Genomic DNA, 56,647 nt, shown 5'->3' with positions numbered 1-56,647 from the left:
GCTTCCCCGTCAGCTTCTCGACCAGCATGGCGGCGACGACGTAGTTGGTGTTCGAGTAGTGCCATCCGCCACCCGGCTCGAAGTAGGGCCGCTTCGACAGGCCGACGGCCAGCAACTCCTGCGGCGTCTGGTCGTAGAGCGTCTCCTTGGGGCGGTAGTCCCTGGCCGACCAGCCGGGGATGCCCGCGCCCGCGTAGTCGAACAGGCCGCTGGTGTGGTTGAGGAGCTGGCGCACGGTGATCGGGCTGCCCTCGGGGAGCGCGCCGGGCAGGTGCTTGTCCACCCGGTCGTCGAGGCCGAGTGCGCCCTCGTCCGAGAGTTGCAGCAGGACGGTGGCGACGAACGACTTGGTCACGCTGCCCACCCGGAAGTAGCCGCGCGCGTCGGCGGGCGCGTGCGTCCGCGCGTCGCGGTAGCCCACCGCGGTGGACCAGTCCTCGCCGCCGTCGCGGACGAGGACCAGCGCCGCCGACAGAGCCCGCGCCTGCACGAGGGCGTCGAGTTGCTGCCGCAGGGAGTCGTGCGGACCGGTGAGCGCGGTGCTCAGGGCGAGGGCGAGGGTCATGGACTTCGTCAGGATCATGGCGAACACGCTAGGAATCGGGGTACCGTCCGGGCCATGAGGCGGGCCGCACGGCTTGCTGAGGAAAACCGCAGGTGGCCGGGCGTGTGCGCTGGTCGACAAAGCCTGATTAATCGCTGCATGCTGGGAAATATCCGCAGCATGTGTGACATCTCCATGGAACGTGCCCGAAACCTTTGCGCGGCACTGTGAGAGCCTCTGGAAAGGAGGCGGCAATGCTGCTGCGACTGAGGGTGTCGCTGCCGGACCGGCCGGGCTCGCTGGGCCAGGTCGCGAGGGTGCTCGGTGCCCTGGGGGCCGACATCCTGCAGGTCACCGTCCTCGAACGCGAGGGCGGCAGGGCCGTTGACGACTTCACCGTGTCCTGGCCGGGCTCAGTGGGTGCGGACGAGGTCCGCGACCGGATGTCGGCGGTGCCGGGAGTCCGCGTCGAGGGTGTCTGGCCGACCAGGGAGGTGCCGGGCTCGGCGCCCGACTACGACCTGCTCATGCACGTCGCCGCGGAACCGTCACGCGGGATCGCGACGCTGGTTGACGCGCTGCCCGGGCTGTGCGGCGCCGAGTGGTCGCTGGCGCTGGCCGGTGACGCGATCCTGCACGCGAGCCTGGCCGCGCCGGCCGCCTTCGCGCTGCCCGAGGCGCCGCCGCGGGCGGCCACGATCGCGTCCGACAAGCTCTGGCTGATGCTGCTGCCGGTGGCGGCGCACGGGCTGCACGTGGTGGTGGCGCGCGCCGACGGGCCCGGGTTCCACCGCGCCGAGCTGGAACGCGCCGCCCGCATCGTGGCCGTGGTCGCCACGCTCGCCGCCCGCGCCTGACCACCGCGACGGCGCGGTCACTCCTCGCGTGATCATCCGGTCGCCGACGGCACTGTAATAATGTTCTGTACGAGTGCCTGCGAGGAGCCGCCCGTGACCGTCCACGAAGCCAGCATCGGCCGCTACTACGAGGACTTCGTGGTCGGCGACGTCTACCAGCACCCGCTCGGCCGCACGATCAGCGAGGCCGACAACACCTGGTTCACGTTGCTGACGATGAACACGAACCAGAACCACTTCAACGCCCACTTCGCGGCCAAGGCCCCTGTCGGGAAGATCATCGTGAACTCGGGGCTGACGGTCGCGATCGTCCTCGGGCTGTCGGTGATGGACGTGAGCCAGACCGCCATCATGAACCTCGGCTGGGACGACATCAGGCTCACCCACCCCGTCTTCGTCGGTGACACCCTCTACGCCGAGTCCAAGGTGACCGGCAAGCGGGAGTCGAGGTCGCGGCCGTACGCCGGGATCGTCACCTGCCGCACCAGGGGCCTCAACCAGGACGGCGACGAGCTGATGTCGTGGCAGCGGACGGTCATGGTCTACAAACGCGACGCGCCGCACGACAAGGGCTACTTCCCCCAGGCCAAGACCGGCCCGCTGTGAGACCCCCAGGAGGCAGGGATGGACTTCGAGCTGAACGACGAACAGCGGGCCTTCCGCGAGACGCTGCGCGCCTTCGTCGACAAGGAGATCGTGCCCGTCGCCACCGAATGGGAGCACTCGGGCAGGTACCCCACCGAGATCATCGAGCTGATGAAGCAGATGGGCCTGTTCGGCCTGACCGTGCCCGAGGAGTACGGCGGCCTCGGAGCCGACATGGTCTCCTACGCGCTGGTCTTCGAGGAGATCGCCCGCGGCTGGATGGGCGTGGCGGGCACGATCGGCTCCCACTCGCTCGCCTGCCTGATGATCGCTCGGCACGGCACCGAGGAGCAGCGCCGCCTCCACCTCCCCGACCTGGCCGGCGGCGCCCGCCGCACCGGCATCGCGCTCACCGAGCCGGGCGCGGGCACCGACCTCCAGGGCATCCAGACGCGGGCCGTCCGCGACGGCGACCACTACGTCGTGACCGGCACCAAGACGTGGATCACCAACGCCCGGCACGCCGACCCGCTGCCCGTGCTGGTCAAGACGTCCGTCACCGAACCCGCGCACAAGGGCATGTCGGTGCTGCTCGTCGACCCGTCGGCCGACGGGTTCAGCGTCAGCCGCGACCTGCCCAAACTCGGCTACAAGGGCACCGAGACGTGTGAGGTCGCGCTCGACGGCGTCCGCGTGCCCGTCGGCGCGCTGCTCGGCGGCGTCGAAGGACGCGGCATGCAGCAGGTGCTCGGCGGGCTGGAGATCGGCCGCATCAACATCGCCGCCCGCGCCGTCGGCGTCGCCCAGGCCGCCTACGACGCCGCGCTGAACTACGCCCGCGAGCGCACCGCGTTCGGGCAGCCCATCGCCGAGTTCCAGGCCATCCAGCTCAAACTGGCCGACCTCGCCACCGAGATCCAGGCCGCCAGGCTGCTCACCTACTGGGCCGCCTCCCGAGCCGACGGCGGCAACCGGGTGGACATGGAGGCGGGCATGGCCAAGTACTTCGCCTCCGAGGTGGCGCTGAAGGCGTCGCTGGAGTCGATGCGGATCCACGGCGGGTACGGGTACTCGCAGGAGTACGTGGTCGAGCGGCTCTACCGTGACGCGCCGCTGATGGCGATCGGCGAGGGCACCAACGACGTCCAGCGGATGGTCATCGCCCGCGCGCTCGTCTCCGGCAAGGGCAGCGTCGGCTGGTGACGTCCTTCTCATCCATGACGTGCCCCGGTTGCGGGGCGGCGACCGTCCACACCGACCCGCTCGGCCCTGCGGGCGCCGACCACCACGCCGCCCTGTCAACCCACCGGCACCCTCACCACCCGTAGACACCCTCACCACCTGTAGACACCCTCACCACCTGTAGAACACACCCGAGCCATCGGACCCTCGCCATGACCTTTCGGCCGCCCCGCCCGCCCAGCTACGTCGCGTGGGCATCGGACCCTCGCCACGAAGCGCGTCCGGGCACGCGGACACAGCGTTCTACCAGGGAAGACAGGTAATTTGAGTCAGGTGCCGATCGCACCTGTCCCGACCGAGCGCCCGCATGACCTCACCCCCACCAGGCTCGCCTGGCTCGACGCGCTGCGCGGCATCGGCGCGACGGCCGTGGTCGCGGAGCACCTGCTGCCGTGGTTCCTGCCCTCGCTGCGGCCGTACTGGTTCAACCTGGGCGTCTACGGCATCCTGGTGTTCTTCCTGGTCAGCGGCTACATCATCCCGGCGTCGCTGGAGCGGCACGGCGACCTGCGGGCGTTCTGGATCAGCCGGGCCTTCCGCCTCTACCCGCTCTACCTGGCCGTCATCGGGCTGGTGCTGGCAATGGCGTGGTGGGTGCCGGTGCGCGAGGCCGTCCCGCGCGACGGGTCGGCGGTGGCCGCGCACGCGACGATGCTGCTCGACGTGGTCAACGTCGGCGGCGTCACCGACACCATGTGGACCCTCTCCTACGAGATGGTCTTCTACCTGCTGGTCGCCGCGCTGTTCACGGTGCGGCTGCACGAACGCAGCGGCCTGCTCGCCATGCTGTTCGGCGCGGGCGCCGTCTCGGCCGGGCTGGTGCTGCCGGGGGCGGTGGTGTCGGGCGGCTGGCCGGCGTACACGTCCGCGGGGGCGCTGGTCGCCGGGCTGGTGTGCGTGGTGACGGGCAGGCTGCGCACGGCGGCGGCGTGCGCGCTCGGGCTGATGGCGCTGGCGCTGCTGGTGCTGAGCAGCCGGGTGCCGTGGCTGGGCGTCGCCGTGGTGGCGGTCATGTTCGCGGGCACCGCCGTCCACCGCTGGGAGCGGGGCACGGGCGGCCTGTGGCCGGTGGCGGTCACGACGGCGTTCGTGGCGCTCGCCCCGATCCGGGCGGTCGAGGCGGGCTGGTGGTGGGTCGAGCCGGGCGTGTGGATCACCACGATCGCGCTGGCGGCGGCCACGTTCGCGGGCGGCATGGCACTGCGCGGGCGGCGGGTGCCCCGCTGGCTCAGCCGGCTCGGGTTGATCAGCTACTCGCTCTACCTGGTGCACCACCCGCTGCTCAAGTTCTTCGTCGAGCTCACCGGCGACCTGCGCGGGGAGCCCCTGCCGGTGCAGGTCGCCCTGGCGGTCACGGCTCTCACCGTCATCCTGGCGGTCAGCGCCCTCGCCTTCCGCTACGTGGAGAAGCCCATGCGGTCGCTGGGCCGCCGCCTGGCCCGCGCCGGGACCCCCGCGCCCGCGAATCCACCCTCGTCGCCCTTATCGCCGCTGCTGCCCGCGGCCCGGACGCCCCGCGTCAGCAGGCGGCGGCCGAGGACACCCTGGCGGCCAGGTGTTCTGTCGCGGTCGGGTACGCGGGCGGCGGTCAGGCCGGGCTGCCGATCGGTTCCAGGGCCGGGACGATCTCGGCGTGCCGTTCCAGGGCCTGGCGGACGACCAGGTCCTCCGACATCAGGAACGCCAGGTGCCGGATCGCGTGCGCGGCCACGTTCGCCACCCCGACCCGCTCGGGGGTGGGAGCCGCAGGAGCCGCGCCCTGGGCGATCTCCAGTACGGGCAGATCAACGGCGGGCAGCCACGGCTCGGGGTCGGGACACACCGCATAGGTCAGGATGATCTCGCCGTCGTGATGGCGCCAGCTGGTGGAGTGGACGACGACCGACGGCTCGTCCGCGGCGACCCCGCTCGCCCGGCGCGCGGCCTCGTCGGGGCTCTCACCCGGACCGGGACGCACCGCCGCCCGCCGATACGCCCATCGACTGTCGGCCCCCACCCGTAGCATGAGCGTCTCGACAGAGGCCATGTGTCTTCCCGTCACCGGCCCCAACTTACTGCACATCATGTGCAAGAACGTGCCCTTCGCAGAGGTGTCCCGTGGGAGTGGTGGCAGGGCGAGAGAGAGGGTGACGGCCATGCCCGGGTTGCTGGTGCTGATGGGGTCGGGCGAGACGAGCCCGACCATGGTGGAGATCCACCGTTCCGTGGCGCGCGGGCTCCGCGCCGGAGCGCGGGCCGTCCTGCTCGACACCCCGTACGCGTTCCAGGAGAACGCGGCCGACATCTCCGCCAGAGCCCGCCAGTACTTCGCCCGCAGCGTCGGCCTGGACGTCACGGTGGCCTCCGACGTCACCGGAGCCGACTGGGTGTTCTCCGGCCCCGGCAGCCCCACCTACGCCCTCGACCGCTGGACGCGGAGCCCGCTCGCGGGCGACCTCAGGGCCCGCGTCCGCGCCCGCCAGGGGGTGACCGTGCTGGCCTCGGCCGCGGCCTGCACGGCGGGCCTGGCGACGGTACCGGTGTACGAGATCTACAAGGTGGGGGCGGAGCCGTACTGGCGGGAGGGGCTCGACCTGCTGGAGGCGCTGGGCCTGCGGGCGGTGCTGATCCCGCACTTCGACAACGCCGAGGGCGGCACCCACGACACCCGCTTCTGCTATCTGGGCGAGCGCCGTCTGTCCCGGATGGAGCGCGAGCTGCCGCCCGGCACCGCCGTGCTCGGCCTCGACGAGCACACCGCGGTCGTCATCGACCTCGAGACCGAGGCGCTGGAGGTGGCCGGGCGCGGCGGCCTGACGGTCCGGCGGCCCGGCTCGCTCGCCGTCCTCCCGGCGGGCACCCGCTCCGGGCTCGCGGAGCTGCGCCGCCTGGCCGAAGGGGGTGGCGGAGCCCCCGTCCCGCAGCCGGTCGCCGTCCGCGCGCCCGCGCAGGTCACGCTGGAGGAGACGGCCGGCGCGTGCGAGGAGCGGTTCGCCGCCGCGGCGGCCGGGGCCGACCTGGTGGCGGCGGCGCGGGCGGTGCTCGACTTAGAGGCCGAGATCGTCAAGTGGGCCGCCGACACCGAGGAGGACTCCGGCGGCGTCGACCAGGCCAGAGAGCTGATGCGCCTGCTGATCGGCAGGCTCGGCGAGGCCGCGGCGACGGCCGGTCTCCGCGCGCTCGTCGAGCCGCTGCTCGCGCTCCGCGGCGAGCTGCGCGAACAGGGCCGATACGAGGTCGCCGACGCGCTGCGGGCGGCGATGCACGAGGGCGGCGTCGTGGTCGAGGACGCACCGGACGGCCCCCGCTGGACCTGGACGGCGACCCGCTAGGCCCGCCGACCAGCCCGCCGCCAAGCCCGCCCGCCAGCTCGCCGACCAGCCCCGCCCGGCCGCCCGGCCCTGCCCCGGCCACCAGCCCCGCCCCCTGGGCCGCCCACGCGGGCGCCCGTCGGCGCGACCTGCGCCTTCCTCGGCGAACGGGCCTAGGCTGGAGGAAGAAGGGACACATCATGGCCACCAGCATCGTCCTCGTCGTTCTGGCCGTCCTCGCCTTGTGGGTCGTGCTCAGCGGGGTCAGGATCGTCAACCAGGTGGAACGAGGCATAGTCTTCCGCTTCGGCCAAGCCCAGAAGCAGGTGCGACAGCCGGGGCTCAACGTCATCATCCCGTTCGTGGACCGGATGAAGAAGATGAACGTCCAGATCGTCACCATGCCCGTCCCCACGCAGGAGGGCATCACGCGCGACAACGTGTCCGTCCGGGTAGACGCCGTCGTCTACTTCCGCGTGCAGGACCCGCTGCGGGCCGCCATCGAGGTGCAGAACTACCTGTTCGCGGTCGAGCAGGTGGCGCAGACCTCACTCCGCTCGATCATCGGCAAGAGCGAGATGGACGACCTCCTGTCCAACCGGGAGGAACTGAACAAAGGGCTCGCCCTCGTCATCGACAGCCCGGCGCTCGGCTGGGGCATCCACATCGACCGCGTCGAGATCAAGGACGTGCAGCTGCCCGAGACGATGAAGCGCTCGATGTCGCGCCAGGCCGAGGCCGAGCGCGAGCGGCGGGCGCGCGTCATCACCGCCGACGGCGAGTTGCAGGCCGCCCAGAAGCTCGCGGACGCGTCCACCATCATGTCCGGCCAGCCTGCCGCGCTGCAGTTGCGGCTGCTGCAGACCGTGGTGGAGGTCGCCGCCGAGAAGACCAGCACCCTGGTCATGCCGGTGCCCGTGGAGCTGCTGCGCTTCTTCGACCGTGTCGCCCCGGACAAGGAGGCGGTGCGCGAGGCGTCCGCGCGGGCGCGGGTGCCGGAGCAGGCGTCGGTCACCCGGGAAGAGCCCGCCACGCCGTCGCTGCCGCCGCTGGACGACCTGCGCGGCGTCCTCCCGCCCCAGACCGCCCCTGGAGCGGCGACGTCAGCCACACCACCCAGCGACGCGGGCCGCACTCCCCAGTGAGGCCGCTCCACCCCCGGTGTGAGGCTCAGGACTGAGCGGCGGCGACCGAGGTCGGTGGCTGGGCGACGGTCAGGTTCAGCAGCGGCGTCAGCGAAGGCGCCGTCCGGAGCTCGCCGGCTTCGGCGATCAGGGCCGTCACCTGCTCGTCCGGGAGGGCACGCGTCGCGTTGGCGCGGAACTTCACCGCCAGTTCCTCCCGCGTGAGCGGGTGTTCGGGGCCGCCGCGCGAGGAGTCGACGCGGTGCTCCCTGGTGGACCCGTCACGCAGCCGTACCCGCAGGACGGCGGCGAACGCGCGGGGGAAGATCTCCGACGCGCGCTCGTCTGCCACGCAGCGCACCCGCTGCGCCAGCGCCAGCCGGTCGGGGTCCAGGGCGGCGAAGTCGTCCAGCGAGAGCCCGAGCCCGCCGCCGCCGTGCAGGGCGGCCGCGACCGTGTACGGGCCGGAGAACTTCGCGTGGTACGGCGAACGCGGGCGGACCTTGTCCTCGCGGGGCTCGGCGAGCGTCCTCAGCACGGGGGCCGCGACGCCCAGCTCGGCGTCCTCGACGTCCTCGGGGGAGACGCCGGACGCGCGCAGGGCCAGCGCGCAGTCGATGCCCGGGTGGGTGAAGTGGTTCGTCGGGTACGGCTTGTAGACCGTGCGCAGCAGCTCCCACCGCTCGCCCAGTCCCGACAGCAGCGCGGAGTCGTCGTAGCGGCCGTCCAGCCACGCCTGGAAGAAGCCGAACCGTCCTTCCAGCACGGTCGGCGGCCCCGTCAGCCCCTCCAGGGCGAGAACGGCGGCCGACACGCCCGCGTGCGCCGCCCAGCCGCAGTGCGCCCGCTTGATCGTCCCACCGGTGCGGTTCGCCTCGATCAGGCCCGATCCCATGCTGGCCGCCACTCCGGCGGCGTGCGCGACCCCTTCGGCCGTCAAGCCGAACAGCAGCCCGGCCGCGACCGCCGCGCCGAGCGTGCCGCAGATCGACGTCGCGTGCTGGCCCTTCTCGAAGAACAGCGAGTTGCGCGCCTCCGGCAGGTAGGACGCCATGCCGAGCCGGTTGCACACCTCGACGCCGGCCGCGACCGCCTGGATCAGCTCCGCGCCCGTCGCGCCGGCGGCCTCGGCGGCGGCCAGCGCGGCGGGCACCACGGGCGCGCTCGGATGCAGCACGGACGGCAGGTGCGTGTCGTCGTAGTCGAGCGCGTGCGCCAGAGTCCCGTTGACCAGCGCCGCCGACGGCGCGGGCAGCCGGTCCCCGCTGCCGGTGGCGGTGGCCTCGGGGGTCCCGCCCCACCTGCGCGCCGCCCGCAGGACCGCGGGACCGGCGTCGCCGCCGGGCTCCGCGCACGCGGCCAGGCAGTTGCCGAGCACGTCGAGCACCCGCCCGGCGACGTCGTCGCGCACCTCGGCGGGAATGCCCTGGTCGCGGCAGGTCACGGCGAACTCGGCCAGCCGCTGCACGTATGTCATCGAGCTCCAAGCTACGGTTCGGACCGCCCGCTGGCGCGGGGCCTCGGTCCGGTGGTTCAGGGTGCTGTCCGGTGAGGGCGCGGGGTTTCGGGTGATGGGCCGGCGTCAGGTCACGATGGCCAGGGGCCGGACGGGGGCGCCGGTCGCGCCGACGATCGGCAGCGGGTTCAGCACGAGCAGGAACTCCCGCACCCCCGCGTCGAGCAGCTCGTCCAGGCGCATGGTCTCGACGATGTTGATGCCGGACTCCACCAGCATGATGCGGTGCACGGGCAAGGTGGCGTGCCCCCGCCCGGGGGCGATGTGCTCGAACGCGATCGTCTCGCCGCCCACCACCCGCGGCCGCCGCTCCGCCAGCCACCGGCCGGCCTCCGCCCCGGGCCCGGGGACGCCGTCGCGCTGCCCGACGAACTCCTCTCCGGACGCCCACAGCCGCGACCACCCGGTTCCCACCAGCACCGCGTCACCCGGGCGGATCTCCACCTCGCCGGCGGCCCTGGACAGGTCGTCGGCGGTGATCTCGTACCCGGCGGGCAGTGTCTTCACCCCGTGCGCGGCGGCGACGTCCAGCAGCACGCACCGGCCCACGAACGGCTCGAACGTGTCGATGCCGAGGCTGCTGAACCCCTCGTGCGACATGACCGGCCCGGTGGGCTGCCCGCCGTGCAGGAGGCCGTCGTGTGACACGTGCGCGAGGGCGTCGACGTGCGTGCCCACGTGCCCGCCGGTGACGATGACCTCGTTCGCGGCCGATCCGCCGTCGGCTCTGACGAGGTCGCCGTGCCTGCGCTCCAGCACCATCCGGAACGGCGGATGGTTGGGGGACTGCGGCATGCCCTTGCGCATCGGCTGTGCCAGGTCGAACACGCGAGCTCCGTCAAGGGCCTGCCACAAGGTCATCTCAGGAGCTCCTAGATCACGACTGCTGGCCCCACAGTACACACGGCTCGCCTGCCACGCCGGGGCAGCCCGGGGCTAGAACGTCCGGGCGATCTGGCGGGCCCGCTCGTCGGCCTGCTTGCGCTCGTGGTCGTAGTCGCCGGTCAGCGTGGGGTGGTGCCGGACGTCCTGGATGTCGGTGATGCCGGCCCAGCGCAGCCAGTCGTCGAAGAACGTGGAGTGGAAGTCGGTGCCGAACTCGGGCCCGAGACCGGGGCCCCAGACGGCGCTGGTGTACACGACGGCCGCCCGCTTGCCGGTCAGCAGGTGGCCGTAACCGGTCTCCGGGTGGACGTCGAAGACCATCGCGGGCTGGCTGACCACGTCGATGAACTGCTTGAGCTTGTACGGGACGCCCGCGTTCCACATGGGGACGCTGAACAGGTAACGGTCGTAGGAGTCGAACCGCTCGAACGTCCGCACGGCCGCGGCCCAGGCGTCGGCCTGCTCGCCCTCGGGGGTCCCGCCGCCGAACACCGTCATCTTCGCCCCTGCGGCGGCGGGGCCGAACTCCGGCAGCGACCCGTCCCACAGGTCGAAGTGGTCGACCTCGTCGCCCGGGTGCGTCCGGCGGTACTCCTCGACGAAGGTGCCGGCGATGGCCAGCGAGATCGACGCCTCGCCGCGCGGCGAGGCGGAAATGTGCAGCAACCGACTCATGACGCATTCCTCTCTTTCGGACTATGGTCCGCTTATGCGTGAGACGATATGGACTGCGGTCCGGTTAGTCAAGAGAGGGGACGGCCGTGGGTGCGGAAGCCCTCGGCGACGGCCGAGAACGCGTCGTAACGGCGCGGCGGCGTCACACCTGCCGGCCGTCCCCCTGGAAAGACCTCGGCCCCGGTCGGCGGTTGGGCCCTCCCGTGCCTGCCGTCACAGAGAACAGCCGCCGGAACGGCGGCATCACGACGCGCCCGCCGCCTTGGCGCGACAAGAGGCCAGCAGGGAAGCCAACAAAGAAGCCCAGCAAGAAGCCCGGAGAAAGCCCTACGAGAGCCTGGAGAGAGTCCTGCGAGACGGTGAGACGGCGAGACGGCGTCAGCGGCGGGGTGGGTCGATGCGGGCGCCGTCCGGGGTGAAGATCATCAAGCGCCCCATGTCGACGCCCACCTTGGCCGCGTCGTTGGCGCGCCACGCCGGCCGGTTGCCGAGGCGGACGATCAGGTCCGAGCGGCGGTGGAAGCCGCCGCCCACGTTCTGTCCCACCTGCTCCTGGTCCTGGGGCTCCTCGGGGCTGGAGAACAGCCGCCGCACCATCTTCTTCAGCCCGCCGGAACCGTTCGCGTGGCCGTTGGTGCGGGCGCGCGGGTCCGGCGGTTCGGGTACGGGGACGGGCGGCATCCCGCACTCGATGTAGGCGAGCCACTCGTGCCCGTGGTACTCCAGCGTCCGCACCCGCCCGTAGAACGACGGCCCGTCGTAGGACTCCGGCACGGGCGCCAGCCCGTCGGGTCGCAGGCCCACCAGCACCTGCCCGCCGGTGTGCTGCGAGATCGCGTACGCCCGCGGATCACTCCACGGCAGCGTCAGCCGGTGCGGCCCGAAGTCGAGCATGACGAACTGGTTCTGCGGGGTCCGCACGGTGGCGGCGAGCAGGTTGAGCTGCTGGGAGTTGAGGAACGCCGCCACGAACGCGGTCGCCGGGTCGTTGTAGATCTGGCCCGGGGTGCCGACGTCCTGCAGCACGCCGCGGTTGAGGATGACGATCCTGTCGGCCAGCGTGAGGGCTTCGACCTGGTCGTGCGTCACGTAGATGGTGGTCACCCCGAGCGATCTGACGAGCGCGGAGATCTCCATGCGCAGCTCGGTGCGCATGCCCGCGTCCAGGTTCGACAGCGGCTCGTCCATCAGGAACAGCTTGGGCTGGCGGACGATCGCGCGGCCCATCGCGACGCGCTGGCGCTGGCCGCCGGAGAGCGTGCCGGGGCGGCGGTCGAGGGTCTCGTCGATGTGCAGGGCCTTGGATAACTCGGTGACGCGCTCGCGGACCTTCGCGGGGTCCGACTTGGCGATCTCCAGGGGGAAGGCGATGTTGCCGCGCACGGTCCGGTGCGGGTAGAGGGCGCCGTTCTGGAAGACCATGGCCACGTCGCGGTCGCGGGGTGGCAGGTGGTTGGCGAGCTGGCCGTCGAGCCAGAGGTCCCCTTCGGTGATCTCCTCCAGGCCGGCGATCATGCGCAGGAGGGTCGACTTGCCGCAGCCCGACGGCCCGAGGAGGACGAGGAACTCACCGTTCTCCACCTTCAGGGTCATCCGGTCGACCGCCAGGTAGCCGCCCGGATACACCTTGGTCACTTTGTCGAGAACGACGGAGCTCATGGGCCCACACCTTGCACGCGTGTCACCTGTGACGGGGCTGATTGAAGAGGTAGTACATCGCGCCTTAACGCCACATGTCCACCCTTGTCATAAAGAAATCGATACAGCGGTATTTCGGTCGAGGATTTCGGTCGTCCCCCTCATGGAACCTCGGGAAACATCCCGCCTGGAAGGACTTGCGTAAAGTTGCGGCAAGGGCTTTCATGGTCGGGACGTTCCGGGGGTGAAACGATGACCATGTGGTGGCACGAAGCCGCACTCCGCCTGCCGCGCGTGCCCGGCGGTCTCCCCGCACGGTCGCACGCCCCCGATATGCCCGATTCCGCACCGTGGCGGAAAGTAAAGTGTCTGCCATGAACGGTCACGCATGAGCGGGCACGCGCGACTCGCCGACATCGCCGCCCAGGCAGGGGTGAGCGAGGCCACCGTCAGCCGGGTGCTCAACGGCAAGCCGGGCGTCTCGTCCGCCACCCGCCAGGCCGTCATGACCGCGCTCGACCTCATGGGATACGAGCGCCCGCCCCGGCTGCGCCAGCGCAGCAACGGGCTGGTCGGCCTGGTCACCCCCGAGCTCGACAACCCCATCTTCCCGGCGTTCGCGCAGGCCATCGAGAAGGCGCTCACCCAGCACGGCTACACGCCGGTGCTCTGCACCCAGCTTCCCGGCGGCGCCCCCGAGGACGAGTTCACCGAGCTGCTGGTCGACAGGGGGGTGAGCGGCATCGTGTTCGTGTCGGGGCTGCACGCCGACACCACCGCCCGGATGGACCGTTACACCAGGCTCACCGACCGCGGCCTGCCGATCGTGCTCGTCGACGGCTACAACGAGCACATCGACGCCCCGTTCATCTCGCCCGACGACCGGCTCGCCGCGCGGCTGGCCGTGCAGCACCTCGTCGACCTCGGCCACGAGCGGATCGGGCTGGCGCTGGGGCCGCGCAGGTTCGTCCCGGTGATCAGGAAGATCGACGGCTACCGGCAGGCCATGGCGCAGCTGCTCGGCGCGTCCGAGGTCGACGACCTGATCGCGCACTCGCTGTTCTCCGTCGAGGGCGGCCAGGCGGCGGCGGCGCAGCTGCTGTCGCGGGGCTGCACCGCAATCGTGTGCGCGAGCGACCTGATGGCGCTCGGCGCGATCCGCGCCTGCCGGGAGAAGGGCCTGTCCGTGCCGGGGGAGGTGTCGGTGGTCGGGTTCGACGACTCGCCGCTGATCGCGTTCACCGACCCGCCGCTGACGACCGTGCGCAAGCCGATCGGCGCGATGGCCTCGGCGGCCGTCCAGACCCTGCTGGAAGAGGTCAACGGGGCCCCGGCCAAGCACGTCGAGCTGGTCTTCCAGCCGGAGTTGGTCGTGCGCGGCTCCACCGGCTCGGGGCCGCTGGTGAACCGGTGACGCACGACATCCTCGTCATCGGCGGCGCGGGGGTCGACACCACGGTCTACGTCCCGGGGCTGCCGCTGCCGGATGCCGACACCTACGCGGTGCCGCCGGTGATCGACAGGATCGGCAACACCGGCGCCGGGGTGGCGCTCGGAGCTCTACACAGGCGTGCGCGCCCGGCACGCGCACCTGTCGATCACCGACTTCTCCCGCCACGTCTACCCCGACCTCGCCGGCACGCCCGTCTCCACCGACCTGCACGACTGGAACGGCACCGACGACTACCAGAAGGACTTCGCCTACCAGTCGGACCTGGTCTTCCTGTCAGCCACCGCGCTCCCCGACCCGGCCGCCACCATGCGCCACATCATCCGCCACGGCCGCGCGCACACGGTCGTGTGCACGCGCGGCGCCGACGGCTGCCTGGTGCTCACCCGCGACGGCGACGTCCGCGCCTTCCCGGCCGCGCCGCTGCCCGGCCCGGTCGCCGACAGCAACGGCGCGGGCGACGCGTTCGTCTCCGGCTTCCTGTTCGGACGGCTACGCGGCCTGTCCCTGGACGAGTGCGTCCGGCTCGGCGCGATCGCCGGGGCGCACGCCTGCACCGTCCCCGGCACCCACGAGTCGCCCATCACCGAGGCGGCCCTGCTCGCCCGGTGACCAGGTCAGACCAGCCCGCACCGGCGGCACCTGCCACGCCTGCGCAGGTAGTAGCCGAACGTGGCCACACCGAGCGCGGCGGCCCAGATCGGCCAGTACGCCATCGGGTTGACCAGCCACTCGGACGGGTTCGACCAGTGCATGATGCGCAGCGCCTCCGTCCCGGCCGAGGCGAGCACCACTGTGGCCAGCGCCGCGGACGTGATCGGGACGGCGGGCGGCACCCGCTTGCCCGCCAGCCCGAGCACCCACCGCGGCCAGCGCTCGCCCCACCGCTGCGTCAGGCCCAGCGTGAGGACGCCGCCGAGCGCCCCGAACGTCGCCAGGCCCGCGCCCGCCCACGCCAGGCCCGTCTCGTGCAGCCACCTGATGCCCCCCTCGGAGAAGAACAGCGGGATCTTCAACGCCCACGCCCACCGCACGACGGAGTAGAAGAACGGCACGACGAACGCCGTGTAGGCGGCCCGGCGGCCCCAGCGGGCGGCCGACGCGGGGGAGGTCCAGGTGGCGGGTCTGTCCGCCGAGCGTCCGCAGCTCTCGCACGCCCCGGCGGTGCGCCGCTGGAACGCCAGCGCGGCGGCGGCCCACAGCAGCCCGCCGAGGACGCAGATCAGCAGGTTCCGCACCGGCCACGGGAAGCCGAGCGCGAAGTAGTCGGCGTCCGGCCAGCCGAACGGCAGCCCCACCAGGAAGATCGGGGCGTAGCCGACCGCCGTCATGATCCGGGCGTCGGGGACGAGCGCGACCAGCGTGAAGGCGGCGCCCCAGGCCGCCGCCAGCGCCGCCGTCCGCACCCAGGGGCGCGGGCGCGTCCTGGCCAGCACGAGCGAGAGCAGCGCGCCGGCGAGGCCGAGCGCGGCGATGACGGGGGCGGTGCCCGCCGCCGTCGCGTCGCCGAGCAGCGATTCGGCGCGGGCGTCGGGAACGTCGCCCGCACCGAAGGGGAAGCCCGGCCCGCCGAGCGCCCAGAAGAGCCCGAGCCCGCCGTACAGGAGAGACCACGCGCCCGCCGCGTAGGCGGCCAGGCGGGGCCAGCGGGCGGCCGTCCGGTCCAGTGTCGTGTCCATGGCGTCCAGCCTTCCGGCGGGCCGGCCGCCCGGCCCATCCGCCGTTCGGCGGATCCGCGGCCCGGGGAGGCGGCCGAATCCCCCGAACGGCGGAGGTGATGACACGTCCCGGGGTTCGATGCTTGGCCCATGACCTCGACCCGCCCCGAGTCGCGCCACGAGCCGCCCGCTCCGTACGGTTGGTCCGTACCGAGCGGGCGCACGCGTCCCGAGGAAGCGCGCACGTGATCGAGAGGAGGACGGGGCGGCGCGCCCCACACCGCACATGGACCTGATCGGGCCACTGGTCGCGCTGGCGGCGATGGTCGCGGCGTTCGTGCCGCGCGTCCCCGTCGCCTGGGCGGCGTCCGCGGCCGGGGCCGCGTCGATCGCCATCACCGCCGCCTACCCGCTGACCGGCAGGCAGGCCGACACCATGCCGTGGCTGCTGGCCGAGCTGCCGCCGCTGCTCGTGCTCGTGCTGCGGGCGGCCCGCCGCGCCCCCGGACGCCAGGTCCTGTCGGCCGCGCTGCCGGCCGTCGCGGTCGCGGCCCTGCTGGTGCGGGGGGTGTGGCGCGACCCGTCCGTGCTGGCGGGAGGGAGCGCGGGCTGGGCGCTGCTGGCGATCGCGGTCGCCGGGGTGGGCCTCTACCTGCGCTCCCTCGACCACGCCCGCGGCCGCGCGGTGGCCGAGGCGAGGCGGGCGCAGCGGCTCGCGTTCGCCCGCGACCTGCACGACTACGTGGCCCACGACGTCAGCGGCATGCTGGTGCAGGCGCAGGCCGCCCAGCTCGTGCCGGGGCCGCTGCCCGCCCCGGTGGCCGACGCGCTGCGGCGCATCGAGGAGGCCGGGCAGCGGGCGCTGGCGTCCATGGACAGGACGGTGGAGATGCTCAACGGCGAGCCGGGCGCGGCGGCGGGCAGGCACGTGCCGGGCATCGAGGCGCTGCCGCAGCTCGCCGACGGGTTCTCGCCGTCGGCCCGGGTGTCCCTCACCGTCGAACCGGGCCTGGACCTGCCGCGCGAGACGTCCGCCACCGCCTACCGGGTGGTGACGGAGGCGCTGACCAACGTCCGCAGGCACGCGACGCGGGCGACCCGCGTCGACATCACGGTGACCCGCGAGGACGCGACGGTGCTCGTACGCGTCACCGACGACGGCGGCGGCCACTCCGAGGCGCCCGACAGAGGCGGATTCGGCCTGGTCGGCCTGGCCGAGCAGGTCGAGGTGCTGGGCGGCACGCTGTCGGCGGGCCCCACGCCGGGCGGCTGGAGCGTCAGGGCGGCGATCCCGGCATGACGACGCGCATCCTCATCGCCGACGACCAGGACGACGTCCGGATCGGGTTCAGGCTCATCCTCGACTCCCAGCCCGACATGACGGTCGTCGGCGAGGCCGCCGACGGGCAGGCGGCCGTGGACCTGGCCCGCCACCTCAGGCCCGACGTGGTGCTCGCCGACATCCGGATGCCCAGGCTCGACGGGCTGGAGGTCACCAGGCGGCTCGCGTCCGAGACCAGGGTGATCGTGGTGACCACGTTCGACCAGGACGACTACGTCCACACCGCGCTGCGCGACGGCGCCTGCGGCTTCCTGCTCAAACGGTCGGGCCCGGTCCTGCTCGTCGAGGCCGTCAGGGCCGCGATGGCCGGTGACACGCTGATCAGCCCGCAGGTCACCGTCAGGCTGCTGCGTCACCTCCGCACCCCGAAGGCGGAGCCGCCGGGGGAGCCGCTCACCGGGCGCGAGCTGGAGATCGCCCGGCTCGTCGCCCACGGACGCACCAACGCCGAGATCGCCGCCGAGCTGTTCATCAGCCCCGGCACGGTCAAGACGCACGTGGCCAACGTCCAGCGCAAGGTGCACGCCGCCAACCGGGTCGGCATCGCCGCCTGGGCCTGGAGCTCCGGGACGGTCTAACCGGTAATGGATGCCCCCAAAGGGGTAAACCACCGGGAAACCCGGGAGGCCCCCATGACGGCGAGCAACGGGTTGCCGGCGGCGGAACGGCGATCCCAGATCAGGAAGGCGGCAACGGCCAGCGTTGTCGGAACCGCCATCGAATGGTACGACTTCTTCCTCTACGGCACGGCCGCGGCGACCGTCTTCGCCGACGTCTTCTTCCCCAAGTCCACCCCCTACGCGGGCACCCTGTCGGCGTTCGCCACCTACGCGGTCGGCTTCGCCGCCCGGCCGCTGGGCGCGGCGATCTTCGGGCACTGGGGCGACCGCATCGGCCGCAAGGCCACACTGATCATCACGCTGGTCATGATGGGCGTCTCCAGCGCGCTGATCGGCCTGCTCCCCAGTACCGACAGCATCGGCGTGCTCGCCCCCGTCCTGCTCGTCGTGCTGCGCGTCCTGCAGGGCATCGCGGTCGGCGGCGAGTGGAGCGGCTCCGTGCTGCTCTCCATGGAATGGGGCGACCAGCGCAGGCGCGGCCTGATGGCGAGCTGGCCGCAGGTCGGCGTGCCCATCGGGCTCATCCTCGGCACCGGCGCCATGTCGCTGGTGGCGATCGCGGCGGGCGACGCGTTCAAGGAGTGGGGCTGGCGCATCCCGTTCCTGCTCAGCCTGGTGCTGGTCGCCGTGGGGCTGTGGGTGCGCCTGCGGGTGATGGAGACGCCACTGTTCGCCCAGCTCCTGGAGACCAGGCAGGTGGCGAAGCTGCCGGTGGTCGAGGTGGTCAAGCGGCACCCCAAGGAGGTCGTGCTCAGCGCGCTGCTGCGGGTCTCCGAGCAGCTGCCGTTCTACCTCTACACCACCTTCGTCATCACCTACATCACCGCCCCGAGCATCGGGATGTCCAGGACGTTCGCCTTCGCCGCCGTCACCGCCGCGGCCTTCGTCGAGCTGTTCGCGATCCCGTACTTCGGCCATCTCAGCGACCGCGTCGGCCGCCGGCGGCTGTACGCGATCGGGGCGGCGCTGCTGGCGGTGGTCGCCTTCCCGTACTACGCGCTGCTCAACACGGGCGTCGCCGTGGTGATCCTGCTGACGATGATGGTCACGCAGATCCAGCACTCCATGGAGTACGGGCCGCAGGCGTCGCTCATCGCCGAGAGCTTCCCGACCGGGCTCAGGTACGGCGGAGCCGGGCTGGGCTACCAGCTCTCCTCGGTCATCGCGGGCGGCCCCGCGCCACTCATCGCGACCTGGCTGCTGCACGACTACGGCTGGCAGGCGATCTCCATCTTCATGATCATCGGCGCGGTGATCGGCTTCGCCGCGACCATGGCGCTGCCCGACCGGTCCAAGATCGACATCTCCGACGGCGCCGCGTACGGCCGCAGCCCGGCCTAGCCCAGGGCGACCCGTGCGCCCGAGCTCGCGCCGGACTCATGCAGTTCCAGCTCGGCGGGCTGGGCGTCCTTCGGCAGCTCGAACAGCAGCTTGCCGGTGAAGGAGCCGCCCGGCCCGATCTGGACGGGCGCGAGCTCGGCGCCGTCCTTGCCGAGCAGCTTGGTGCCGGGGTGCGGCGCGTCGTCCTCGTCGACCAGCTGCTGCTGGGCGGGGGACAGGACGCGCGCCTCGTCGCCGACGTTGGTCACCTTCACCGCCACCTGGCACGTCCGCGCGGGGGCGGCTCTCGCAGGTTTGGGGCAGCTGCTGCTGGTGACCGCGAACCTCAGCCGCCCGTCCTGGACGGGGCTGCCCGCGTCGGCCATGCTGGACGACCTGATCAGCCAGACGATGACGGCGATCAACAGCAGGAACAGCAGGACGACCGCCGCCAGCGCGGCCATGCAGCCGGTGAACACGCCTCGCTTCCGCTTGGCGGGCGGGAAGGGCGCGGCGCCGCGCGGCGGCAGCGGCCCCTGGCCCGTCTGATGAGGCGGCAACCCCTGCGACGGCCCCCGCCCTGTCTGGTTGGGCAGCGGCACCGGACCTGTCTGATGGGGCAGCAGGACCTGACCTGTCTGATGGGGCGGTGGGGCCTGTCCCGTCTGGTGGGGGAGCGGGCCGCGCGCGGAGCCGCCCTGCGGCGGCTGCGCGGGCCCCTGACGGGCGGGCTGGGCGCGTCCGGACTGGCTGGGCCCCGGCGGCACGGGCGGGACCTGGACGGGCGGCGGGGACGGCGCACGGCGGGGCGGCGGAGAGCCGGCGGGCGCCGGCCGTCCCGGCGCGTTGCGCGGGAACTCGGCGAGCGGCGGGAACTCCGACGCGTTCCACGCGCTGGTGAGGTGGCGGCTCGCCGCGAGCTGCGCGGCGGGCTCGTCGGCCGCGCCCACCAGTTCGAGCAGCAACTGCTTGGCGGCGGGACGGCGGGCGGGATCGGGATGGATGGCCGCGGCCACCAGCCGGTCGAGCGGCGCGGGAAGCCCGCGCAGGTCGGGCGGGGCGGTGCGGGCGCGAGCCGCCATCACGTAGGCGTCGCCCTCGCCGAACGGGTGCCCGCCCAGACCGGCGTACGCGATCAGCGAACCCCACGCGAACACGTCCCCTGCCGGGCTGGTGCGCCCCTCGAAGACCTGCTCGGGAGCGATCCAGCCGGGAGTCCCCATCACCATGCCCGTGTTGGTGTGCCGCGAGTCGACGTGCGTCGAGCGCGCCAGCCCGAAGTCGATCACCCGCGGCCCGGCCAGCGTCAGCATCACGTTGGCGGGCTTCAGGTCGCGGTGCACCAGCCCCACCGCGTGGATCGCGGTCAGCGCCGCGGCCACTCCCACCGCCGCCGAATGCAGCACCGACGGCGACAGCGCGCCGTGCTCGATCAGGTGGTCTTCCAGCGAGATGCCGTCGATGTACTCGGTGACCAGGTACAGGACGCCGTCGTGCTCGCCGTGGTCGAGGACGCGGGCCGTGCAGAACGAGGCCACCTTGCGGGCGTTGGACACCTCCTCGTGGAAGCGCGCCCGGTAGACCTGGTCGGCGGCGTAGTCGCGGCGGATCGCCTTGAGCGCCACCACCGGCTCGTCGGCCTTCCTGGCCAGGTACACGGTGCCCATGCCGCCGGATCCGAGGCGGCTGACCAGCTCGTACGGGCCGATCGCCGGCGGGTCCTCTGGCGTCAGCGGAGTGCCTGCGGAGCGCCCCTGCTGCCCCAACGTCGCTGTCCTCTCGCCGTCGTCATCCCGTCGACTCAAACCGACCGATCCTCCGCCCGGCATGCCCGTTTCCCCCAAGACTCTAACGGAGGAAGAACCCACCCGGTGGCCGCGCGCGTGGCGTGAGACCGCTGACGTCGGCGCTACGAAGATCCCCGGCGGCGTCGGGCACTCAGTGGGGCGGTCGTACCGACAGGGTGTGCCGGAAATGGTTTCGTGGATCCCACTGCCGCTTCACCCGCTGGAGCCGTGGATAGTTCGCCCCGTAATAGAGCGCGTGCCAGGGCACCGACGAGGTGTTCTGCGCCGGGTCGGCCAGATCGGGGTCTGGATAGTTGATGAAGCAGCCGCCGTTGCGCGCGTCGTGGGACGGCACGCCGCCGGTCGCGGCGTACACCTTCCGGTAGAGGTCGCGCACCCACCGCTGATGCGCGGCGTCGTCCCTGGCGGACGAACCGGACGCGGTGTAGATGGCCTTGAGCATGGAGTCGCGCTCTACGACGGCGGTGTCACCGGGACGGACGGCGTTGACCTTGCCACCGGTGGCGACCAGCCACACGGCGCCCTGCGGACCGGCCTCGGGTTTGGCGGACAGAGCCTGCCACAGCACCTCGATCTGCGCGTCGGTGAACCGGTCGCGCAGGTACCCGGTCTTGACGATGAAGCGGGAGCCGAGGATCTCCTCGCTGTCGCCGGCCGACACCTGGTGCTCAAGCCAGGGCCGGTACGCCTTCTCGAGCTGACGCGGCGCGGTGGTGCCTGCGGTGACGGCGGCGACGTAGCTCGCCAGGATGCGCTCGGCGTCCGGGCCGACCACCTGACCACTCAGAATGACCGCGCCGAGCTTGGTCCCGAACAGCAGCAACGCGCTGTGCAGCGCGGTGCCGGGTGAACCCGGCGCGCTGTTCTCGGCGTGCCATCGGCCGTGCTGGCGCACCAGCCGGGTGAACGACTCGTGGTCGAGCGAGTCCCACCCCCACAGCACTTTGAAGTCCAGCACCCGCGCGGGCGGCCGCGGCAGCAGGTGCCGCGGATCGTCGCCGGTCGCGCCGGGGGTACGCAGCCAGTACCGGGTCACCACCCCGAAATTGCCGCCACCACCGCCGGCGTGCGCCCACCACAGGTCGCGGTTCGGATCGTCCGGTTCGCGGGTGGCCACGGTGACCCGGACCGAGCCGGCGTCGTCGACGGTCACGACCTCGACGGCGTACAGGTGGTCGACGCCCAGCCCGTGCAGCCGTGACATCGCGCCGTGCCCACCGCCCATGATGTGGCCGCCGGCCCCGACCTCCGGGCAGCTGCCGAGCGGGACGGTCACCCCCCACCCGAGAAACAGCCGCCGGTACAGCTCCCCGAGCTGGACGCCGGGCTCGACCGCGAACGCCCGGCGGGTGGCGTCGTACCAGATGCCGGTCATCCCGGCCAAGTCGATGATGACCTCAGTGGCCGGGTTGTCGACGAAATCGGCGAAACAGTGCCCGCCGCTGCGTACCGCGACGCGTTTTCCGGCCTTCACCGCTTCGGCGACCGCGGCGACGACCTGATCGGTGGACGAGGCCAGATGGACGTACTCCGGCGTACTCCGGAACCGTTGGTTGGCGCCCCTGGCGACCAGGTCCGGATATCGGGTGTCGCGGGGGCCGACCTTGGCCGCCGGCATCGGCGGGGGCCAGCCGGTAGGCGTGGCCGCGGCCGCCGGCTGAGGCCGGCCGGCCAAGCCGCCGATGCCAGTGGTGGCCAGGCCGCCCATCATGCCGGCCAGTACGGCGCGACGATCCGGGGTACTCACGAAACTTCCTCCTCGAACAGTGGATTCACGTAGCCGGCCGGCGCGGTGCGGACCGCCCGCCGGCCGTGGTCGGTTCTGGTCGCCATCGGGTTGACGATGAGTACGAACGCGACCCGTTCAGCTCTCCAGGAGCAGGCTGGCTACCGCGTTGAGGGCCACGGCGATGCCGAGGCCGCCCACGGTCCAGCCAAGGACTCGGGCGAGGTTCCTGGTCAGCCAGTCGTTGGTCCGTTGCAGCAGCGGCTCCACCGCCCGGTGGGCGGTCAGGCGGGCGACGGCCAGCACGAGGGCGGGAAGCGTCATCACCAGGCAGTATCCGGCGAGCGCGGCCCCGGTGAGCTGCCAGCCCAGGTCGGCGTTGGCGATCACGCCCACGGCCGCCAGGTAGGGCAGCATCGTGGCCACCTCCAGCAACGCCGCCAGCAGCGCCAGGCTCATCAGGCTCCGGGCGCTGCCGCCGCCCGACATCGCCCTCGCCCGCCACCGCTGGACCTTGCCCGGGCTGCCCTCCTGCCGCCGGGCCCTGGCCTCCAGCCAGTAGCTCAACGCGATGATCGCGACGCCGAGGGCAAGCTGCCCCGCCTTCAGGGCCGGCGGCGGGATGGTCGCGACGGCAGCGCGCACTACGGTCAGTACGGCATCGGCTCCCAGCGTGAGCAGCACGCCCACGCAGAAGTAGAACACGGCCACCGTCGCCAGGTAGGCGACGATGCGGCCAAGGCGCAGCCGTCCAGGGGTCAGCAGCAGCCAGATGGGGATCAGCAGGGTGCCGAAGCTGGTGCTGTCGATCAGGCTGAGCCCGGCCAGCGCCAGCGCGAGTGCAGGAGTCACGCGCCCGTCCCCTGGCCGAACAGTCGTTCCAGGTAGCCGGCGAGGGCCGCACGCATGCTTTCGGCGTCGTAGCCGGGGCCGGTCGTGGCGTGGTGCAGGCACAGGCCGTCCACGAACGCCACGAGCGCCGCGGCCTCCGCCTCCGGGGCGAGGGCGGCGGCCAGCTCGCCCGAGCGCTGGGCGGCCGCCAGGGCGTCGGTGACGCCGTCGAGCAGGTCGGAGGTGGCGGCCTGGTGGATGGCGGCCATCTTCGGATTGGTGAGCGACGCCTGGAGGAAGTTCAGCCAGACCCTGAGCTCCGATTCCCGCTCCCGGTCCAACGGGAGGAACGTCTCCATCAGCCGCATCACGACGTCACGCACGGGGACGGTGATCGGCACCTGCCCTACGCGCTCGGCGGCACGCTGGTAGACGTGCTCGATGCCGAAGATGAGCAACTCGTCCTTGGAGCGGAAGTACCGCTGCACCAGGCCCACCGACACCTGGGCCGCCGCCGCGACGTCGGCCAACGTGGTACTGCCGAGCCCGCGCTCGGACAGCGTGCTCATCAGCGCTTCAGCGATCTGCAGGCGCCGCGTGTCCGGATCTGCATGCCTTGTCATGAAAAAATAATACCAACATATTTTTTCACCGACGACGAGATCGCCGAGCAGCCCGGCAGCGTTCAGCTCCGAACTCAAGGAGATCGACTTCACCACCGTCGACCTGGCCGCCTGAGCTCGCCGGCCGGTGTCCTACTCCGGGTGCTCCCAGGTCTCCCGCTGGTCCGGGTCGAGGTCGATGGGGGGCATCTCCGCCAGGTAGAGGTGCGCCATCCCCACCAGTTCGTCCGCGGTGACGTCCGGCAGGGCGTCGAAGTCCGCGTGGGACATGTCGAGGGTGAAGCTTCCTCCCGAGCCGTCGTCCAGGACGGCGGTGACCAGGCACCGGTACACCCCCGGCCCCTCCGTGCCGAAGACCACCGCGAACAGGGACCGGACCCGGTCCCCGTGGGCGGCCAGCCAGCCCGGCCGCCCGACGGCGGACCGGCCCTGCTCGCGGGCGTTCCGCGCGAGTCGTTCGTAGTCGGCCAGGGACGGCTTCTTGATGTCACCCCGGCCGCCAGGCGAGTAGAGGTCCAGGCTCGGCCACTTCCGGCCGCCGAAGATGCGCATCAGCGCCTCCTGAAGTTGTTGACGAACACCGGGGTGTCCAGGGTGATCTCCGACTCGGGGTCCTCCGCCCGGCGGATGAGCGCGAGCCGCCGGTGGTTGCCCTGCAGGATCGTGCCCGGATACCTCGGGTGCACCGCCATGTACTGGCCGTCGCGCGGCCGGAAGACCGACTGCAGCAGTTCGGCGTCCGCGCGCCTGGACGCGCCCGCCGCCCTGCCCGCGTACTGCGGGTTGCCCGCCTTCAGGTCCAGCAGGTCGCGGACCGTGGCGTTGGCCGCCGGGGCCGTTCCGCTGAGGTTGCGGTTCAGCGTGCGGTTGTCGTGTTTGGCCAGTTGCAGGGCGACGGCCCAGCGCGGCCCCTTCTGCCGCCAGTGACCGAACTTGAGTGCCAGATCTTTGAAGAACACCGGGCAGGGTGCGAGGCCGAGCGGGTCGGCCCAGGTCAGCGGGTTGGCGACGTAGGCGTACGGGTCGAGTTGAGGGGCCAGGCCGAGGTGATCCGGGCTCTGGTAGCGGGCCGTGGCGGGGTCGTAGTAGCGCCGGTTGTTGTAGTGGAGGCCGGTCTCCGCGTCGAAGTACTGGCCGGGGAACCTGAGCGGGCAGTCCACCCCCTCGCGGGCCTGCGGGACGCCACCTCCCCACAGCGTGGGCACGTGCCGCCAGACCGGCTCGCCGGCGTCGTCCACCAGTTCGGCCGGGGAGCCGGCGAGGTCGGTGACGACGCCGTAGAACCGCCGCCCGGACCCGTCACGCTCGGTCTGGGCGAGCGGCCGGACGCCATCGGGCTCGTAGTCCCAGGTGATCGTGCGTGCGGCGGCACCCGGCACGGCCACCGTGGCCTGCTCGGCGAGCGTGGCGTCGTCCCAGGTGTAGTCGGTCTGTTCGACGACGGTGCGGCCGCCGGGCGCCAGCCGTTGCTTGGCGACGCGGCGTCCCAGCGCGTCGTACCGGTAGCGCCAGCGCCGCCCGCCGGGGGTCGTGACGCCGACGAGCCGGTCGTCGGCGTCCCAGTCGTAGCGCCAGTGCGGGGAGCCGTCCGTGTGCCGCCGCAGGACGACCCGGCCCTGGCCGTCGTACTCGTAGCGGACCTGCCCCGCCGAGCGGAGCCGCGCGCCCGCGTACTCGTGCGCGCCCGGAGTGTCGCCGCCGGGCCGGTCGATGTGGACGAGGCCACCGGCGGCGTCGTAGGCGTAGCGTTCGTGCCGCCCCGCCGCCTGGACGCCGGTCACCCGCCCGACGGCGTCCAGTTCGAAGTGCCTGGCGCCGATCGTGCGGTCCTCGGTGCCGACGAGGTTCCCGTCCGGCTGGTAGGAGTAGGTGCGCTGCTGGAGGATGCCGGTGCCCCGCAGGGTCTGGCGGACGAGCCGGTCACCGGGCTCCCAGTCCTGGACGAGCGTCGCGCCGGGACCGATCCGGCGGCTGGTCTCCCGCCCGGAGGCGTCGTACGCGAAGCTCAGGGTCCGGCCCGCCGTGTGCAGAGCGACGTGCCGGCTCGCGGCGTCGTACTCCCAGGCCGCCTCCGCGCCGGACGGCGTGCGGCGCAGCACGCGGCGGCCCGCCGCGTCGTAGGCCGACTCGATCCGGCGGCCGTTGCACACCTCGGCCACCACCCGGCCGAGCGCGTCATGCTCGAACCTGACCTCGGCGTCGGCGTTCACCGCGCTGACCAGCCGGCCCGTGACGCTGTAGCCGAAGGTCGCGACCTCGTCGCCGGAGCGCTGCTCGACCACGTGGCCCAGCGGGTCGCGGGTGTAGCGGACGGTCTGGCCCGCGCCGTTGACACGCTCGGCCAGCAGGCCCGCGTCGTCGTAGGCGTAACCGAGCACCCGGCCGTTGTAGTCGGTCTCCTGCACCAGGTTGCCGGCCGGGTCGTAGACGTAGCGCCACACCAGCCCGCGCGGGTCGGTGACGGCCGTGAGCCGCAGCTCGGTGTCGTAGCCGAACGTCACGCGGGCGCCGTCCTGCTCGATCCGGGCGGTGGGCACGTCGAAGGGCCCGTACTCGGTACGGCTGACGCGGCCCGCGGCGTCCACGTGCGTGACGAGGTTGCCCTCGCCGTCGTAGGACCAGCGTTCTGTCTCTCCGCCGGGCAGGGTCACGGAGGTGAGGCGGCCCTCGGTCGTCCAGGTGAGATGGGTGACGCCGCCGAGCGGGTCGAGCGCCTCGGTCACCCGGCCGAGCGGGTCGCGGGCGCAGCGGCTCGTCCCGCCGAGCGGGTCGGTGACGCTGATCGGCAGGCCCGCGTCGTCGTTCACGACGCGGGTCACCGCCCCCAGCGGATCGGTGACCGCCGACAGCCCGCCCCGCTCGTCGTACGCGTACCGGGATGTCGCGCCGGCCGGGTCCGTCAGCGTCACGAGGTTGCCGCGCGGGTCGTACTCCTGCCGCCACACCGTGCCGTCGGCGTCGGTGACCTCCACAGGGAGGCCGAGATCGTTGTAGCGGGCGGTGATCCGCCGCCCGTCGGGGCGGACGACCGCGGTGAGGTTCCCCGCCCCGTCGTAGGAGCACCTGGTGGTACGGCCCAGCGGATCGGTTCTGGACAGCAACCGGTCCCGTTCGTCCCACTCCGACCGGGTGGTGTGTCCCAGCGGGCCGGTCTCGGCGACCACCTGTCCTGAGTCGTTGAGGTGGTAGTTCGTCCGGTTCCCGAGCGAGTCGGTCATGACCGTGACGAGGTCCCCGTAGGCCAGCGTGACGTCGAGGAAGCCGCCGTCTCCGTGCCCGCGGACGCCACGTCCCCGCTCGTCGTAGACGTATCGGTACCAGTGCCCGTTGCGGTCGGTCCAGCCGGTCAGCCGTCCCTCGGGATCGTAGTCGAAACGCAGCGGGTGGCCGGTGGAGTCGTACACCTCGGCCAGGTGGCCCGCGTCGTCGTAGGCGTACCGGACGAGGTCCAGATCCTGGCCGCCGGACACCAGCCGCAGGGCCGTCACCCGGGCGGCGTCGTCGGTGTGCACGGCGATCCGGTAACCGCCGGAGTGCCGGATGCCGGTGAGCCGCCCGCCGGGGTCGTAGTCGAAGTCGATCCGGTTGCCGTTGCGGTCACCGGCGGCCATGATCCTGCCGTCGTCCGGGGCGAACCACAGCGTCTGTCCCGCCTGCGGGTCCGTGACCGTGTAGCCGCCCTCCGCGTCCGCCGCCAGCGGCCAGCACGGCCCGGCTTCGGGCAGCACCGGGGTCTCGCGCACCGGCGGGTACGCGAGCACCATGCCGTCCGCCGCGGCGAAGTACACACCGTTGTCGCCGAACTCCAGCCGCTGGTCCAGCGTTGACGCCCACGACACCCCGAACGACCGCCCGGCCCGGTACGACGACACGTGCGTGCGTTCCAGCTCCAGCGGCAGCACGCCGGGCAGTTCCACGTCGACCTGCTGGAGCACCACCTCTCCGCTGGCCACGTCGATCGGGTCCTTTGTCCGGACCCGCGCGGCATAGCTCCGCGACCGCTGCCAGGCGCCGACCCCGGCATCCAGTGACCGCCTCAGACCGACGCCCGCGCCACGAGCCGCGCCGAGGACCGCCTGGGCGCCCCGGGTCCTGAACAACGCCCCGGCCGCCCGGAACAAGCCCTGCTGTGCCAGGCCGAGACCGACTTTGGAACCCCCCATCCCGCCCGTCTTTCCGTGGTTCAGCGGCGCACGGCGTCCGCCGCGGCGTAGGTCGTCAGGTCGAGACAGCGCCGCCCCGCCTGCCGCACCACGGGGAGCAGCGCGCCACCGGCTCCGCCCGAGGAGGCGAGGGCGGCCGCGGTGACGCCGTACTGGTACAGCGTGAGGGCCTTGTGCGCCAGCACGATCGCCGCGCAGACCTGGAGGCCGAGGCCGACGACCCGGGTGCCGGTGGTGGCGAGTTCGAGGTTCTCGCTCGCGCCCCGCGGCTGGCCGAAGTGCTCGGCGAAGGCCGTGAAGTCGTCTCCCTTGCTGGTGGCGACGATGGCCTGCGCGAACCCCTTCCCGTCGGCCAGCGGCTCGCGCATCAGGTCGGCGTACCGGCCGGGGACCTTGCCCATGGCCGCGACCAGGTCCTCGTCGCCGTCGGGGAAGATCGACCCCAGGAAGGCGGCCACGACGGAGAGTTGTCCGTCAGGAGGTTGGAGGCCCATGCCATCCGGTCCTTTCCAGGGGGTCGTGGATCGGCGCCATCGAGGCGTCCTCCGCCGACCGGTGAACGACGGCTGTCTTGTGCAGGGTCTCGGGGTAGGCGGCGTAATCTCCCAGGTTGTCCTGCTGGCACTGTGTGTACGCCTCGTGCACGGCGCCGAAGCACGTGTCGATCGCCTGGCCGACCTCGTTGTTGACGCCCCAGGGACGGCCGAAGGAGGCCATCTCCGCCAGGTACGCCCGCACGGTCGCCCGGGTGCGGGCGTGCGCGTCGCCGAGCCCGTCGGCGTACCGTGCCAGCAGCGCATGATCGACTTCGAGTTCGGCAGCCATGTCGTACGTCCTGTCTCAGTCCCCGGTTGAGTCCAGGGGCCCGATACTATCCATGAGATCACTCAGCGCCTGCCCGTAGGCCCGCATCTCCGCGACGCCCGACTCCCGCAGATCCGCGATCCGGGCGGCGATCTGCTCGGGATCGGCTCCCGCGGCCTGCTGGCACTCCCGGGTGCGGGCCGCCAGGTCGTCCAGTGCCAGGTTCACGGCGGTCATGAGGCCATCGCCGAGCTCCGCCGCGTTCCGCATCGCCCGGGGCCGGATGGTCACCGAGTCCAGCCGCGGCGCCGGCCGGCAGACCACCCGGACGAGCCCTCCGGCGGCCACGCCCTCGCCGGAGACTTCGGCGGCGTCGCCGGCCGCCTGGCCGATGGCCTCCAGCACCCCGGCGAGCCGGTCGAAGGCGGGCCCGAGATCCAGCCGTGGAACAACGAGGGAAACCTCCGCCTCCTGACGTAGCCGCCAGGCGCTCTCCTGGATCGCGGCCGTGATGTCCTCCGCCCGCGCCGCGACGTCGTCGCGAATCTCCCGGAACTGCCCGGCCAGCGCCAGGGGGTCGATGACCGGCGGTTGCCCGGACTGCTCGGTGTGCTCGTCGTCCAGGGCGGCGTTCACGGCCTCCAGCGCGTGCCCGGCCAGTTCCTCCGGCGTCAGGGCCAGCGCTCGCGGATCCACCCGGCAGGACGCCACCCGGCCGCCGGAGACCACCACCCGCACGCGGCCGTCAGCCGCTTCGCCGACGTGCACCATCGCGACCTGCCCGGATGTGTTGATCACGCACGACGGGTACTGTACAGGACGCGTCACGGCCACCAGGAGAACGCCTCCTGGAGCGCCCCGCGGCCACACCGCACCCCGACGATGGCCGTGTCCTCCGGGCATCCGGACCATGACAACCGATCACGTAGAGCCGCACGCTCCACGGGACGCCGGCTCGGAGGGCTGGGTGTGTTGTGCTGGTTGTGCCATGGCGCGACCCACACCATTCGATCACCACTCCATGGGACGTCGGCGCGGGGCCTCCGCGTGGGCCTGGACGCGTCTGGCAGCGTCCGCCAGGTGGGCGGAGGCCAGCGTGCAGCGCATGATCTGGCCGTTCAGCACGGCCTCGAACCAGGGGGGCGCCGCTCCGTCCGCGCGCAGCCTGACGGCGAGATCGCGCAGGCGGCGGGCGAGCTCCGCCAGCTCGGCGGAGTCCCTGCGCAGCGTGTCGGCGGGATCGTCCACGGCCTCCTCCTTACCGGATCGTGATCGCGGCGACGGCGGCGAAGAGACTCACCGCGGCGCGCGCCGCCGCCTGCCTGAGCGGCTGCTCGACCGGCCCCGCGGACGTGCCGGCGCGGCCCGTCGCGACGCTCGGGAACCGGGAGCCGGCGGGCGGCCGGAGACGGTTCCCGAGCTGGTACGCCTGCGAGCGCGTCACCGGCCCACGGTAGGCCGCCAGCCGCCGCTCCAGCAGGAGACGGGTGACCGGCAGGTCGTCGCGGAGGCCGGCCAGGTAGGCGGAGACGTGGTGGCAGCCGGGGAAGGTGTGGGCGGGGTCGGTGTAGCCGACGGTGTACCAGCCGGGGGGCGGGCCGAGGCGGGCCCCGGCCGCCAGGACGTCCAGCGCGGGGACCAGGTCGTGCCGGTTGCTGACGGACGCGACCCAGGTGCGCGGGTCGGCGCAGGGCGTGCCGCCGACGGGCGCACCGACGCACACCACGTGCGTCACCCGGTACCGGGAGCAGAACTCCGCGTCCCGCGCGAGGCCGAGCACGGCGGCTCCGCCCTCGCCGTGGCCGATGAGCGCGATCAGGGCCCCGTCCGGCACCCCGAAGTCGGCGACAGCCTCGGCCAGTCCCTGCGCGTACGCGGCCGCAGACGGTCTCGCGCTGCCGTGCCTGTGCGCCGCCGCGGACAGCCTCGCGTTGCCGTGCCCGTGCGCCGCCGCGGGCGGGCTCGCGCTGTCGGGTGCCGCCCCGCCCAGGTCCTCCGGCGAACCGGGCAGCCCCACGCTCCCGTGCGCCGCACCACCCGGGCGGTCCCGGGTGTCGGTGGCCTGGAGGACGTATCCGACGGTGCCGCCCGCCCGGACCTCCTGGAGCAGGACGCGGCCGTCGTCGCCGAGGCGCTCGATGTTGCCCAGGTAGTCCAGCAGGCCGCCCTCGCCGCTCGCCGCCGCGAACGGCACGCGTTCGGCCGCGACCCCGCCGCCGTCCCGTCCGGTGACCGTCCTGACGAGCGCGCCCCGCGGCGGCCCGGCGAGGGACGGACGGCGGGACCCGCCGCCGGAGCGGCCGGGTGGGTGGCCGGTGAGCAGCGCCCGCGTCGCCGCGACCTCCCTGGCGACCATCGCGACCGACGGCGGCATCGCGCCGCCTCCGCAGGGGAACGGGAAGCCGGATGACTCCGGGTCCCTGCCGGTGGCGACGGCGTCGAGGAGGGCGTCGGCGCCGGCCAGCTCGGGGTGGATCAGAGTGAGGGCCGAGACGCGCAACCGCAGCGAGGTGACGGCCACGCGGCCGGCCAGGCTCGCACGTCCGGCCGGTGGCCGCAGCCACGAGATCACCCCGCCCAGCAGAGAACCCCAGCCACCCCGACCACCCAGCAACTCGCCCGGGACGGAGGTTCGGTCGTTCGGCTTGGAGTCTCGGAGGGGGGAGAGCACGGGGCTCAGGGCGTGGCCGAGGCCGTGGGGGTGGGGCAGGGCGTGCAGGAGGGCGCGGTGGGCGCGCCAGGCCGTGCGGGGCGAGCGCGGCGCCGAGGTGGTGAGGTCCGGGCCGAGCAGGATCGCGGTGGCGCGGTCGCCGATCGCCGCTATCCGCTCCGCGGTCTCGGCGAGCTCCGCCGCCGCCTCCCGCAGCGCACGCTCGGCCTTCCCATACGGTCCCGGCGTGCTGATCGTGACGTCGCGTGGGGTCTTCTCGTGCGGTCCTGGTGCGGTGGTCGTGACGTCGTGTGGGGTCTTGTCGTGTGGTCCCGGCGTGGGGATCGTGATGCCGCGTGCGGTCATGCGGGGTCCTTTCTGGGGGTTCTGGGCAGCATCACGACCCGCAGGCGGAGCGGGTTGAGCGTGGAGGGCAGCGGACGGGACGGCGACAACTCCCTCCCGACCGCCTCAGGACGGGCGAGCGCGAGCATCCCGTCCAGGAAGGCCGTGCCCACCAGCAGGGCCAGCTTCATCCCCTTGCACCGCTCGCCGAACGGCGTGGCCCACAGCTCGTCGGAGGCCGTCCCGTCCAGCCACATCTCGGGGACGAACGGCAGGTCGTCGCCGTGCTGGTCCAGCCCGATCGGGACGAGCACCGTGGTGCCCGCCGGCACGGCGGTGCCGTACCAGTCGGTGACGCGGGTGGTCACCCACGACAGCGCGGGCGCCGGAGGCCACAGCCGCAGCCCCTCCTGCAGGCAGGCCCGCAGGTAGTCGGGGTCGGTCTCGGCGGTGTGCCGCTGCGCGGGATGGGTGGCGAGCAGCGCCAGCGTCTGCAGCAGCCCGGACGCCGTCACGCTGAACCCCATCAGCCAGAACGCCGCCTGCCTGAGCCTGTTCAGTTCGGGTCCGAGGGGCGCGGAGGCGATCAGCCCGGCCAGGCTGCCGGGTTCGGCGCGGCGCAGGTGGTCGAGGAGCCTGGCGTCGTACCTGCCCGAGAGGATCTCGTGGCGGCGGCGTGCCCCGCGGCTGAACCCGACCCTGCCGGCCTCCCGTCGCAGCTCGGCGAGCAGCGCGCTCAACTCCTCGTCGCCTGCCGCGCCGGCGCCGTAGACGCAGCGCCGGGCGACGCGCTGCCAGGCGGCGTTCAGCCGGTCGAAGCCGACCACGCCGCCGGCCAGCGACGCCGCCTCCTCCCGCGCGACGGCGGTGAACGTGTCGTGCAGGCGATGCACGCCGGAGCCCGAGTCGAGCGCGGAGGACACGTAGACGTCTTCGGGGTCGGACATGACGCGCCGCACGTCCCGCCTCGACAGGACGAGCAGCGTCGGCCCGGACGGCCCGCGCACCAGGACGGGACGTCCGCCGTACTTGCGCTCCAGCCCGGCCAGCAGGGCGCGGGCGCGGCGCGGCACGGCGAGCCTGGCCGTCAGGTCGTGGGCGCGACGGGAGGAGACGACGGTGCCGCGCAGCACTCCGATCAGGAAAAGCGTGACGGCGAGCCGCAGGTTCTCCAGCGCGGTCGCCCTGGGCAGCCCGCCGGGCACCTACCGCCTCCTCGACCCGGACGGCCCGCCCGCGCCCGGGGGCGGCGGGTCGGTGGGGTTCGCCGGTCCGCTGGAGGGTAGACGCGCGTCCGGGTTCGCCGGTCCGCCGGAGGGTAGGCGCGCGTCCGGGTTCGCCGGTCCGGTGGATCGCGCGCCTACCCCTCGGCACCGGCTGCCCCTGGGGGTGGCCGGCCGGCGCCCGCGGTTCCGGGGCCATCCGGGCTCTCGCCCGGCGGACCGCGGGCGCCTCCTCAGTGGCCGGAGCATCGGGGGCACGCGCTCGCCGAGGGGCACCGCCGCGGCGGGCGGCCAGGAAGCGGCCGGGGCGTCCCGGCGCGTTCGCCCGGGTGGCCGCGGTGCCGCCGGTCGAGGGCGCCGGTCCGGGCTGGTGTTGTGGTCATGCCCACGATGGGAGCCCCTGAGGCCGGGGCCGGGGAATCGGCGTTTCGCCGAGTGGAACGCTTTCGGTCAACCGATGGCGGGCGTTCCGGTCATCGGAACGTCTCGTCCCCCCGGCAGAGGGACGCCGAGATGGCCTGGGCCGCGCCGCGCACCGAGATGCCGAGCCGCGCCAACGGCACCACGGACGCCGGGCCCGCCACCCCCACCGCCATGCAGATCCGGCCGCCGGGCCCGAAGACGGGCGCCGCCACGCAGGACACGCCCTCGGTGTACTCCTCCTGCGCGTACGCCACGCCGTACCTGCGGACCTGGGCCAGTTCGCGGTCCAGCGCCGCCAGGCTGGTGATCGTGCGGCGGGTCATCCGCTCGGGCGCGCCCTGCTCCACCAGCGACCGCCGCAGCGACGGGTCGTAGGCGAGCAGCGCCTTGCCCGTCGCCGTGCAGTGCAGCGGCGCCCGGTCGACGCCGTCGGACAGCGAGTCGATCCTGTTGTGCCCGTACAGCCGTTCGACGTACTGCGCCTCCAGCCCCGACGGCACCACCAGGTTCACCGTCTGGCGGGTGGTCTCGTACAGGTACAGCAGGTACGGCAGGACGGCCCTGCGCGATCCGGGGATCCGGCCCCTGCCCGCGCCCGCCAGGTCGGCCAGCAGCGCGCCCGGCAGGTAGCCGGTGCCCTCCCGCCTGGCCAGCGTCCGCGAGCAGAGCACGCCCAGGATCCGGTGCGCCGTGGACTTCGGCAGCCCCGTGTTCCTCGACAGCTGCGCCAGGCTGAGCGGACGGGTGGCCCTGCTCAGCGTGAACAGGATGTCGAGCCCCCGTTCGAGGCTGCCCGGCTGGGCGGTGCGCGGCGCGTACGGCTGGTCCTGCTGCGCTGTTGACCCCGGCATGACGGCCCCCTTCGCTTGCCGAGGAGCGGCAGGGGCTTCCCGGAGCTGCGGTTTCGGTGCCGTTGACCTACCCAGGCGGGCCGTCCGGTACCCCGGTCAGCGCAGGGCGGCCGCTTCCGAGGCCAGCTTCTCGATGCGCGCCCAGTCGCCGGTGGCCAGCGCGTCGGCCGGGGTGAGCCAGGTGCCGCCGACACAGCCGACGTTCGGCAGCGCCAGGTACTCGGGCGCGGTGGCGGGCTTGATGCCGCCCGTCGGGCAGAACCGGACGTCCGGCAGCGGGCCCGCCAGCGACTTCAGGTACGCCACGCCGCCCGCGGCCTCGGCGGGGAAGAACTTCAGCTCCTTGACGCCGCGCTCGGCCAGCGCCATCACCTCGGACGCGGTCGCCGCGCCCGGCAGGTACGGGACGCCGCTCGCGTCCAGCGCCTCGATCAGGGCCTGGGTCGTGCCGGGCGAGACCAGGAACCTCGCCCCGGCCTCCACCGATGCCGCGATGTCGCGGGAGTTCCGGACGGTTCCGGCGCCGATGACGGCGTCCGGCACCTGGTCCGCGATCCGGCGGATGGCCTCGGTCGCGACGGCGGTCCGCAGCGTCACCTCGATGGCCGGCAGGCCGCCGGAGACGAGCGCCCGCGCCAGCGGCACGGCGGTCTCCACGTCGTCGATCACCACGACGGGGATCACGGGGGCGAGATCGAGCAGGCTCATGGAACGTCTCTCCTCATCGGCCGCTCCCGCCGGCAGTCCTCGGCGGGTGCGGTGCTTCGTCGGCCGCCGCGGGCGATGTCGCCGCAGCGGTGCGATGGTTCATGGGCCGCGGTTCGCGGTGCTCACCAGCGGTCCGGTGGTCCGCCGGACGCCACGTCGCGGCGTCCGGCAGCGGTGCGGCCGGTGTCACCCGACCAGCTCCCTGGCGGCGAGCTGCGCCAGCCAGGCGGCCGCGCCGGTCAGCGCCGGTTGCGGCGCGACGATCAGCGTGGTCGCGATGGCCGCCAGGTATCCGGACATATCTGGATTGGCCGTGAATCTGGCGCGGAAGTCGCTCGCTCGCACGCGGTCCACGATACGGGGCAGCACCCCGCCCCCCAGATAGACGCCCCCGCGCGCGCCGAGAGTGAGCGCGACATTCCCGGCGAAGCTGCCGAGCATCCCGCAGAACACCTCGACCGTCTCCGCGCACAGCGAGTCGTCGACGCGGGCCACGATGTCGGACGCGCTCAGCACGGGCGCGCTGACGCCGTTGACCGCGGCCAGCGCCCGGTGCAGCCGGGCCAGGCCGGGCCCCGACAGCACGTGCTCGGCGACCACGTGCCCGAGGCCCTGCGCCCGCAGCGCCCTGACCAGCTCGAGCTCCCGCTCGTCCTGGACGGGCACGGTGACGTGCCCGCCCTCGCCCGGGATCGGCGTCCAGCCCTCGCCGGACGGCACCAGCCCGCCCACCCCGAGCCCCGTGCCGGGCCCGAGCACCGCCTTGACCCCGTACGAGGGGTCGGGGCCGCCGAGCGACACCAGGTCGTCGCCGCCGAGGTGGGGCAGCGACACGGCCAGCGCCTCGAAGTCGTTGAGCAGCGCCGCGAACGGCACGTCCAGCTCCCGGACCGACCCCGCCCAGGCCGAGTTCGTCAGCCGGTAACGCTCGCCCTCGACGGGCCCCGCCACGGCCAGGCAGGCCGCCCCCGGCCGCACTCCGCCCGCGAGCTCCGCGAGATAGGCGGCTACGGCTTCGGGGAGGGACGGATGGTCGGCCCCCGCCAGGACCGCGACGTGCGACGGCCGCGCCCCCGGCGAGGTGACCAGCCCGAACCGGGCGTTGGTGCCGCCGATGTCGGCGACGAGCCACGGGAACGCGAACGCGCTCACCACGCTCATCCCGGGACTCCCGCGGGCTGGGGCCGCGGGGCGCCGGACTCCAGGTGCGACGCGCCCGCCTCGGCGGCGAAGCCGAGGCCGGGGCCGTGCTCGGGCGACTCGGCGCCGCTCACGCCGAAGATGCCCGCGCCCTGCTCGGCGTGCCCCGCCATCCGGCGGAACGCCGCGAACAGCTCGCGTCCCGTGCCGACCCACTGGGCGTCGCTCAGCGGACGGCCCTCGGGCGAGCGGCGGGCCAGCGCCTCGGCCGGGACCAGCAGCTCCAGGGTCCCCGCCGCGGAGTCGAGCCTGATCACGTCGCCCTCGCGCACCAGCGCGATGGGCCCGCCGTCGGCCGCCTCCGGCGACAGGTGGATGGCCGCGGGCACCTTGCCGGACGCGCCCGACATCCGCCCGTCGGTGACGATCGCCACCCGCTGCCCCCGGTCGAGCAGCACGGCCAGCGGCGGCGTGAGCTTGTGCAACTCGGGCATGCCGTTCGCGCTGGGCCCCTGGTAGCGGATGACCGCCACGAAGTCCTGCCCGTCCAGCTCGCCCGCCTCGAACGCGCGCAGCAGGTCGAGCTGGTCGTCGAAGACCCTGGCCGGGGCCTCGATCACCAGGTGCTCGGGCTTGACCGCCGACACCTTGCTCACGGCCGTGCCGAGGTTGCCGCTGACCATGTGGATGCCGCCGTCGGCCGCGAACGGCTCCTTCACCGGGCGCAGCACGTCCGGGTCGGTGCTGCCGCCGGACAGCTCGGCCCAGGCCAGCGTGCCGTCCTGGAGCGAGGGAGCGGAGCGGTAGCGGTCGAGCCCGCGCCCGGCCACGGTCAGCACGTCGGCGTGCAGCAGGCCCTCGTCGAGCAGGTCGCCGATGAGGACCTGCATGCCGCCCGCGTCGCGGAAGTGGTTCACGTCCGCCTGGCCGTTGGGGTAGATCCGGGTGAGCGACGGCACCGCCTTCGACAGGCAGGCCAGGTCGTCCCAGGTCAGCACGATCCCGGCGGCGGCGGCCATGGCCACCAGGTGCAGCGTGTGGTTGGTGGACCCGCCGGTGGCCAGCAGCGCCACGCAGGCGTTCACGATCGCCTTCTCGTCCACCAGCTCGCCGACCGGCGTGTACTCGCCGCCGTGCGCGGTGATCTCCACGGCCCTGCGCCCGGCCGCCTCGGTGAGCGCGTGCCGCAGTTCGGTGTGCGGGTTGACGAACGTCGAGCCTGGCAGGTGCAGGCCCATGACCTCCATCAGCGCCTGGTTGGAGTTGGCGGTGCCGTAGAAGGTGCAGGTGCCGGGGGAGTGGTAGGACTTCGCCTCGGCGTCGAGCAGCTCGTCCTTGCCGACCTTCCCCTCGGCGAAGAGCTGGCGGGTTCGCGCCTTCACCTTGTTCGGCAGCCCGGACGTCATCGGCCCCGCCGGGACGAAGATCGCCGGCAGGTGCCCGAAGTGCAGCGCCCCGATCAGCAGCCCCGGCACGATCTTGTCGCACACGCCCAGCAGCAGCGTCGCGTCGAACATGTCGTGCGACAGCGCGATCGCGGTCGCCATGGCGATCACGTCGCGGCTGTAGAGCGACAGCTCCATACCGGGACGCCCCTGCGTGATCCCGTCGCACATCGCCGGGACCCCGCCCGCCACCTGCGCCACCCCGCCCGCCCGGCGCACGGCCGCCTTCAGCTCGGCCGGGTACGTCTCGTACGGCTGGTGGGCGGAGAGCATGTCGTTGTAGCTGGTCACGATCGCCACGCCCGGCTTGGCCGTCCCCCGCAGGGCGGGCTTGTCCTCGGCGGAGGCGGCGGCGAAACCGTGCGCCAGGTTCGCGCAGCCCAGGTGCGCGCGGGCCGGGCCCTTCGCGCGGGCGGCCTCGCCGTCGCGCCGGATCCGCTCGAGGTAGACGGCGCGGCTGGCGCGGCTGCGCTCGGCGATCCTGTCGGTGATCTCCTGGACGACGGGGTTCATGGTCCCTCCTTCTTCGGGCCCATGAACCCGAGGTCGCTGTGTCTGAAGGCGCGCACGGTCACGCTTCCTCCTCGTGCCAGGCACGACCGCTGCGGCCGAGCAGTTCGTGGGCGCCCGCGGGTCCGGTCGTCCCCGCGGGGTAGGGCTCGGGCAGGTCGGCGGACGACTCCCAGGCCGACAGGATCGGGTCGATCCAGCGCCAGGCGGCCTCCACCTCGTCGCGGCGCATGAACAGGGTCGGGTTGCCCGCCAGGACGTCCGTGAGCAGCCGCTCGTACGCCTCCGGGACCCGCGCGGTGAACGTCTTGCCGAAGCTGAGCGACAGCGGGACCGGCTTGAGCGTCACGTCGCCCGCGCCGGGCTCCTTGGCCATGATGTGCAGCTCGATGCCCTCCTCCGGCTGCAGCCGCAGCACGAGCCGGTTCGGCGCGCCGCCGGGGAAGATGGAGTGCGGGACGTCCTTGAACTGCACCACGATCTCCGACCTGCGGTTCGGCAGGCGCTTGCCGGTGCGCAGGTAGAACGGCACCCCTGCCCAGCGCCAGTTCTTGATCTCGGCGCGGATCGCGGTGAACGTCTCCACCCGGCGCGAGGCGTCCGTGGGCGGCGTGGACGCGGGCTCGTCGAGGTAGCCGGGCATGTCGCCGGCCTCCCCCTGACCGCGTGTGTACTGGCCGCGCACCGTGAACCGGTCGACCTCGGTGCCCGCGATCGGGCGCAGCGCCTGCAGCACCTTCACCTTCTCGTCGCGGATCGCCTCCTGGTCGCTGCGGGCCGGCGGCTCCATCGCGGTCAGCGTCAGGAGCTGGAGCAGGTGGTTCTGCACCATGTCACGCAGGGCGCCCGCCTGGTCGTAGTAGCCGCGCCTGCCGGGCGTGCCCACCGTCTCGGCGGCGGTGATCTGGACGTGGTCGATCCAGAGCGAGTTCCAGATCGGCTCCAGGAAGGCGTTGGCGAAGCGGAGCACGAGCAGGTTCTGCACCGTCTCCTTGCCCAGGTAGTGGTCGATGCGGAAGATCTGGCGCTCGTCGAAGATGGCGCCGACCTCGTCGTTGATCCGCTGCGCGCTCGGCAGGTCGCGGCCGAGCGGCTTCTCCAGCACCACCCGCGACATCGGCGTCACCAGGCCGGCCTCGTCGAGCTGCCGGCAGAACGGGCCGAACGTCATCGGCGGGCTCGCCAGGTAGAACACCCGGTCGCGCTGCTCGTGCCCGGCCAGCAGCGCGGTCAGCGCGCTCCAACCGGCACGGTCCGTGGCGGCCTCGCCGACGTCCACGGACACGTGGTGCAGGCGGCCGAGGAAGCGCTGCCACATGGCCGGGTCCTCTACCGGGACCTGGTCGCGTACCTCGGCGTCCACCTTGCCGCGGAAGTCGGCGTCGGTCAGCCCGCCCCTGGACATGGCGATGATCCGCGTCTCGGGAGACAGGCGGCCGTCCCTGTCGCTGTGGTACAGCGCCGGGATCAGTTTGCGCATGGACAGGTCGCCGGTGCCGCCGAAGACCACGAGGTCGGCGGTGTACGCGGCGGGAGGGGTCGAGAAGGGGGACACGGCGGCGAGCTCCGATGATCTACCAAGCATGGACAGAACGGACACTAGCCAGAGTTTAGGTCGCACACAAGCGGGGTTTTGGTATTTAAGATGAAAAAGTCGCGACTTTTCATTACCTAACCCCGTGTGGTTCACTTGTCCGATGCCTCGACGTACCGCCGCGACCCTCGCCAGCAGTGGCGAGGTGCTCCGCCTCATCCGCACGGGTGAGGCCGTGACGCGGGCGGACCTCGGCCGGGTCACCGGCCTGTCCCGCCCCGCGGTGCAACTCCGCGTCGGCGAGCTGCTGGAGCGCGGCCTGGTCGTGGAGCGCGCCGACGCGCCGTCCACCGGCGGCCGGCCTCCGGTACGGCTGGAGTTCAACGCCACCGGAGGGGTCGTGCTGGTGGCCGCGCTCGGCGCCAGCCGCACCAGGGTGGCGCTCTGCGACCTCGCGGGCCGCGAGCTGGACGGGCGCGACTTCGCCATCGACGTCGAGCAGGGCCCGGACGTGGTGCTGCCGCTGCTCATGGACACCTGGGACGAACTACTCGGCGACCGCCCGCGTGACCAGGTCAAAGGCGTGGGCATGGGCATGCCCGCGACCGTGGAGTTCGCCGAGGGGCGCACCGAGAGCGCCAGGGTGATGGCCTCCTGGACCGGCGTGGTGATCCCGCCGATCCTCCGTGAGCGCTTCCCCGTCCCGGTGCTCGTCGACAACGACGTGAACGTGCTGGCCATCGGCGAGCACCGCGGCGCCTACCCCGACCTGGGCGACCTGATGTTCGTCAAGATCTCGACCCGCATCGGCGCGGGCGTCATCGCGGGCGGCGAGATCCTGCGCGGGGCGCTCGGCGCGGCGGGGGAGATCGGCCACATCCCGGTCCGCGACGGAGGCGGCGTCCTGTGCCGCTGCGGCAACATCGACTGCGTCGACTCCGTGGCCAGCGGCACCGCGCTACTGCGCGAGCTGCGCGCGCTCGGCAAGGACGTCAAGAGCATCCCGGACGTGACCGCGCTGGTGCGCGCGGGCGACGCGCAGACGATGGCCACGGTGCGGGAGGCCGGGCGCCGGATCGGCGAGGTGCTGGCCGGGGCGGTGAACATCCTCAATCCCTCGGTGGTGGTGCTGGGGGGCGACGTGGCGGAGGCGTTCGGGCCGCTGGTGTCGAGCATCCGCGAGGTCGTCTACCGCCGCTCCACCGCGCTGGCCACCAGGCGGCTCCGGATCGAGCCGAGCAGGCTGGGCGCGGGGGCGGGCATCAGCGGCTGCGCGGTGATGGTCCTGGACCACGTCCTGTCACCGGACGCTGTCGACGAGAGCATGACCAACCGCCCCATACGGTGATCCCTGGCATTTCGCCTGACCGGGATGCGGACACCGGACGTCCGGCATCGGCGTGCTCGACACGGCGGCAGCGGGTCCGCGGGCGGCGTGTGCGTCCGCATGGACCAGGAAGGGGCGGCGCCCACCGCCCTGACGGTCAAGGTCACCTACTTCCCGCAGCTCCAGGTCCCGATCATCTGATCGTCGCCGTCCCCGCTGAGGTCCGGGCGCGGTGCCTGGTCTTGTGGGGGCGGGGGTAGGCCGGGTCGGTGGGGGACAGGACCTGGATCGGGGTGTCGGGGGCGCGCAGCCGCCGGGCCGCGCGACCCGGCGGCGTGCCGGGCTCCAGGCTGGGGGCCACGCGGGGAGTCGTGCCCGGGGTCGCGCCAGGGGTGGCTGACGGGCCGGGCGTGCGTGCCGGAGTCGGCGACGCGGTGCGGGACGGGCGGCCGGGTACCGGCTCGGCGTGCCGGGCGGGGGAGGGGGCCTGGGTGTGGGCCTCCTGGCTGGCCGGGATGCGCGAGCGGGCGGGAACGGACGTGATCGCCGCCGGCCTGGCGTGACGATCGGCGACCGTCTCGCTGGAGGGCAGCGGCAGCGGAGACAGCGACCTTCCGGTGGACACGCCGCCTATCAGGGCGGCGGCCAGCGCCAGCATGACGGTGCCGGCCAGCACACCGGCGATCATCAGAACGCGCCTGCGCACCGTCTCAGTCACACGCCAGATGATAGTAGTGATCAAGAGCGCCCATTCCGCTAACACCCCACGCGCACCGCGAGGAGCGCGCTCAGGGGCTAGCGGGCGCGCAGGAGTGCGCACCGCGAGGAGTGCTCAGGGGGTCAGCGGGCGCGCAGGAGCGCTCAAGGGGTCAGCAGGCGCACAGGAGGCCGCGCAGCGCCGTCTCCAGGCAGAGCGCCGAGCGGGCCGGGGTCGGCCAGGGGAAGCGCACCAGGTTGCCGTCCACGCGGACGGTCGCGCCGCAGCGGTCCAGCTCCCACAGCCACACCTCCGCCGCCGGCTCTCCGAGCTGCCGGGCCACCCCGGCGGCGAGCTGCGTCCGGTGCGCCTCGTTCACGTGCGCCAGGGCCCGCTCGGCCGTCTCGGTCAGCGGGTCGGGCGAGGCGTCCAGGTAGTCGTCGGCGTCGAGCACCCCCGACTCCTGCCCGGTCAGGTAGATCACCTGCCCGACGTCCAGCCGCAGCAGCCGGGGCGCGTCCCGCCGGCCGTAGCGCTCCAGCGCGTCGAACAATCCCTCGTCGGCGCTGCTCGCGGCGACCGCCACCGCCGCCGCCCGCGCCTCCCCGGCCGGGACGGCCTGCGCCCAGCCCTGCACCTCGACCAGCCCGCGCGGATGCGCCACCTGCCCCAGCAGCCGCATGACCGTCAGGTCGACCGTGACGACGGCGTCCTCGCGCAGCCCGTGCAGCGCCTCGCCGGGCCGCACCAGCAGCACGGGACGGCCGCGCTCGTCCACGCCGCCGCGCGCGGGGCAGGGGGCGCCGTCGACCGACAGCCGCGCGACGCTCGCGACCGCGGCGAGGGTCCGCACCCGCTCGGGGATGGGCAGCATGGGGCCTCCTTGAGAACACCGTCAGAAATAGGTTAGGCTTACCTAAGTAAGGATTACCTAATCACAACGAGGTGAACGTGCGCTACACCGGTCCCAAGGTGCGACTGTCGCGTCGCGCGGGCGTGCCGCTGACCAGGAAAGCCGTCCGCTACTTCGAGCAGCGCCCCTACCCGCCGGGCGAGCACGGCCGCAAGACCAACCGCCGCACCACCGGCGACTACGGGCTGCGCCTGCTGGAGAAGCAGAAGCTACGCTGGTACTACGACGTGTCGGAGCGGCAGCTGCGCCGCTACTGGGACCTGGCCGTCCGCAAACCGGGCGCCTCGGGCGCCGAGCTGGTCACGCTGCTGGAGACCCGCCTGGCCTCACTCGTGCTGCGCTCCGGCCTGGCGCCGTCGATCTACGCGGCCAGGCAGTACGTCAACCACGGCCACATCGCCGTGGACGGCCGCAAGGTGGACATCCCCAGCTACCTGGTCAAGCCGGGCCAGGTCGTCTCGGTGCGCGAGCGCTCGCGCCGGATGCAGCCGTTCGTCGCCGCCGCCGAGGGCGTGCACGCCGACGAACGGATCGCGCCCTATCTCGCCGTCGACCACGCCGACCTGCGCTTCACCCTGACCAACAGGCCCGAACGCGACCAGATCACCATCCCCGTGGACGAACAGCTCGTCGTGGAGTTCTATTCTCGTTAGCCATGACCGAAGCGGGTGAGCGCCACGCGAGTTGGCTGGAGCTGTTCTTCGACCTGGTCGTGGTGGTGGCGGTCGCGCAGCTCGCGCACCGCCTGCAGCACCCCACCTGGGCTGACGTGGCGCTCTTCGTGCTGTTGTACTACGCGGTGTGGAGCATCTGGACGTCCCTGACGCTCTACAGCAACGTCCGTGCCGACCAGACGCGCCTGCGCAGCATGCTGTTCGGCATGTTCGGCATCGCCGTCATGGCCGCCGCCGCGCCCGACGTCGCGCACGTGATCCCCGAACTGCACGACACGCACGACTCGTGGTTCGCCGCCGCCTACGTCTTCTGCCGGATCAGCGCCTCCCGGACGTTATCCGCCTCGGGCGCCGTCATGACGGCCTGGCCCGCCGCCCAGCTCGGCGCGGGCCTCGCGCCGTGGAGCATCGGCTTCTTCCTGGAAGGCACGGGCCGCTACGTGCTGTGGGGCCTCGGCGTCCTGTTCGACATCGTCTTCTCCGTCATCCAGAGCCGCCGCCCCGAACAACTGGTCGCCCAGTTGCAGGCGCAGGCCGACCGGCTGCGCGCCCGCGAGCTGCGCAGGGGCCTGCTGGGCCGGCCGGCGCAGGAGATCGGCACTCCCAAGGCCGCCGTGCTCGACCCGGCCCACCTGGGCGAGCGGCTGGGGCTGTTCGTCATCATCGTGCTCGGTGAGGCGGTCATGCAGGTCGTGCTGGCGTCCTCGGGACGTAACTGGGACTGGCCGCTCGGGCTGGCGGCCGTCGCCGGGTTCGGGCTGATCGTCTCGCTGTGGTGGCTCACCCTGCGGTACGGGCTGAGCGCCGTCCCCGAGATCCACGAGCGGGGGCTCAGGCCGCGCGTCGCCCTTCCGGCGCACTTCGCGATGACGGCGGGCATCACGGCGACGGCCGCCGGGCTCGGCGTGGTAGCCGAGGAGCCCGCCGGGCACCTGCACGGCGGGGTGCCCTGGGTGCTCTGCGGCGGGCTGGCGGTCTACTTCGCCGCCTCGGCCGTGCTCGGCATCGCCAGCGGGGCCGAGCGGCGGTGGATCTGGGGCTGGGCGCTGCCGTCGGTGGTCGTGCCGCCGGCGATCGCCGCCGTGGCGGGGCTGGTGCCCGCCTGGCTCGTGGTGGCGTTGCTGCTGGGCGTGGCGCTCTGGCGGGTCCGCTACCGGGCGCGCACGCCCGAGTCCAGCCTGGAGCCCGCCACGGCCTGATCCGGGAGACGGGCCCGCTAGTCCATGACCTCCTGCTTGCGGAGCTCGGCCACCTCGCGGCGGAGCTCGGCCAGCTCCTTCAGGATGAGCTGCGTGGAGTGCGCGGACGTGCCCTCCATCGCGGCCCGCTCCTCGGCCGACTCCTCGTCCATCGCGCTCACCACGACCGCCATGAACAGGTTCAGCACGACGAACGTGCACACCAGGATGAAGATGGTGAAGAAGATCCAGGCCGACGGGTGCTGGGTCATCACCTCCCTGGCGATGTTGCCCCAGTCGTCGCCCGTCATCGTCTGGTAGAGCGTGAACAGCGAGGTCGGCAGGCTGCCGAACCGGTCAGGTGTGGCTTCGCCGTACATCTTGGTGGCCATCACGGCGGCCACGTACAGCACCAGGGAGAGCAGCAGGACGATCGAGCTCATCCCGGGCATGGCGCGCAGCAGGGCCGACACGACCCGGCGCAGGCTGGGCACGACCGACAGCAGGCGCAGCGCGCGCAGGATCCGCAGCGAGCGCAGCACGGACAGGCCGCCCGCCATCGGGGCCAGCGCGATCGCGACGATCGCGGCGTCGAAGATGTTCCAGGGGTCGCGGACGAACCGGGTGCGCTCGACGTAGATCTTCGCCAGCAGCTCGGCCACGAAGACGTAGAGCGCCGTGTGGTCGACCAGGGTGAGCAGGTGGCCGAAGGGCCGGACGACGGCCGGGATGGTCTCCAGGCCGAGGGTGGCCGCGTTGACCAGGATGAGGGCGATGATGAACTGCTGGAAACGCCGGTGACCGATGAAGGCGCGGGTGCGTTCACGCACGGGGGTGGGCTCCTTGGGGACGGATGGTCTGCCCTGTCATTTTGGCGTAAACGATCAGGTGGTCGGGGTGAGGCGGAAGACCCGCAGCTCCCGTCCGGACTTCTCGGTGTAGCGGTCGTAGACCGGCCACAGCTCGATCAGGCCGGGCCAGGCCGCCGCGCGCCGCTCGCCCGTCAGGAGGGTGGCGACGACGGGGAACTCGCGGCCCCGGAAGCTGACCGTCGCGGCCGGGGTCTTGAGGAGGTTGCCGGTCCAGGCGGGGTGGCCGGGCAGGCCGAAGTTGCTGCCGACGACCAGCAGGCTGCCGCCGGGCTCCGGCAGGCAGGCGAGCGGGGTGGTGCGCGGCAGGCCCGAGCGCGCGCCCGTGGTGGTGAGGACGAGCGCGGGGACGAGCCCGCTGGCGCCGATCAGCTTTCCCCGGGTCAGCCGGTGCAGGGCGCGGTCCAGCTTGGGCACGATCCTGGGCCCGGCGCGCATGAACCAGTCGGTCGCCGCCAGCCACTGGAAGAAGCCCTTCAGCATGCCCGGATTGTAAGGTCACCTGTGATCTTTGTGGAGCCTGTGGTATAAAACCTGCCTAAATATCGATGACGGGGGTCAGCGCAAGCCATGTCGTATCCGAACTACGGCCCGTCTTACTACGGCCCGCCGCCCCAGACCCACCCCAACGGCACCACGATCCTGGTGCTCGGCATCCTGAGCCTGGTCGTCTGCGCGATCCTCGGGCCTTTCGCGTGGTCCATGGGCAACAAGGCGCTGCGCGAGATCGACGGCAGCGGGTACGTCTACGAGAACCGCGGCATGATCCAGGCCGGACGGATCTGCGGCATCGTCAGCACCTGCCTAATGATCTTCGGGTGCGGCATCTACGCGCTGTTCTTCCTCTTCGCCGGAGGGGCGAGCATCCTGAGCGCCATCGTCAACAGCTAGCGGCCGTGCGCAGTAGCCGCCGATGCCCGATTCCAGCAGGTCGAAGGCCCGTTCGGCCTGGGCCCTGATGTCGGGGGCGATCTCGTCCCACGACTCTCCGGCCAGCTTCCTGCGCACCGCGTAGGCGGTCATCACCCGGGTCGTGTTCAGGATGAGCGCGGCCACCACGTGCGGGGCGAGATCGTCGGGGTCGGAGTCGACCTCCTCGGCCAGCGCCTCGGCCAGCGCCTGCTCGCGTTCGCCGTGCATCTCGCGCATCCGCGCGACCAACGAGGGGCTCTCGCCCACCATCTTCGCGAACAGGTCGCTGCCCTCGTTGAAGCCGTAGCGCCAGTCGCGGGTGTCGAGGGCGTCGAGGAAGTCGCGCCGGAACGCCCGCACCGCGCTCTCGCCGGGCTCGCGCCCCTGCACCACCTGTTTCGGCAGGTCGACCGCCAGATGCTGTCGGTCGGCGAACAGGTCCTCCTTCGTGCCGAAGTAGTTGAAGACGGTGTTCACGGACACGTCGGCGGCCCGCGCCACCTCGGCCACCGTGACGTTGTCGAACCCGCGCGTCATGAACAGCCCCATCGCGATGTCGGCGATGCGCTGCCGGGTCTCGCGCTTCTTCCGCTCTCGCAGTCCCTCTGCCACGTCCTCATGGTACCAATATTGCAGTGACCCCAAACTTTCATCTACTCTAAATTTGGAGGCGATGAAAATGATCAAGACCACAGGTCTGAGCAAGACCTTCAAAGGCGGCGTCGAGGCCGTCAGAGGCGTGGACCTCTCGGTGGAACCCGGCGAGATCGTCGGATTCCTCGGCCCGAACGGCGCGGGCAAGACCACCACGATGCGGATGCTGACCACGCTGCTCAGCCCCACCTCGGGCACCGCCACCGTGGCCGGCCACGACCTGCTCGCCGACCCGCGCGGCGTGCGCAGGCGCATCGGCTACGTGTCGCAGGGCGGCGGCGTCAACCTGATGAACCCGCTCGCGGCCGAGCTGGAACTGCACGCCATGCTGTACGGCATGCGCCGCGCGGACGCGCGGACCCGCGTCCGCGAGGTCCTCGCCCAGCTCGAACTGGAGGGCCTGGAGGAGCGCCCGGGAGGCGCGCTGTCAGGCGGGCAGCGCCGGCGCTTCGACGTCGCCTTCGGCATGGTGCACCGCCCCGCGCTGCTCTTCCTGGACGAGCCCACCACCGGCCTCGACCCCCAGAGCCGCGCGAACCTGTGGGAGCACATCCGTGCCCTGCGCTCCGTCCACGGCGTGACGGTCTTCCTGACCACCCACTATCTCGACGAGGCCGACGCCCTGTGCGACCGCCTCCTGATCATCGACCACGGCCGCATCGTCGCCGAGGGCGCCCCCGCCGAGCTCAAGTCCGGCGGGCGCACGCTCGACGACGTCTTCCTGGACATCACCGGCCGATCCCTGCGCGAGGAGGCGGCGGCGTGACCCGCGACACCTGGCTGCTGTTCCGCCACAACCTGGACATCACGCTGCGACAGAAGGTCGGCATCATCTTCGGCGCCGTCCAGCCGCTGCTCTTCCTCGTGCTGTTCGGGCCGATCTTCGCCACGATCGGCACCTGGGAGACGCTGGTGCCCGGCCTGATCATCCAGCTCGGGCTGATGAGCGCCGGCCTGGCCGGGTTCGGCATCGTCATGGAGCGGCGCTTCGGCGTCCTGGAACGGCTGCGGGTCACCCCGGCCAGCCGCCTGGCGCTGCTGCTCGGACGGGTGCTGAACAACGTGGTCACGCTGGTCATCCAGACCGTGCTGCTCCTGGCCGTCGGCTACGCGTTCGGGCTGCGGGCGCCGCTCGCGGGCGTGCTGGCGGGGTTCGTGCTGGTGATCGTGCTCGGGGCGAGCCTGGCGGCGCTGTCGTACGCCGTCGCGCTCACGCTGAACGAGAACCTGTTCGCGCCCGTGATGTCCACCGTGGTGATCCCGCTGGTGCTGCTGTCGGGCTCGTTCCTGCCGATGTCGATGGCCCCGCCCTGGCTGGACGCCCTCTCCCACATCAGCCCGTTCAGGTACGTCCTGGAGGCGCTGCGCGAGCTGTTCGCCGGGCGCTACCTCACCGGCACGGTCGTGCTCGGAGCGGCGGTGACCGTGGTCTTCGCCGCGGTCAGCCTGACGATCGGGACGCGGGTGTTCAGCCGGGAGAACGCCTAGGCGGGCCGAACGGCTCGATCTTCGGGTCGGCGTACGGCTGACCGGCGCGCCCGGCCGTCTCGCCGGTGACGCGCAGCGCGTACAGGCCCTCGTCGGGGTCGATCGCCACCAGCCCGTAGGCGGTGTCGACGTCCTGCTCCTCCAGGCCGAGCCGCTCGACGGCGTCGGCGAGCGTCGCGCCGCGCGGCAGGCGTACGGTGATGAGCGCCATGCTCCCACCGTACGCCCCCGGTCCGCATCAGACCGTGGCGGTCACCGGGGCGCCCACAGTGGCGGTCACAGTGGCGCTCACCGGGGCGCTCACCCTGCGCTGGAGCGCGGCGAGGATCCCGGCCGGATCGAGGACGCCGTAGCCGTAGTCGTAGTCGAAGCCCACGTCGCTGCGGTCCTGCGCGGTGCGCCGCAGCAGCGCCCTGAGCTGGGCGGGCGACAGCCGCGAGGACGGCCACCGGGTGCGCAGCGCGGCGACGAACCCGGCCGCCACCGGCGTCGCCGCCGACGTCCCGGAGTCGGGCGCCGTGTCGCCGAACGCCTTCGAACCCGAGAAGTGCGTGTAGGCGCAGATGTCCGGCTTGCGGGCGGTCAGCCGTCCCGGGCCCTGGGAGGAGTAGCCCACGCGCTCGCCGTTGACGTCCACGCCGCCGATCGACAGCACACGGGGGTGGGAGTTGGCGCCCACGATGGGCCGGTCGGGGTAGGCGCACCGGCCGTCAGGGCAGTCGCGCCCGCAGTTGCCCGCCGCGAACAGCACGTCGGCGCCCGCCTTCTCGAGGCCGGCGACGATCAGGTTGAACGGGTGCGCCGCGTTGTCGGAGTAGTTGCCCGGATGCCCGGGGGGAAAGTCCCACTCGGGGGAGAACGAGCCCCACGAGTTGCTCACGACGAGCGCCCTCGACTCGGCGGGTTGCGCCTCCAGCACCGTGCGCAGGCGCGCGAACGCGGCGACCGCGTCCGACAGCAGCCCGTCGAGCACCGACCCGCCGGGACGGTTGGAGCGCAGCACCGGGATGTCGATGAGCGACGCCTGCGGCGCGGCGATCAGCGTGTCGAACGCGCACATCGTGCCGTGGTCCACGTCGAACTCGCCCGGCCGCCCCACGACGCCCGGCGGGTTCCAGCTCCGCTCGGCGTCGAGCGTGACGCCCCTGCCGAACTGCCTGGCGACGTGCGCGGCGTTGATCCCGGTGTCGAGCACGGCCAGCGCCACGCCGGCGCCGTCGAGCCCGTCCGCGTGCAGCGCCGCCACGTCGAGCAGCCGCTCCACGTCGTGCCAGTCGCCGACCGGGGAATCGCCGCCGCAGGTGAGCGACGGGCGCACCACCGGGTCGGCGAACACGCCCACGACGTCGGGACGGAGCGAGGGCAGCAGCGCCACCCTGGTGGACAGCTCGTCGTCGGAGATCGTGCCGCGCACCAGCACCGAGGCGTCCTCGGCGGCCAGCGAGAAGTCGAGCGCCTGGTTGAGCGAGAGCGGGTCGCCGCCGGCCGCCGGCACAGGCCGCGGGACGGCGACCGGGACGAAGGCGGAGTCGAGCTCGACTCCGGGCAGACCGTCGGCGACGTCCGCCACGGTGGCGGTGCGGCCGGGGTCGGCCACGGCCGCGACCAGATCGGGAGAGGGGCGGAGCTGGATCAGGACCCGCATGAGGCACCACCGAATGACGGAGAGGAAACGAACGTCCCAAACATTGCTCCATCCGATGCGGCGCGTCCAGCGTATCTCTAGGGTTTTGACCTGCTGTAATGCCGTAAAAAGCGCGAAGCGGGTGACAATTCTTCTCGGCTGTCAGGCTTCCTTGTCTTCGGTCCGTTCACTACGGTGAGGCGTCATGACGCTCCAGGCGCGAAAGCCCGTTGACGGCGGCACCGACGGCCACTGGCTGGCGGTGCGGCCGAGGCTCGTCCTCGCCAGCGCTTTCATGCTCTTCCTCGAGCTGGCGCTGATCCGGTGGACCGGGTCGAACATCGTGCATCTCAGCTATTTCACCAATTTCGTGCTCCTGGGCTCCTTTCTGGGAATCGGGCTGGGATTCCTCCGGGTGGGCCGCGCCCGGCGGCAGCCCTATTACTCGCCCATCGTCCTGTTCATGCTGGTGATCGTCGTTCTCACGTTTCCGGTGACCGTCGACAGGAACACCGAGGGCGTCCTGTACTGGACCAGCCTCACGACCACCGGGCCGCCCGCCTGGCTGATCCTGCCGGTGATCTTCTGCGCGGCGGCGCTGGTGCTCATGGGCCCCGCCGAGCTCGTCGGCCGGTGCTTTCCCGAGCTGCCGCGGCTGGAGGCGTACCGGTACGACCTGATCGGCAGCCTCACCGGCATCGCCGCCTTCACCGCGCTGTCCTTCCTGAGCGCGCCGCCCGTCTTCTGGGGGATCATCGCGGCCGTCGCCTACGGCGTCCTGCTCGTGCCCCGGCCGAAGGTCGTCTACCTGGGGCTGGTGACCGTCCCCTCCGTGGCGGTCGTCGCGCTGCTGCTGGCCGAGTCGCTGACCGCAGGAGCGCTCTGGTCGCCGTACTACAAGGTGACGTACAAGCAGTTCCAGCAGCTCGGGGTGCCGGTGACCGACATCTCGGTGAACGGCATCCCGCACCAGCAGGCCGTCCCGGCCGCCGCCCGGCTGCAGTGGGAGCGCCAGTACGGCCTGCCCTACGAGCGGGCCACCACGCCGCCCAAGGACGTGCTGATCGTGGGCGCGGGCAGCGGCACTGACGTGGCGATCGCCCTGTCCAAGGGCGCCGAGCACGTCGACGCCGTCGAGATCGACCCCAAACTGCGCGAACTCGGCGGTTCGCTGCACCCCGACAAGCCCTACGCCGACCCGCGCGTGACCACCCACGTCACCGACGGCCGCGCCTTCCTGGAACGCAGCGACCACAGGTACGACCTGATCCTGTTCGCCCTGCCCGACTCGCTCACGCTCGTGTCGGGGGCCAGCTCGCTGCGCCTGGAGAGCTACCTGTTCACCGAGGAGGCCATGCGGGCGGCCCGCGCCCACCTCAAACCCGCCGGCACGTTCTCGATGTACAACTACTACCGCGAGAGCTGGCTGGTGGACCGGCTCGCCTCCACCATGCAGAGCGCCTTCGGCCACAAGCCGTGCGTGGACGTGGTCAGCACCGCCGGCCAGCAGGCCGTGATCACCGCGGGCGCGACCCCGGCGGCGCAGCGCTGCGCCGCGGAGTGGCCGGGCGCCGCGGCCTCCACCCCGCCTCCCACCGGCGACGACCGTCCCTTCCTCTACCTCAAGGACGGGGCGATCCCGCCGATCTACCTCATCACCCTCGGCCTGATCCTCGCGGTCAGCCTGATCGCCGTCCGCGCCGTGGCGGGCCCGTACCGCCGCATGCGCCCCTACGCCGACCTGTTCCTGCTCGGCGTGGCGTTCATGCTGCTGGAGACGAAGAGCGTGACGGGCTTCGCGCTGCTGTTCGGCACCACCTGGGTGGTCAACGCGATCGTCTTCGCCGGGGTCCTGGTGGCCGTGCTCGCCGCCGTCGAGGTGACCCGCCGCTTCCGCACCCCGCCGCTGCCGGTCATGTACGGCGTCCTGCTGGCCGGCCTGCTCCTGGCGTGGCTGGTCCCCAACGCGTGGCTGCTGTCGCTGCCGCTGCCGCTGCGCGCCGTGGCGGCGGTCACGGTCGCCTTCCTGCCGATCTTCGCGGCCAACGTGGTGTTCGCCAAGCGCTTCTCCGACACGGCCGACGCGACCACCTCCTTCGGGGCCAACCTCCTGGGCGCGATGGTGGGCGGCTGCCTCGAGTACCTCGCGCTGGTGATCGGCTACAAGGGCCTGCTCATCGTCGCGGCCGTCCTCTACCTGGGCGCCCTCGTCCTGCTGCCCAGGAAGGGCGGCGTGCCCGGCGTGGCCGGCTGACGGCGCGCCGTCGCCCTGTCGCGACGGGAATGATCCCCTGACCAATCGGGCGCGACGTTCAACCGCGCGGGCCCTTCTCTCCGTACATGTTTGGACGCACCGCTTCCTCTTCTTCCACCAACCCCCTTTCGCCCGGGGAAGGAGAAGCCATGACCGTGCTCCGATCGGTACCACGAAGCCGCAGGCAGCAGGCGTGGGCGCTGGACGGCGACCCGCAGGCCATCGGCCACGCCAGGAAGATCATCCGTGCGGCTCTGAACGGGCTGGGGTTACGTCCCGACCTCGTCGACGACGCCGTGCTCATGGTCAGCGAACTGGTGACCAACGCCTTCCTGTACGGGGAGGCGCCCTACGAACTGCTGCTCCAGTCCGACGACGACGAGATCCTGTGCGTCGTCGTCGACAGCGGCGCCCTGCTGCCCGTCCCCAGGACGGCCGACGACGACGCGGAACGCGGGCGCGGCCTGCGCATCGTCGCCGCCCTGTCGGACGGCTTCCACGGCTGTCACCCGCAGCGTTACGTCACCCGGCCCGACCTGACGGGCAAGGCGACATGGTTCGCCCTTCCCCGCTGAAGGCCGACCGGACGGCGCGGTGATCCTCCGGCACGTCTCGCGGGTGGGGTGCGGGCGTGCCAGGAGTGGTGCGGGTCACCGCGCCGGCCGGACAGCCGCACGCTCGCGCCCTGGGCGGGCGCGAGCGCGGAAGGCCGGACCTGGCTGCGGAAGGGTCAGACCTTGCTGATGCGGACCGCGTCGGCGATGACGTAGCCCGTGCCGGAGGTCCACCGGCTGACGCCGACGGCGTTGTAGGCGCCGGCGTTGAGGGAGAACGTCCCAAGGCTGCGCCAGGAGCCGCCGCCCGACCGCTGGTCGACGTAGACGGTCTGGTTACCGCTGGACGTCGCCACGATGTACGGCGCCGAGCTGTTGTACCCGGGATCGGCCGGATACCACACCTCGACCCGGTACGTCCCGGCGCTGGGGATGGTCGCCTGGTACCAGGCGGGGTCGCTGGCGGCGACGGGGTCGGCGAAGCGGTAGTCCGCGCCGTAACGCTGGCCGGAGTAGGCGGAGGTGCCCCAGTTCGCACTGGCCGTGAACTGCCCGGACGTGGCGTTGTCGACCGTGGTCGACCACGACGGGTTGCCGCCGCCGGTCACGTAGTTCATGTACGTGGTCCAGTTCCAGTACTGGCCCGGGTCGGTGTGGTCGGCTCCGGGGACCTCGACGTGGCCGATGATGTGCGCGCGGTCCTTCGGGATGCCGTACTTGTCGCAGATGTAGCGGGTCAGCGCCGCCGACGAGCGGTACATCGCGTCGGTGAACCACGAGGCGTCGCTGATGTAGCCCTCGTGCTCGATCCCGATCGACCTGGTGTTGTAGGTCCAGTTCCCGGCGTGCCAGGCGATGTCCTTGTCACGGACCATCTGGGTGATGGCCCCGTTGGACGACTTCACCACGTAGTGCGCGGACACCTGCGCGCTGGGGTTCTGGAACCACGAGATGGTGCCCGCGTACGAGCCCTGCGTCACGTGGATGACCACACGGTCGATCGCGTAGCTCGACGGCCGGCTGGAGGCGGTGTAGTTGCTGGAACTGGCGGCCACCCAGGTGGCGTCCGGGTAGTCGGCGCTGGCGGCCAGCGTCCGGATGTCGGCCTTGGTCTCGTACTGGCCGCGCTCGGCCTTGACCTCGTGCGGCGCCACGCGCACGCCCCTGGCCTGGACGCCGAGCCCGAGCAGTTCGAAGACGGAGTCCGCGTACAGGCGGGCCAGCTCGGGGGAGGCGGCGTTGCCGTACTTGGCCACGGCCTCGTACCAGCGGCCCTCGTCCTTCCTGGCGCTCTCGTCGAGCCCGAGCTCGTCGGCGTAGGCGCGCAGGACGGCCGCGCCGCCCAGGATGTTGGCCTCGTCGTCGGCGCGCAGCTTCTCGACCGGCAGCTTCGTCAGCTCGGCGGCCTTCTCCAGGGTGTGGTTGGCAGGGTTGCCGACCAGGTGCATCACGCCGTACCCGCCGCTGGCGCTCGGCTTGCCGGCGTGCCCGTCGAGGTGGGTCTCGGCGTAGGCGAGCGCGACGAGCAGGTCGCGGGGGACGTCCTGGGCGGACGCGGCGTGGGCGAACGCCGAAGGCAGCGCGGGCTCGGCGGCCAGGGCGGGCTGACCGGCGAGGACCACGAGGGCGGTGACGGCGGAGGCGGCGAGGGCGATTAATCGGGAGCGGGCGTGCGTCATGGGAGCTCCTCAGTGGGGGGCATCGGCTGCACAGTAAAAGAGTCCATGACAGATGTCGATAATTGACATTACTTCGGCCTTAAAGGAAACTTTTCGCCCGCGCGATCGGGCGCGAAGCCTGCCCAGATTTGGGCCCCCGGATGCTCTGAAAACTATTGCGCTGTGATCGATCCGCGCTGAAACTTCCTTTCGTGACCACGCTCCTGCGGATCATCCTGGTGGCGCTCACCCTCGCGCTCCCGGGTGCCGTGGCCCCCGCCGCCGCCACAGCCGACGTGTCAGCCTCAGCCCCCGTGTCCGCCGTGTCAGCAGCCTGCGCGACCGAGCCCGCGACGCCCAAGCGTCAGCTCCGCGCCATGTGGATCTCCAGCGTCGCCAACATCGACTGGCCGAGCAGGACCGGGCTGAGCGTCGCCGCCCAGCAGGCGGAGTTCCGCTCCTGGCTGGACCTGGCCGTGCAGAGGCGGATGAACGCCGTCGTCGTCCAGGTCAGGCCCACGGCCGACGCGTTCTGGCCGTCGCCGTACGAGCCGTGGTCGCAGTGGCTGACCGGGACGCAGGGCGCCGATCCCGGCTACGACCCGCTCGCCTTCATGGTCGCCGAGGCGCACGCCCGCAACCTCGAACTGCACGCGTGGTTCAACCCGTACCGGATCGCCAACCACGACGACCCCACCAAGCTGGTGGCGAGCCACCCGGCGCGCCAGCACCCGGACTGGCGCTTCGCCTACGGCGGCAAGCTCTACTACAACCCGGGCATCCCCGAGGTCCGCGCCTTCATCGAGGACGCGATCATGGACGCCGTCACCCGCTACGACCTCGACGGCGTGCACCTCGACGACTACTTCTACCCGTATCCGGTGAGCGGCGAGAGCATCCCCGACTCGGCCGCCTACTCCCGCTACGGCGGCGGGTTCGCCACCGTGGGCGACTGGCGGCGCGACAACGTCAACCAGCTCGTCCGCGAGATGGACCAGCGCATCCACGCCGCCAAGCCGTGGGTCGCGTTCGGCATCAGCCCGTTCGGCATCTGGCGCAACGCCGCCACCGACCCGCTCGGCTCGCGCACCTCCGGCCTGCAGTCCTACGACGCCATCTACGCCGACAGCAGGCTCTGGGTGAAGCAGGGCTGGGTGGACTACCTGGCCCCGCAGATCTACTGGCACATCGGCTACAGCGCCGCCGACTACGACGTGCTCACCGCCTGGTGGGCGGAGGTCGCGCGCGGCACGGACGTGCAGCTCGCCGTCGGCCAGGCCGCCTACCGGGCGGGCGCGTCAGGTCAGGACGCGGCCTGGCAGGACCCCGCCGAGCTGAGCGACCACCTCATGGCCAACAGGAAGTACCCGGAAGTGGTCGGGGACATCTTCTTCAGCGCCAAGGACGTCAAGGCCGACCGAATCGGCAGCTTCTCCGCCCTCGCCGCCGCCCACTACACGAAGCCCGCCCTGCTGCCCGCCCGTGGCACGGCCAGCGCGCCGGCCGTGCCCTCGATCACCTCGGCCACCAGGGGCTCCGGCGGCGTGGCGCTGGCCTGGCAGGGCACCGGCGCGACGTCGTACGCGGTCTACCGGGTCGACGGCTCCCCGCCGTCCGCCGACCCCTGCTTCTTCGCCGACGCCCGCAACCTGGTCGGGACGACCAGGAAGGCGACCTTCACTGACAGCACGGCGGGCGGCGGCGCTTACACCTACTACGTGACCGCGCTCACCCGCACCCATCAGGAGGGCGCGCCGAGCTCCGGCACGACCGTCGCGGGCACCGGAACCTTCAGCGTCGTCGTCGACAACGCCGATCCCGCCTTCACGGCCGGCTCGTCCTGGGGCACCTCGGCCTACTCGGCGCAGCGCCACGGAGCCGACTACCGCTTCGCCTCCCCGGTCTCCGCCAGCGACCCGGCCTGGTTCCGGGCGTCGATCCCCACCTCGGGCAGCTACCAGGTGGAGGTCTGGTACCCGGCCGACCCCGGTTACAACAGCGCCACGCCGTACATCGTGGTGGCCAGTGGCGGCAACCGGACGGTCACCGTCGACCAGCGCACCGGCGGCGGCCAGTGGCGCTCCCTCGGCACGTTCACCCTCGCCGCCGGCACCTACAACGTCGTCGGGGTGAGCCGCTGGACCTCCACGACCGGCTACGTCATCGCCGACGCGGTCCGGATCACCCAGCTCTGACGGCCATCGTGGCCAGGTCCCCTGTTAGGGCTTGTCCCGTGGATCTTCGGCCTTCTCTACGACGGTGGAGGCGATTTGGCCCCGGTCGCTCAGGGGCAGGCCGTGAGCCTTGGCCCACTG

General features: G+C 72.4%; 53 protein-coding genes (1 of these 53 cut by a window edge). 21 read left to right on the top strand and 32 right to left on the bottom strand.

Going from position 1 to position 56,647, the window contains the following annotated elements:
- Positions 1–583, bottom strand: the 5' portion of a protein-coding gene (locus tag ABT294_RS46720) for a serine hydrolase domain-containing protein (RefSeq protein ID WP_350812978.1). It extends 491 nt beyond the left edge of the window; only the first 583 of its 1,074 coding nucleotides appear in the window; its start codon is at positions 581–583; the stop codon falls past the left edge of the window.
- A gap of 215 nt (positions 584–798) precedes the next feature.
- Here ABT294_RS46720 and ABT294_RS46715 point away from each other — a divergent pair, with 215 nt between their 5' ends.
- From ABT294_RS46715 to ABT294_RS46690, 6 genes are all read left to right on the top strand, one after another.
- Complete coding sequence (locus ABT294_RS46715) at positions 799–1,401, top strand: ACT domain-containing protein (protein WP_350812977.1); 603 nt, start codon at positions 799–801, stop codon at positions 1,399–1,401.
- Between the two features lie 93 nt (positions 1,402–1,494).
- Positions 1,495–2,007 (top strand): MaoC family dehydratase, encoded by a 513-nt coding sequence (locus ABT294_RS46710; protein ID WP_350812976.1) that lies wholly within the window; start codon positions 1,495–1,497, stop codon positions 2,005–2,007.
- 18 nt (positions 2,008–2,025) lie between these two features.
- Positions 2,026–3,189, top strand: coding sequence for an acyl-CoA dehydrogenase family protein (locus ABT294_RS46705; protein ID WP_350812975.1), 1,164 nt, complete (start codon positions 2,026–2,028; stop codon positions 3,187–3,189).
- Between the two features lie 312 nt (positions 3,190–3,501).
- Positions 3,502–5,067 carry an acyltransferase family protein gene (locus ABT294_RS46700; RefSeq protein ID WP_350812974.1) on the top strand — a complete coding sequence of 522 codons (1,566 nt, stop codon included), beginning with the start codon at positions 3,502–3,504 and terminating at the stop codon, positions 5,065–5,067.
- 296 nt (positions 5,068–5,363) lie between these two features.
- Entirely contained in the window at positions 5,364–6,539 is a 1,176-nt protein-coding gene (locus tag ABT294_RS46695) for a type 1 glutamine amidotransferase family protein (RefSeq protein ID WP_350812973.1), read from the top strand.
- A 179-nt stretch (positions 6,540–6,718) separates the two neighbouring features.
- Positions 6,719–7,663, top strand: a complete 945-nt coding sequence (locus tag ABT294_RS46690) for a slipin family protein (RefSeq protein WP_350812972.1) — start codon at positions 6,719–6,721, stop codon at positions 7,661–7,663.
- Between the two features lie 25 nt (positions 7,664–7,688).
- Here ABT294_RS46690 and ABT294_RS46685 read toward each other — a convergent pair whose 3' ends face one another.
- The 4 genes from ABT294_RS46685 to ABT294_RS46670 form a co-directional block, all read right to left on the bottom strand.
- Positions 7,689–9,119, bottom strand: a complete 1,431-nt coding sequence (locus ABT294_RS46685; RefSeq protein ID WP_350812971.1) for an MmgE/PrpD family protein — start codon at positions 9,117–9,119, stop codon at positions 7,689–7,691.
- A 105-nt stretch (positions 9,120–9,224) separates the two neighbouring features.
- Positions 9,225–9,986, bottom strand: coding sequence for a cyclase family protein (locus ABT294_RS46680; RefSeq protein ID WP_350812970.1), 762 nt, complete (start codon positions 9,984–9,986; stop codon positions 9,225–9,227).
- A 108-nt stretch (positions 9,987–10,094) separates the two neighbouring features.
- Positions 10,095–10,718 (bottom strand): FMN-dependent NADH-azoreductase, encoded by a 624-nt coding sequence (locus ABT294_RS46675; RefSeq protein WP_350812969.1) that lies wholly within the window; start codon positions 10,716–10,718, stop codon positions 10,095–10,097.
- 378 nt (positions 10,719–11,096) lie between these two features.
- Positions 11,097–12,377, bottom strand: a complete 1,281-nt coding sequence (locus ABT294_RS46670; protein ID WP_350812968.1) for an ABC transporter ATP-binding protein — start codon at positions 12,375–12,377, stop codon at positions 11,097–11,099.
- A 367-nt stretch (positions 12,378–12,744) separates the two neighbouring features.
- Here ABT294_RS46670 and ABT294_RS46665 point away from each other — a divergent pair, with 367 nt between their 5' ends.
- A complete protein-coding gene (locus tag ABT294_RS46665) occupies positions 12,745–13,770 on the top strand; it encodes a LacI family DNA-binding transcriptional regulator (RefSeq protein ID WP_350812967.1) in 1,026 nt (341 codons plus the stop codon).
- 156 nt (positions 13,771–13,926) lie between these two features.
- A complete protein-coding gene (locus ABT294_RS46660; protein ID WP_350812966.1) occupies positions 13,927–14,418 on the top strand; it encodes a PfkB family carbohydrate kinase in 492 nt (163 codons plus the stop codon).
- Between the two features lie 5 nt (positions 14,419–14,423).
- On the opposite strand, the gene ABT294_RS46655 is transcribed toward ABT294_RS46660, so the two are convergent.
- Positions 14,424–15,485 carry a hypothetical protein gene (locus ABT294_RS46655; RefSeq protein ID WP_350812965.1) on the bottom strand — a complete coding sequence of 354 codons (1,062 nt, stop codon included), beginning with the start codon at positions 15,483–15,485 and terminating at the stop codon, positions 14,424–14,426.
- A gap of 265 nt (positions 15,486–15,750) precedes the next feature.
- Here ABT294_RS46655 and ABT294_RS46650 point away from each other — a divergent pair, with 265 nt between their 5' ends.
- The 3 genes from ABT294_RS46650 to ABT294_RS46640 are packed head-to-tail and all read left to right on the top strand — an operon-like array spanning position 15,751 to position 18,767.
- Positions 15,751–16,764, top strand: coding sequence for a sensor histidine kinase (locus ABT294_RS46650; RefSeq protein WP_350812964.1), 1,014 nt, complete (start codon positions 15,751–15,753; stop codon positions 16,762–16,764).
- Complete coding sequence (locus ABT294_RS46645; RefSeq protein ID WP_350812963.1) at positions 16,761–17,384, top strand: response regulator; 624 nt, start codon at positions 16,761–16,763, stop codon at positions 17,382–17,384. Before ABT294_RS46650 ends, ABT294_RS46645 begins: the two co-directional genes overlap by 4 nt.
- 54 nt (positions 17,385–17,438) lie before the next feature.
- Positions 17,439–18,767 (top strand): MFS transporter, encoded by a 1,329-nt coding sequence (locus ABT294_RS46640; protein ID WP_350812962.1) that lies wholly within the window; start codon positions 17,439–17,441, stop codon positions 18,765–18,767.
- Here the strand turns inward: ABT294_RS46640 and ABT294_RS46635 are convergent.
- The 17 genes from ABT294_RS46635 to zwf all read right to left on the bottom strand — a co-directional run bounded on the left by ABT294_RS46635 (position 18,764) and on the right by zwf (position 39,581).
- Entirely contained in the window at positions 18,764–20,551 is a 1,788-nt protein-coding gene (locus ABT294_RS46635; protein WP_350812961.1) for a protein kinase domain-containing protein, read from the bottom strand. The two genes, ABT294_RS46640 and ABT294_RS46635, sit on opposite strands and share 4 nt — an antisense overlap.
- A 133-nt stretch (positions 20,552–20,684) precedes the next feature.
- Complete coding sequence (locus ABT294_RS46630; RefSeq protein WP_350812960.1) at positions 20,685–22,301, bottom strand: FAD-binding oxidoreductase; 1,617 nt, start codon at positions 22,299–22,301, stop codon at positions 20,685–20,687.
- A gap of 117 nt (positions 22,302–22,418) precedes the next feature.
- Positions 22,419–23,132, bottom strand: a complete 714-nt coding sequence (locus ABT294_RS46625) for a GAP family protein (protein ID WP_350812959.1) — start codon at positions 23,130–23,132, stop codon at positions 22,419–22,421.
- Complete coding sequence (locus ABT294_RS46620; RefSeq protein ID WP_350812958.1) at positions 23,129–23,734, bottom strand: TetR/AcrR family transcriptional regulator; 606 nt, start codon at positions 23,732–23,734, stop codon at positions 23,129–23,131. Before ABT294_RS46620 ends, ABT294_RS46625 begins: the two co-directional genes overlap by 4 nt.
- A gap of 132 nt (positions 23,735–23,866) precedes the next feature.
- Positions 23,867–24,286 carry a hypothetical protein gene (locus ABT294_RS46615; RefSeq protein WP_350812957.1) on the bottom strand — a complete coding sequence of 140 codons (420 nt, stop codon included), beginning with the start codon at positions 24,284–24,286 and terminating at the stop codon, positions 23,867–23,869.
- The gene (locus ABT294_RS46610; RefSeq protein ID WP_350812956.1) at positions 24,286–27,897 is read right to left on the bottom strand and encodes an RHS repeat-associated core domain-containing protein; all 3,612 of its coding nucleotides are present in this window, start codon (positions 27,895–27,897) and stop codon (positions 24,286–24,288) included. Before ABT294_RS46610 ends, ABT294_RS46615 begins: the two co-directional genes overlap by 1 nt.
- Before the next feature lie 20 nt (positions 27,898–27,917).
- Positions 27,918–28,391, bottom strand: coding sequence for a hypothetical protein (locus ABT294_RS46605; RefSeq protein ID WP_350812955.1), 474 nt, complete (start codon positions 28,389–28,391; stop codon positions 27,918–27,920).
- On the bottom strand, positions 28,372–28,722 hold the full coding sequence (locus ABT294_RS46600; RefSeq protein ID WP_350812954.1) for a hypothetical protein: 351 nt from the start codon (positions 28,720–28,722) through the stop codon (positions 28,372–28,374). Before ABT294_RS46600 ends, ABT294_RS46605 begins: the two co-directional genes overlap by 20 nt.
- A 15-nt stretch (positions 28,723–28,737) precedes the next feature.
- Entirely contained in the window at positions 28,738–29,499 is a 762-nt protein-coding gene (locus ABT294_RS46595; RefSeq protein WP_350812953.1) for a YbaB/EbfC family nucleoid-associated protein, read from the bottom strand.
- 213 nt (positions 29,500–29,712) lie between these two features.
- Positions 29,713–29,949: a hypothetical protein gene (locus tag ABT294_RS46590; protein ID WP_350812952.1), complete on the bottom strand. Its 237-nt coding sequence runs from the start codon at positions 29,947–29,949 to the stop codon at positions 29,713–29,715.
- 10 nt (positions 29,950–29,959) lie between these two features.
- Positions 29,960–31,717 (bottom strand): hypothetical protein, encoded by a 1,758-nt coding sequence (locus tag ABT294_RS46585; RefSeq protein ID WP_350812951.1) that lies wholly within the window; start codon positions 31,715–31,717, stop codon positions 29,960–29,962.
- Positions 31,714–32,901, bottom strand: a complete 1,188-nt coding sequence (locus tag ABT294_RS46580) for a cytochrome P450 family protein (protein WP_350812950.1) — start codon at positions 32,899–32,901, stop codon at positions 31,714–31,716. Before ABT294_RS46580 ends, ABT294_RS46585 begins: the two co-directional genes overlap by 4 nt.
- Before the next feature lie 491 nt (positions 32,902–33,392).
- Positions 33,393–34,193 carry an IclR family transcriptional regulator gene (locus tag ABT294_RS46575; protein ID WP_350812949.1) on the bottom strand — a complete coding sequence of 267 codons (801 nt, stop codon included), beginning with the start codon at positions 34,191–34,193 and terminating at the stop codon, positions 33,393–33,395.
- Positions 34,194–34,289: 96 nt separating this feature from the next.
- Positions 34,290–34,901, bottom strand: coding sequence for a bifunctional 4-hydroxy-2-oxoglutarate aldolase/2-dehydro-3-deoxy-phosphogluconate aldolase (gene eda / locus ABT294_RS46570; RefSeq protein ID WP_350812948.1), 612 nt, complete (start codon positions 34,899–34,901; stop codon positions 34,290–34,292).
- Between the two features lie 186 nt (positions 34,902–35,087).
- Positions 35,088–36,062 carry a glucokinase gene (gene glk, locus ABT294_RS46565; protein WP_350812947.1) on the bottom strand — a complete coding sequence of 325 codons (975 nt, stop codon included), beginning with the start codon at positions 36,060–36,062 and terminating at the stop codon, positions 35,088–35,090.
- A complete protein-coding gene (gene edd / locus ABT294_RS46560) occupies positions 36,059–37,999 on the bottom strand; it encodes a phosphogluconate dehydratase (protein WP_350812946.1) in 1,941 nt (646 codons plus the stop codon). The genes glk and edd overlap by 4 nt, the downstream gene beginning before the upstream one ends.
- A gap of 58 nt (positions 38,000–38,057) precedes the next feature.
- Complete coding sequence (gene zwf, locus ABT294_RS46555) at positions 38,058–39,581, bottom strand: glucose-6-phosphate dehydrogenase (protein ID WP_350812945.1); 1,524 nt, start codon at positions 39,579–39,581, stop codon at positions 38,058–38,060.
- Between the two features lie 112 nt (positions 39,582–39,693).
- Between zwf and ABT294_RS46550 the strand changes: the two genes are divergently transcribed.
- Together ABT294_RS46550 and ABT294_RS46545 are read left to right on the top strand one after the other, a co-directional pair.
- Positions 39,694–40,878, top strand: a complete 1,185-nt coding sequence (locus tag ABT294_RS46550) for an ROK family transcriptional regulator (protein ID WP_350812944.1) — start codon at positions 39,694–39,696, stop codon at positions 40,876–40,878.
- Between the two features lie 24 nt (positions 40,879–40,902).
- The gene (locus ABT294_RS46545) at positions 40,903–41,058 is read left to right on the top strand and encodes a hypothetical protein (RefSeq protein WP_350812943.1); all 156 of its coding nucleotides are present in this window, start codon (positions 40,903–40,905) and stop codon (positions 41,056–41,058) included.
- Here the strand turns inward: ABT294_RS46545 and ABT294_RS46540 are convergent.
- Both ABT294_RS46540 and ABT294_RS46535 read right to left on the bottom strand, forming a co-directional pair.
- The gene (locus ABT294_RS46540; RefSeq protein ID WP_350812942.1) at positions 41,051–41,575 is read right to left on the bottom strand and encodes a hypothetical protein; all 525 of its coding nucleotides are present in this window, start codon (positions 41,573–41,575) and stop codon (positions 41,051–41,053) included. The two genes, ABT294_RS46545 and ABT294_RS46540, sit on opposite strands and share 8 nt — an antisense overlap.
- 151 nt (positions 41,576–41,726) lie before the next feature.
- The gene (locus ABT294_RS46535; protein ID WP_350812941.1) at positions 41,727–42,428 is read right to left on the bottom strand and encodes a DUF2470 domain-containing protein; all 702 of its coding nucleotides are present in this window, start codon (positions 42,426–42,428) and stop codon (positions 41,727–41,729) included.
- Positions 42,429–42,505: 77 nt separating this feature from the next.
- On the opposite strand from ABT294_RS46535, the gene rpsD reads away from it, so the two are divergent.
- A complete protein-coding gene (gene rpsD, locus ABT294_RS46530) occupies positions 42,506–43,120 on the top strand; it encodes a 30S ribosomal protein S4 (protein ID WP_350812940.1) in 615 nt (204 codons plus the stop codon).
- Between the two features lie 2 nt (positions 43,121–43,122).
- Complete coding sequence (locus ABT294_RS46525) at positions 43,123–44,340, top strand: low temperature requirement protein A (protein ID WP_350812939.1); 1,218 nt, start codon at positions 43,123–43,125, stop codon at positions 44,338–44,340.
- Between the two features lie 17 nt (positions 44,341–44,357).
- On the opposite strand, the gene ABT294_RS46520 is transcribed toward ABT294_RS46525, so the two are convergent.
- The gene (locus ABT294_RS46520; protein ID WP_350812938.1) at positions 44,358–45,149 is read right to left on the bottom strand and encodes an ion transporter; all 792 of its coding nucleotides are present in this window, start codon (positions 45,147–45,149) and stop codon (positions 44,358–44,360) included.
- A gap of 54 nt (positions 45,150–45,203) precedes the next feature.
- Positions 45,204–45,671, bottom strand: a complete 468-nt coding sequence (locus ABT294_RS46515; protein WP_350812937.1) for a nitroreductase family deazaflavin-dependent oxidoreductase — start codon at positions 45,669–45,671, stop codon at positions 45,204–45,206.
- A gap of 87 nt (positions 45,672–45,758) precedes the next feature.
- On the opposite strand from ABT294_RS46515, the gene ABT294_RS46510 reads away from it, so the two are divergent.
- Entirely contained in the window at positions 45,759–46,079 is a 321-nt protein-coding gene (locus ABT294_RS46510; RefSeq protein ID WP_350812936.1) for a DUF4190 domain-containing protein, read from the top strand.
- Here the strand turns inward: ABT294_RS46510 and ABT294_RS46505 are convergent.
- Positions 45,993–46,712, bottom strand: coding sequence for a TetR/AcrR family transcriptional regulator (locus ABT294_RS46505; RefSeq protein ID WP_350812935.1), 720 nt, complete (start codon positions 46,710–46,712; stop codon positions 45,993–45,995). The two genes, ABT294_RS46510 and ABT294_RS46505, sit on opposite strands and share 87 nt — an antisense overlap.
- 61 nt (positions 46,713–46,773) lie before the next feature.
- On the opposite strand from ABT294_RS46505, the gene ABT294_RS46500 reads away from it, so the two are divergent.
- Positions 46,774–47,520 carry an ABC transporter ATP-binding protein gene (locus ABT294_RS46500; RefSeq protein ID WP_350812934.1) on the top strand — a complete coding sequence of 249 codons (747 nt, stop codon included), beginning with the start codon at positions 46,774–46,776 and terminating at the stop codon, positions 47,518–47,520.
- Positions 47,517–48,242 carry an ABC transporter permease gene (locus ABT294_RS46495; protein WP_350812933.1) on the top strand — a complete coding sequence of 242 codons (726 nt, stop codon included), beginning with the start codon at positions 47,517–47,519 and terminating at the stop codon, positions 48,240–48,242. Before ABT294_RS46500 ends, ABT294_RS46495 begins: the two co-directional genes overlap by 4 nt.
- Here the strand turns inward: ABT294_RS46495 and ABT294_RS46490 are convergent.
- Complete coding sequence (locus ABT294_RS46490; protein WP_350812932.1) at positions 48,223–48,453, bottom strand: hypothetical protein; 231 nt, start codon at positions 48,451–48,453, stop codon at positions 48,223–48,225. The two genes, ABT294_RS46495 and ABT294_RS46490, sit on opposite strands and share 20 nt — an antisense overlap.
- Positions 48,454–48,480: 27 nt before the next feature.
- Positions 48,481–49,887, bottom strand: a complete 1,407-nt coding sequence (locus tag ABT294_RS46485) for a S8 family serine peptidase (protein ID WP_350812931.1) — start codon at positions 49,885–49,887, stop codon at positions 48,481–48,483.
- A gap of 184 nt (positions 49,888–50,071) precedes the next feature.
- Between ABT294_RS46485 and ABT294_RS46480 the strand changes: the two genes are divergently transcribed.
- Together ABT294_RS46480 and ABT294_RS46475 are read left to right on the top strand one after the other, a co-directional pair.
- A complete protein-coding gene (locus tag ABT294_RS46480) occupies positions 50,072–52,120 on the top strand; it encodes a spermine/spermidine synthase domain-containing protein (RefSeq protein ID WP_350812930.1) in 2,049 nt (682 codons plus the stop codon).
- Between the two features lie 149 nt (positions 52,121–52,269).
- Positions 52,270–52,695 (top strand): ATP-binding protein, encoded by a 426-nt coding sequence (locus ABT294_RS46475; RefSeq protein WP_350812929.1) that lies wholly within the window; start codon positions 52,270–52,272, stop codon positions 52,693–52,695.
- Positions 52,696–52,850: 155 nt separating this feature from the next.
- Here ABT294_RS46475 and ABT294_RS46470 read toward each other — a convergent pair whose 3' ends face one another.
- Positions 52,851–54,353: a golvesin C-terminal-like domain-containing protein gene (locus tag ABT294_RS46470; RefSeq protein WP_350812928.1), complete on the bottom strand. Its 1,503-nt coding sequence runs from the start codon at positions 54,351–54,353 to the stop codon at positions 52,851–52,853.
- Positions 54,354–54,544: 191 nt separating this feature from the next.
- Here ABT294_RS46470 and ABT294_RS46465 point away from each other — a divergent pair, with 191 nt between their 5' ends.
- Positions 54,545–56,527 carry a family 10 glycosylhydrolase gene (locus ABT294_RS46465; RefSeq protein ID WP_350812927.1) on the top strand — a complete coding sequence of 661 codons (1,983 nt, stop codon included), beginning with the start codon at positions 54,545–54,547 and terminating at the stop codon, positions 56,525–56,527.
- A gap of 24 nt (positions 56,528–56,551) precedes the next feature.
- Here ABT294_RS46465 and ABT294_RS50970 read toward each other — a convergent pair.
- Positions 56,552–56,647: Lsr2 family DNA-binding protein (locus ABT294_RS50970; protein ID WP_502912224.1), on the bottom strand; the 96-nt coding region annotated here is incomplete at its 5' end.

This window comes from Nonomuraea sp. NPDC000554 (assembly GCF_040300065.1).
GTDB lineage: Bacteria > Actinomycetota > Actinomycetes > Streptosporangiales > Streptosporangiaceae > Nonomuraea.
This window is presented reverse-complemented; position numbering and strand designations above follow the sequence as displayed.

Coding starts and splice junctions, on each gene's coding strand:
- ABT294_RS46715 (WP_350812977.1), top strand. CDS start 799: ATGCTGCTGCGACTGAGGGTGTCGCTGCCGGACCGGCCGGGCTCGCTG.
- ABT294_RS46705 (WP_350812975.1), top strand. CDS start 2,026: ATGGACTTCGAGCTGAACGACGAACAGCGGGCCTTCCGCGAGACGCTG.
- ABT294_RS46695 (WP_350812973.1), top strand. CDS start 5,364: ATGCCCGGGTTGCTGGTGCTGATGGGGTCGGGCGAGACGAGCCCGACC.
- ABT294_RS46690 (WP_350812972.1), top strand. CDS start 6,719: ATGGCCACCAGCATCGTCCTCGTCGTTCTGGCCGTCCTCGCCTTGTGG.
- ABT294_RS46685 (WP_350812971.1), bottom strand. CDS start 9,119: ATGACATACGTGCAGCGGCTGGCCGAGTTCGCCGTGACCTGCCGCGAC.
- ABT294_RS46675 (WP_350812969.1), bottom strand. CDS start 10,718: ATGAGTCGGTTGCTGCACATTTCCGCCTCGCCGCGCGGCGAGGCGTCG.
- ABT294_RS46670 (WP_350812968.1), bottom strand. CDS start 12,377: ATGAGCTCCGTCGTTCTCGACAAAGTGACCAAGGTGTATCCGGGCGGC.
- ABT294_RS46665 (WP_350812967.1), top strand. CDS start 12,745: ATGAGCGGGCACGCGCGACTCGCCGACATCGCCGCCCAGGCAGGGGTG.
- ABT294_RS46655 (WP_350812965.1), bottom strand. CDS start 15,485: ATGGACACGACACTGGACCGGACGGCCGCCCGCTGGCCCCGCCTGGCC.
- ABT294_RS46650 (WP_350812964.1), top strand. CDS start 15,751: ATGGACCTGATCGGGCCACTGGTCGCGCTGGCGGCGATGGTCGCGGCG.
- ABT294_RS46645 (WP_350812963.1), top strand. CDS start 16,761: ATGACGACGCGCATCCTCATCGCCGACGACCAGGACGACGTCCGGATC.
- ABT294_RS46640 (WP_350812962.1), top strand. CDS start 17,439: ATGACGGCGAGCAACGGGTTGCCGGCGGCGGAACGGCGATCCCAGATC.
- ABT294_RS46620 (WP_350812958.1), bottom strand. CDS start 23,734: ATGACAAGGCATGCAGATCCGGACACGCGGCGCCTGCAGATCGCTGAA.
- ABT294_RS46615 (WP_350812957.1), bottom strand. CDS start 24,286: ATGCGCATCTTCGGCGGCCGGAAGTGGCCGAGCCTGGACCTCTACTCG.
- ABT294_RS46610 (WP_350812956.1), bottom strand. CDS start 27,897: ATGGGGGGTTCCAAAGTCGGTCTCGGCCTGGCACAGCAGGGCTTGTTC.
- ABT294_RS46605 (WP_350812955.1), bottom strand. CDS start 28,391: ATGGGCCTCCAACCTCCTGACGGACAACTCTCCGTCGTGGCCGCCTTC.
- ABT294_RS46600 (WP_350812954.1), bottom strand. CDS start 28,722: ATGGCTGCCGAACTCGAAGTCGATCATGCGCTGCTGGCACGGTACGCC.
- ABT294_RS46585 (WP_350812951.1), bottom strand. CDS start 31,717: ATGACCGCACGCGGCATCACGATCCCCACGCCGGGACCACACGACAAG.
- ABT294_RS46575 (WP_350812949.1), bottom strand. CDS start 34,193: ATGCCGGGGTCAACAGCGCAGCAGGACCAGCCGTACGCGCCGCGCACC.
- eda (WP_350812948.1), bottom strand. CDS start 34,901: ATGAGCCTGCTCGATCTCGCCCCCGTGATCCCCGTCGTGGTGATCGAC.
- glk (WP_350812947.1), bottom strand. CDS start 36,062: ATGAGCGTGGTGAGCGCGTTCGCGTTCCCGTGGCTCGTCGCCGACATC.
- edd (WP_350812946.1), bottom strand. CDS start 37,999: ATGAACCCCGTCGTCCAGGAGATCACCGACAGGATCGCCGAGCGCAGC.
- zwf (WP_350812945.1), bottom strand. CDS start 39,581: ATGCTTGGTAGATCATCGGAGCTCGCCGCCGTGTCCCCCTTCTCGACC.
- ABT294_RS46550 (WP_350812944.1), top strand. CDS start 39,694: ATGCCTCGACGTACCGCCGCGACCCTCGCCAGCAGTGGCGAGGTGCTC.
- ABT294_RS46545 (WP_350812943.1), top strand. CDS start 40,903: ATGCGGACACCGGACGTCCGGCATCGGCGTGCTCGACACGGCGGCAGC.
- ABT294_RS46535 (WP_350812941.1), bottom strand. CDS start 42,428: ATGCTGCCCATCCCCGAGCGGGTGCGGACCCTCGCCGCGGTCGCGAGC.
- ABT294_RS46525 (WP_350812939.1), top strand. CDS start 43,123: ATGACCGAAGCGGGTGAGCGCCACGCGAGTTGGCTGGAGCTGTTCTTC.
- ABT294_RS46515 (WP_350812937.1), bottom strand. CDS start 45,671: ATGCTGAAGGGCTTCTTCCAGTGGCTGGCGGCGACCGACTGGTTCATG.
- ABT294_RS46510 (WP_350812936.1), top strand. CDS start 45,759: ATGTCGTATCCGAACTACGGCCCGTCTTACTACGGCCCGCCGCCCCAG.
- ABT294_RS46500 (WP_350812934.1), top strand. CDS start 46,774: ATGAAAATGATCAAGACCACAGGTCTGAGCAAGACCTTCAAAGGCGGC.
- ABT294_RS46490 (WP_350812932.1), bottom strand. CDS start 48,453: ATGGCGCTCATCACCGTACGCCTGCCGCGCGGCGCGACGCTCGCCGAC.
- ABT294_RS46485 (WP_350812931.1), bottom strand. CDS start 49,887: ATGCGGGTCCTGATCCAGCTCCGCCCCTCTCCCGATCTGGTCGCGGCC.
- ABT294_RS46480 (WP_350812930.1), top strand. CDS start 50,072: ATGACGCTCCAGGCGCGAAAGCCCGTTGACGGCGGCACCGACGGCCAC.
- ABT294_RS46475 (WP_350812929.1), top strand. CDS start 52,270: ATGACCGTGCTCCGATCGGTACCACGAAGCCGCAGGCAGCAGGCGTGG.
- ABT294_RS46470 (WP_350812928.1), bottom strand. CDS start 54,353: ATGACGCACGCCCGCTCCCGATTAATCGCCCTCGCCGCCTCCGCCGTC.